The 57671-nt window shown below is 63.3% G+C and carries 38 protein-coding genes and 1 CRISPR repeat array (2 of these 39 cut by a window edge); of the genes, 23 read left to right on the forward strand and 15 right to left on the reverse strand.

The features are described 5' to 3' along the window. A protein-coding gene (locus tag H5T73_05945; GenBank protein ID MBC7247301.1) for a GAF domain-containing protein crosses the window boundary here: on the reverse strand, positions 1-1171 show its 5' portion. Its footprint begins 1157 nt before the window's first position; 1171 of the gene's 2328 nt are visible here — the first part of the coding sequence; the start codon lies at positions 1169-1171; the stop codon falls past the left edge of the window. Positions 1172-1563: 392 nt separating this feature from the next. Here H5T73_05945 and H5T73_05950 point away from each other — a divergent pair, with 392 nt between their 5' ends. Next, on the forward strand, positions 1564-2295 hold the full coding sequence (locus tag H5T73_05950; protein MBC7247302.1) for a DUF72 domain-containing protein: 732 nt from the start codon (positions 1564-1566) through the stop codon (positions 2293-2295). A 77-nt stretch (positions 2296-2372) separates the two neighbouring features. Here the strand turns inward: H5T73_05950 and H5T73_05955 are convergent, their stop codons facing one another. The 3 genes from H5T73_05955 to H5T73_05965 form a co-directional block, all read right to left on the reverse strand. Continuing rightward, the gene (locus tag H5T73_05955; GenBank protein MBC7247303.1) at positions 2373-2786 is read right to left on the reverse strand and encodes a PaaI family thioesterase; all 414 of its coding nucleotides are present in this window, start codon (positions 2784-2786) and stop codon (positions 2373-2375) included. Continuing rightward, a complete protein-coding gene (locus H5T73_05960; protein ID MBC7247304.1) occupies positions 2767-3429 on the reverse strand; it encodes a phosphoribosyltransferase in 663 nt (220 codons plus the stop codon). The genes H5T73_05955 and H5T73_05960 overlap by 20 nt, the downstream gene beginning before the upstream one ends. A 137-nt stretch (positions 3430-3566) precedes the next feature. Continuing rightward, positions 3567-5420, reverse strand: a complete 1854-nt coding sequence (locus tag H5T73_05965) for a TIR domain-containing protein (GenBank protein MBC7247305.1) — start codon at positions 5418-5420, stop codon at positions 3567-3569. A 496-nt stretch (positions 5421-5916) separates the two neighbouring features. On the opposite strand from H5T73_05965, the gene H5T73_05970 reads away from it, so the two are divergent. After that, entirely contained in the window at positions 5917-6363 is a 447-nt protein-coding gene (locus H5T73_05970) for a PaaI family thioesterase (protein MBC7247306.1), read from the forward strand. On the opposite strand, the gene H5T73_05975 is transcribed toward H5T73_05970, so the two are convergent. Beyond that, positions 6328-7800, reverse strand: coding sequence for an FAD-dependent oxidoreductase (locus H5T73_05975; GenBank protein MBC7247307.1), 1473 nt, complete (start codon positions 7798-7800; stop codon positions 6328-6330). The two genes, H5T73_05970 and H5T73_05975, sit on opposite strands and share 36 nt — an antisense overlap. A gap of 190 nt (positions 7801-7990) precedes the next feature. On the opposite strand from H5T73_05975, the gene H5T73_05980 reads away from it, so the two are divergent. The 16 genes from H5T73_05980 to H5T73_06055 all read left to right on the forward strand — a co-directional run bounded on the left by H5T73_05980 (position 7991) and on the right by H5T73_06055 (position 29666). After that, complete coding sequence (locus tag H5T73_05980) at positions 7991-8941, forward strand: NAD-dependent epimerase/dehydratase family protein (GenBank protein ID MBC7247308.1); 951 nt, start codon at positions 7991-7993, stop codon at positions 8939-8941. Positions 8942-9323: 382 nt separating this feature from the next. After that, positions 9324-9698, forward strand: a complete 375-nt coding sequence (locus H5T73_05985) for a hypothetical protein (GenBank protein MBC7247309.1) — start codon at positions 9324-9326, stop codon at positions 9696-9698. Between the two features lie 338 nt (positions 9699-10036). Further along, complete coding sequence (locus tag H5T73_05990; protein ID MBC7247310.1) at positions 10037-11521, forward strand: hypothetical protein; 1485 nt, start codon at positions 10037-10039, stop codon at positions 11519-11521. Positions 11522-11594: 73 nt separating this feature from the next. After that, positions 11595-13184, forward strand: a complete 1590-nt coding sequence (locus H5T73_05995) for a hypothetical protein (GenBank protein MBC7247311.1) — start codon at positions 11595-11597, stop codon at positions 13182-13184. A 730-nt stretch (positions 13185-13914) separates the two neighbouring features. Continuing rightward, positions 13915-14583, forward strand: coding sequence for a TetR/AcrR family transcriptional regulator (locus tag H5T73_06000; GenBank protein ID MBC7247312.1), 669 nt, complete (start codon positions 13915-13917; stop codon positions 14581-14583). Positions 14584-14689: 106 nt separating this feature from the next. Next, positions 14690-16390: an AMP-binding protein gene (locus H5T73_06005; protein ID MBC7247313.1), complete on the forward strand. Its 1701-nt coding sequence runs from the start codon at positions 14690-14692 to the stop codon at positions 16388-16390. A 237-nt stretch (positions 16391-16627) separates the two neighbouring features. Next, positions 16628-17878 (forward strand): thiolase family protein, encoded by a 1251-nt coding sequence (locus H5T73_06010; GenBank protein MBC7247314.1) that lies wholly within the window; start codon positions 16628-16630, stop codon positions 17876-17878. A gap of 116 nt (positions 17879-17994) precedes the next feature. Then, positions 17995-19143, forward strand: a complete 1149-nt coding sequence (locus tag H5T73_06015; protein MBC7247315.1) for an acyl-CoA/acyl-ACP dehydrogenase — start codon at positions 17995-17997, stop codon at positions 19141-19143. A gap of 14 nt (positions 19144-19157) precedes the next feature. Beyond that, positions 19158-20660: an acyl-CoA/acyl-ACP dehydrogenase gene (locus H5T73_06020; GenBank protein ID MBC7247316.1), complete on the forward strand. Its 1503-nt coding sequence runs from the start codon at positions 19158-19160 to the stop codon at positions 20658-20660. Positions 20661-20888: 228 nt separating this feature from the next. Continuing rightward, positions 20889-21647 (forward strand): nitroreductase, encoded by a 759-nt coding sequence (locus tag H5T73_06025; protein ID MBC7247317.1) that lies wholly within the window; start codon positions 20889-20891, stop codon positions 21645-21647. Positions 21648-21660: 13 nt separating this feature from the next. Continuing rightward, positions 21661-21993, forward strand: coding sequence for a 4Fe-4S dicluster domain-containing protein (locus H5T73_06030; GenBank protein MBC7247318.1), 333 nt, complete (start codon positions 21661-21663; stop codon positions 21991-21993). A 221-nt stretch (positions 21994-22214) separates the two neighbouring features. Beyond that, on the forward strand, positions 22215-23567 hold the full coding sequence (locus tag H5T73_06035; GenBank protein MBC7247319.1) for an AMP-binding protein: 1353 nt from the start codon (positions 22215-22217) through the stop codon (positions 23565-23567). Between the two features lie 203 nt (positions 23568-23770). Further along, the gene (locus tag H5T73_06040) at positions 23771-24628 is read left to right on the forward strand and encodes an SDR family NAD(P)-dependent oxidoreductase (protein ID MBC7247320.1); all 858 of its coding nucleotides are present in this window, start codon (positions 23771-23773) and stop codon (positions 24626-24628) included. A 64-nt stretch (positions 24629-24692) separates the two neighbouring features. Then, positions 24693-25550, forward strand: a complete 858-nt coding sequence (locus H5T73_06045) for an SDR family NAD(P)-dependent oxidoreductase (GenBank protein MBC7247321.1) — start codon at positions 24693-24695, stop codon at positions 25548-25550. A gap of 390 nt (positions 25551-25940) precedes the next feature. Further along, positions 25941-26786: a hypothetical protein gene (locus tag H5T73_06050; GenBank protein ID MBC7247322.1), complete on the forward strand. Its 846-nt coding sequence runs from the start codon at positions 25941-25943 to the stop codon at positions 26784-26786. A 507-nt stretch (positions 26787-27293) separates the two neighbouring features. Continuing rightward, a complete protein-coding gene (locus tag H5T73_06055; protein ID MBC7247323.1) occupies positions 27294-29666 on the forward strand; it encodes a hypothetical protein in 2373 nt (790 codons plus the stop codon). A 121-nt stretch (positions 29667-29787) separates the two neighbouring features. Continuing rightward, a CRISPR array of direct repeats spans positions 29788-41405; the repeat unit is 33 nt; unit sequence GTTTCAATCCGCGCCCCACGCGCGGGGGGCGAC. 188 nt (positions 41406-41593) lie between these two features. Here H5T73_06055 and cas2 read toward each other — a convergent pair. The 8 genes from cas2 to H5T73_06095 all read right to left on the reverse strand — a co-directional run bounded on the left by cas2 (position 41594) and on the right by H5T73_06095 (position 50919). After that, complete coding sequence (cas2, locus tag H5T73_06060; protein ID MBC7247324.1) at positions 41594-41884, reverse strand: CRISPR-associated endonuclease Cas2; 291 nt, start codon at positions 41882-41884, stop codon at positions 41594-41596. A gap of 6 nt (positions 41885-41890) precedes the next feature. Then, complete coding sequence (gene cas1c, locus H5T73_06065; protein MBC7247325.1) at positions 41891-42925, reverse strand: type I-C CRISPR-associated endonuclease Cas1; 1035 nt, start codon at positions 42923-42925, stop codon at positions 41891-41893. Next, a complete protein-coding gene (cas4, locus tag H5T73_06070; GenBank protein MBC7247326.1) occupies positions 42909-43628 on the reverse strand; it encodes a CRISPR-associated protein Cas4 in 720 nt (239 codons plus the stop codon). Before cas4 ends, cas1c begins: the two co-directional genes overlap by 17 nt. Before the next feature lie 24 nt (positions 43629-43652). Further along, positions 43653-44690, reverse strand: a complete 1038-nt coding sequence (gene cas7c / locus H5T73_06075; protein ID MBC7247327.1) for a type I-C CRISPR-associated protein Cas7/Csd2 — start codon at positions 44688-44690, stop codon at positions 43653-43655. Further along, positions 44683-46467, reverse strand: a complete 1785-nt coding sequence (cas8c, locus tag H5T73_06080; GenBank protein MBC7247328.1) for a type I-C CRISPR-associated protein Cas8c/Csd1 — start codon at positions 46465-46467, stop codon at positions 44683-44685. Before cas8c ends, cas7c begins: the two co-directional genes overlap by 8 nt. Then, positions 46467-47222, reverse strand: a complete 756-nt coding sequence (cas5c, locus tag H5T73_06085) for a type I-C CRISPR-associated protein Cas5 (protein ID MBC7247329.1) — start codon at positions 47220-47222, stop codon at positions 46467-46469. The genes cas8c and cas5c overlap by 1 nt, the downstream gene beginning before the upstream one ends. 22 nt (positions 47223-47244) lie before the next feature. Beyond that, positions 47245-49578 (reverse strand): CRISPR-associated helicase Cas3', encoded by a 2334-nt coding sequence (gene cas3 / locus H5T73_06090; protein ID MBC7247330.1) that lies wholly within the window; start codon positions 49576-49578, stop codon positions 47245-47247. A 192-nt stretch (positions 49579-49770) separates the two neighbouring features. Then, positions 49771-50919, reverse strand: coding sequence for an IS256 family transposase (locus H5T73_06095; GenBank protein MBC7247331.1), 1149 nt, complete (start codon positions 50917-50919; stop codon positions 49771-49773). Positions 50920-51327: 408 nt separating this feature from the next. On the opposite strand from H5T73_06095, the gene H5T73_06100 reads away from it, so the two are divergent. The 5 genes from H5T73_06100 (at position 51328) to H5T73_06120 (ending at position 56390) form a co-directional block, all read left to right on the forward strand. After that, entirely contained in the window at positions 51328-51783 is a 456-nt protein-coding gene (locus H5T73_06100) for a universal stress protein (GenBank protein MBC7247332.1), read from the forward strand. 526 nt (positions 51784-52309) lie between these two features. Continuing rightward, positions 52310-53503: a homocysteine biosynthesis protein gene (locus H5T73_06105; GenBank protein MBC7247333.1), complete on the forward strand. Its 1194-nt coding sequence runs from the start codon at positions 52310-52312 to the stop codon at positions 53501-53503. Continuing rightward, complete coding sequence (locus H5T73_06110) at positions 53504-53911, forward strand: 4Fe-4S binding protein (protein MBC7247334.1); 408 nt, start codon at positions 53504-53506, stop codon at positions 53909-53911. A 219-nt stretch (positions 53912-54130) separates the two neighbouring features. Beyond that, complete coding sequence (locus tag H5T73_06115; protein ID MBC7247335.1) at positions 54131-54442, forward strand: FHA domain-containing protein; 312 nt, start codon at positions 54131-54133, stop codon at positions 54440-54442. Positions 54443-54695: 253 nt separating this feature from the next. Beyond that, on the forward strand, positions 54696-56390 hold the full coding sequence (locus H5T73_06120; protein MBC7247336.1) for a serine/threonine protein kinase: 1695 nt from the start codon (positions 54696-54698) through the stop codon (positions 56388-56390). A 53-nt stretch (positions 56391-56443) separates the two neighbouring features. Here the strand turns inward: H5T73_06120 and rfbD are convergent, their stop codons facing one another. Together rfbD and H5T73_06130 are read right to left on the reverse strand one after the other, a co-directional pair. Further along, positions 56444-57304: a dTDP-4-dehydrorhamnose reductase gene (gene rfbD, locus H5T73_06125; protein ID MBC7247337.1), complete on the reverse strand. Its 861-nt coding sequence runs from the start codon at positions 57302-57304 to the stop codon at positions 56444-56446. A gap of 21 nt (positions 57305-57325) precedes the next feature. Then, a protein-coding gene (locus H5T73_06130; GenBank protein ID MBC7247338.1) for a dTDP-4-dehydrorhamnose 3,5-epimerase family protein crosses the window boundary here: on the reverse strand, positions 57326-57671 show its 3' portion. It continues 122 nt past the right edge of the window; the window shows 346 of its 468 coding nt (coding positions 123-468); the start codon falls outside the window, past its right edge — the gene reads right to left on this strand; its stop codon occupies positions 57326-57328.

The raw sequence follows: 57671 nt of genomic DNA on the forward strand, positions 1-57671 counted from the left end.
GCAGCATGGAGCGGCGCATGGAGGATATCATCTCGTTCAGGATGCGCAGCTCCGCCGTCCTCTCTCGCACCTTTTCCTCCAGGGCCTGGTGGCTGCTCTGCAGGGCGTCCGCCATGCGGTTGAAGCCGGTCGCGAGGGCGCGCATCTCCTCGCTCCCGCCGATCTTGACGCGATAGGAAAGATCTCCCAGTCCCAGCTTCTCCGCTCCCCTCTGCAACCTCAGCAACGGGGCGGCGAGCCTCCCGGCCAGCAGGAAGGAGGCGAGCAGCGAGGCCAGGGCCAGTCCCAGCACGATGAGTACGATGCCGTTGCGCAGGGAGGCGAGGTCGGCGAAAGCCCGTTGCGCGTCCTCTTCCACCATCACTCCCCACCCCAGCTCGGGGATGAAACTATGGCTTCCCAGCACCCTCCTGCCCTCGTAGTTCAGGTATTCGGAAACGCCGCTTTCCCCCGCGGTCGCGCGGCGCACCCCTTCCGTGTCCAGCGGGTTCCCCAGGAGTTCCAGCCCTGTTTCCTCGGCGGCGCGAGGCGGAAGGGTGAGAAGGCGCCCCTCCGCGTCGACGAGATAGACCTCGCCGGAGAGGCCCACGGAGAGGGAGGCGAGCTCGCCGCCCACTCCCTCCGGGGTGAGATCGCCCGCCAGGACGGCGATGACGTTCCCGCCGGCGGAGATGGGAGCGCCCACGGTCATCAGGATCTCCTCCTGCGGGGGGTCGCCCACGCGTCGGAAGGGGACGATGCCCGTCTCTCCCGGCGCGAGGCCCGCCAGCCCCTCCTCCGCCCTTCCCCGGTAGGCGGGGTCGGTGCTCGCGAGGAAGATGCCGTTGGGCAGGAAGACGTTCAGGCGCCTGAAACCGGGCACCTTCACCTCTGCCTGTTCGAGCGCGGACCTGAGGCTCTCGGGGCGCGAACCCTCCATGTACAGCCTGCCGGCGACCTCCGCCAGGACCTGCATCTCGCGCCGCAGGGTGGGGATCCACACCTTCTCGATGACCTCCCGCACGTCCTGCCCGATGTTGGCGAGGTTGCGCGAGACCTGGTCCCTGACCAGGGAGCGGGCGATGTAATAGGAGGCGCCTCCCACCGAGAACCCGGCCAGGGTGCTGATGAGGAGGAGGGCGAGGAAGGTCCTCCCCTTCAGGCCCCCGAAGATCCTGGCGAGAAAGCGCATCCCTGTCCTCTTCCGACGGCTGCGGTTTCGTCAAGTCGATTATAATGCAACTCGCGCACCCATGAACGATGCCGCCCCCTTGCCCGGACCCTTGACCCGCTCGCCCGCCCGTGATCGGGAGGCGCGGCGGCGCTCACCCGCCACGCTCACCCGCCACGCTTGCGGGCTCCCTTTCCCTGCAATAAGGTGGAGGGGTGGGGGTTGAGGACCGGGAGGGGAAGGGGGGTGAAAGGTCTCCAGGGCGGCTGTCGATGCGGCTTGCCGTACACCTTCCCTGACGCCGGGTGTGGCGAGGGGGGTGAAGGGGAGCACGCGCGGGGTCCGCGGGCGGCATCTCTCGCCCGTGCGCACGGCTCCCCCGTGCGGGGTTTCACGGGTCCGTAGGGGTGATGATGGGCTTGGCCGAGCTGCGGGTAGGCACTTCGGGGTGGCATTACCAGCACTGGAAGGGCCTTTTTTACCCTCCCGGCCTCGGCAGCGGCGAATGGCTCTCTTTCTACGCCGAGCATTTCGACACCGTTGAGATAAACAACTCCTTCTACCGCCTGCCGTCGCGCGAGACCTTCGTTTCCTGGCGTGAGAGCACCCCCGGAGGGTTCACCTTCGCCGTCAAGGCGAACCGCTTTATCACGCACGTGAAGAGGCTCAGGGACCCGCATGAGCCGCTCGCGCGCTTCCTGCGGAGCGCCGCCGCCCTGGAGGGGAAACTGGGACCCATTCTCTTCCAGCTGCCCCCGCGCTGGAAGGCGGCGCCGGAAAGGTTGCGGGACTTCGTGCGCTCGCTGCCTCCGGGGCACCGTTACGCGTTCGAGTTCCGCGATCCCTCCTGGTTTGTGCCCGAGATATACCGCATCCTCGCGGAGGCGAACTGCGCCCTCTGCGCCGCCAGCTCCCCCTCCTTCCCGGAGGTGCGTCGCGCCACCGCCGATTTCGCCTTTCTGCGTTTCCACGGCGGCAGGGTCCTTTACGGGTCCAAGTACTCGCGCGAGGAGTTGGGGGAATGGGCCTCCTACGCCCGCCGCCTGCTGCGCGAGGGGCGGGACGTCTACGCCTATTTCAACAACGACGCGTACGGCTACGCCCTGGAGGACGCCCGCCTCTTCCTCCGCCTCCTGCGGGCGTGAGGGGATGCGGCCTTGCTCCGCCTTTTCCTCGTGTTCCGTGAAGAGCGTTGCCCGCGAAAAGCGGCTTCGAGGCCGCTTCAGTCCCGGCGGTAGACGTAGTAGGTCCCCAGGGCCTTGGCCACCAGGCGGTCGCCTTGCGGACCCAGGTTGACGACCTCGGACTCCAGCACGGCGATGCGCGACCTGCGCTCGAGCACGCGCGTGTCGCACACCAGGGTGCCGGAGCTCACGGCCGCGAGGTAGGCTATCTTTATCTCCACCGTGGCGCAGAGCTCTCCCTCCGCGAGGATGGAGTAGAGGGCGCCTCCCATGCCGGTGTCGGCCATGGAGTAGATGACGCCGCCGTGCAGCACGCCGTGGGGGTTGAAGAGCTCCTCCCGCACCGGCAGCTCGCAGCGGCTCCTGCCCTCCCCGCAAGCGCTGAAGGTGAGGCCGATCAGTTCCCCGAAGGGGTTGAAACCCCCTTGCCGTTCAGGGAAGCCGCTCTTCATCTCGTCCCCCGTTCTTTCCCAGGTATCTCATCACCTCGCGGTCGCTGAGGTCGTGGAAGTCCCGGTAGAAGGATGCGACGGCGAAAGGGTAGTGGTGGGATACGTGCAGGCAGTGGAAGTGGTCCACCAGCGGCCTGATCCTGCGGGCGGTCCCGTCCGGGCTCACGGGAACGGCGACGCCCACGCTGGCGGGATGGAATTTTCGCACCATCTCAACGGCGGCGATCATGGTGTAGCCGGTGGCCAGCCCGTCGTCGGTGAGGATCACGTTCATCCCCGCGAGATCGGGAAAGGGACGGTCGCCGCGGTAAGCCTTCACCCTCCTGCGCACCTCCACCAGCACCCGCGAGGCGATGTCGTTCACCTGTTCGGGCGGCAGGCGCAGGTGCTGCATCATCTCCTCGTTCAGATAGAGGGAGCCGTCGGGGGCGATGGCCCCGAAACCCGCCTCGGGATTGTGGGGAATGGGAAGCTTGCGCGCCACGAGGACGTCGAAGGCGCCGCCCAGCTCCCGGGCCATGCGGTACCCCACGGGGATGCCGCCCCGCGGTATGCCGAGGACCATGAGCTTCTCCCTCGGTCCCACGTACGACTCCGCCAGCCTTGAACCCGCTTCCTCGCGGTCCTTGAACAGAACGGGCATGACCTGCCGCCTCAGCCGCCTTTCGGTTTTATCTTCCGTCAAGAGGATTATAGCCTCATGCCGGAGAGTCTAACCCTCTCTCTTATCGGGTGCCGTGCGGGCGGGTGGAGAATCAACGGCCGTTACCGCGGCTCGTTTCACTGCAGGCGGAGGATGACCAGCCCCTGCGTCTTATCCGTCACGAACACCAAGTCATCGAGAGCGGCCAGGCCTGTGATCTCCGAAAAACCTGAATATACAGCCAACTTACGGGGATCGCCCGGGTCACTGACATCGATGGCGGCTATCCCGCACTCCAGCCTGTCCATCCACGTCTCGTGGGCGATACCATATATGTAGCTGACATATGCGACATCTCCGGATACGGCAACCTCTCCCATTATCTGCCGGCAGGCGGTGGGAGATATCTGGTCCGCCGAACTGGCCAGTATCTCCTTGAACCGTCCCAGGGTGGTGATGCGTTGAGGGTCGCTTATGTCCACTATGAACAGGCCTTCATCCCATCCAGCCGCATACGCGACGTTCTCGTTGAGGCATAGATCGGACCCCCAGCCGGTCTCGAGCCCGGAGATCTCCTTCGGCTGTGAAGGGTCGGTGGCATCGACCACGTGCAACCTGTTGGCGATGATATAGCCGATTCCGTCGCGGGCGGCAACCCCCGGGTTGACGACGTTGGAGTTGAAAACGAACTCGCCCAGCAGTATCGACCGGGGGTCCTTGGTGAGGTCCCAGAGGACTAATCTGCCGCTGGTCGGCATGTACACCGTGGTCCCGTCGACCGCGAGGTTGCCCAGGAAACCGAACCCATCACTCGCCTCGAATCTGAGCTCCACGATCTTGCGAGGTGCCGATGGTGCGCTCACGTCCATCATCACCAGCTCGCCGTAGTCCATCTCGCCGCCCTCTATATCCGCCTGTTCTATCACGTAGGCTTGGTTGCCGGCCACCACCACGCTCTTGGCGTTATCGAGCTGGCATACGCCTATATTCTCGGGGTTGGAGGGATCGCTCACGTCCAGCACCACAAGCCCCCCTTTGCCGTTGGCCAGGTAAGCCGTGTCGCCGCTGACGTATATGTCGGAAGCTGTCCAGGGGGTCTTCCATTCACCAACCTTATAGAAGGCCACCTCCTCTTTCGCCGTGGCAGGTGCTTGTCCCACCCCCACCAGCATCGCTGGCGGGATGAACCAAAGAGTGGTGACGACGATCCCTGCCGTGAGCATGTTTATAGCTCTGTAACGGCTGTTCGGGCTGTGTTTCCTCCAGGATATGAGTCCCCCCAGGAGACCCAGCGACGCGGGCAGCAGCCACCACCAGCTTCTTACCGGGGGTTCGAGACGCCCGCGTACCATGTCGCTGGAAAGACCGCGCCTCAGGCATAGGAGGCCTAGGACAAGCAACGGCAGGGTGAGAAGGAGGAAGAGCAGAAGCCTTGCAAGGCGGGAATCGCCGGGAACCACGAAGAGCGCCGTTATCTGCCACCCCAACCACAGCGAGAGGAGTACCACCCCCGTCCACAGCATCGCCGGCCTTACGAGGAGCTCTTTGGACGGGAGGTATGGGGGCGGCGCCTCCTCCGCTTCCTTCGATAGGATGACCTGGACTATTTCCGCCAGCTTATGCAGGTGCTTCTCCAGGGGAGGGGTGATGGCGTCGAGCCAGTGGGTGGCGCTCAGGAGGTATTCCATGTCTTTGCTGGGAGGGAAATCCTCGATCCGGAAAGGGATTATGGGGATCCCCAGATGAACCGCCCGCTCGACCTCCCTGAGTACTTGGGGTGACCTGTTGGAATCGTTGGAGAAGACGAGCACGAAGACGCGGCTGTTGTTGATGGCCTCCACTATAGCGCCGGGAAAGGAGGTGCCGGGCTGTATATCCCTAGGCGCGATCCAGCAGCGTATCCTGTTCTTCTCCAGCTCTGCGCAAATGGCGTCGGCGATGAGCTTGTTCCTCCCGTAGGAGGAATGGCTAATGAAGACATCGTGAGCCACGCGTCCGCTACCTTCCCCTCGTTCACCCTACCCCGGTTGTTCGTGCGTCGAGAGAGCGAAAAGCACACGGGATACCGATCCGTCCTGGTCCAGCTGTCGCCCGTTGGTGGACAATACCACGTATCCTTAGCCGCTTCGAAGTGATTATACCATGGATTGGGTTGTTTGCACGGACACGGGGCTCGCCATGGGGGATGAGGAGCCTTCTCGCTGCCCGTCACGACCCGGGAGCGCCTGCCGGGATGACGAGGTTGCCCTGGCCGTGTTCCCGATGCCAGATGTTCAAAGCCGTATCTCCTAACGCCGCGAAGCTACGTCAAGGCAGGGAAAGAATGTTCCTATCGCCCCTGGACCCGTGAAAGGTCGCCGAGACGGAAGGGCCTCGCCCGGGACGCTTTTCGGCCTGCGGGTCATGGGCCTCCTGCCGATTATGAAGGTTTGAGCGCTGGCTTGTGTGATAATGGGCTCGTGGTCGGCGAAGAGGAGAGGAGGAGCGGTGTCCAGGCCATTCCCGGAAGATGGAAAGGGGTTCAACCCCTTCGACGACCTCATAGGGCTGCGGTTCACGGAGCTGGGAGAAGGGCGCAGCCGCTGCGAGCTGGAGACGAGGAATGACCTTCTCAACCCCCACGGCGTGCTTCATGGAGGGGCCCTCTATGCCATGGTGGATACGGGGATGGGGGGAGCCCTCTACACCCTTCTCGGCGAGGACGAGCTCTGCGCCACGGTGGAGGTGAAGATAGCCTACTTCAGGGTGGTCAAAGAGGGCAGGCTGGTCTGCGAGACCAGGGTCATCGACCGCCGGCGCCACATCGCCATACTGGAATGCGAGGTTTGGAGCGGCGGGGAGCTGGTGGCCAAGGCGCTGGGCACTTTCTACATCTACGGGAGACCGGCCGGCGCGCGGTCAGGACCGCCCGAGGATCCTCTTGGCCAGGGCTAGCAGGGCGACGGCGCCTCCCACCCTTGCCGCGGGCCGGATGAGGGGGATGAACCCGCTCCTGGGCTTCCATTCCACGTTGAGGGTGTGCGCCTTGCCCAGCCTGTCCAGGGCGATGATCTCCGCGCAGCGGTTGGCGGTCCAGATAGCCGCCTCCATGCCGCCCGAGGACACGGGGGTGCTGGTGTAATCCCCGGCCAGGTAGAGGTTGTCCAGGGGGGAACGCTGGTATGGCCGGTGCCTCTCCATGCCCGGCCAGGCGCGGTATACTCCCTGGCGCTCCCGTACCACCCTGTACTTGCGCACCTCGGCCTCACGTGCGGTCGGAAAGAGGGAGCGTATCTGCCGCAGGGCGATGTCGAAGATGATCTCGTCCGGCAGTCCCTCGATGTCGTCCGCGGGGGCGAGCACCATCTCGAACATGGAGCCGCCGCCGAAGAGGTGCGGCAGCACGTTGGAGAGGTCCGCGAAGGTGTTGAAGATGCAGTTGTTGGAAAATATTGTCACGTCGATGTCGGTGAGCCTGCGGTCGAACCACACCTGCAGCGAGAGGGAAGGGGCGCGGTGGAAGTGCCAGAGATCGCGGAAATAGGCGTAGCGGAAGGCCTCGCCGGGAAGCACCCTGCGCAGGGCGAAGGGGGTGAGGCAGGAGACGTAGAGGTCCGCCGCTCGTTCCTCCTCGCCGTTTACGGTCACGCTCCTCACCCTTGTTCCCTCCAGGTTGATGGAGGTCACCGCCCTGCGCGGCTCGGCGGCACCGCCCTTCTCGCGGATGTATTCCAGGCAGGTGTCCACCCAGATGTCCCCCAGCCCCCCGTTGGCGAAGCCCACGCGGGCGCTGTCGGGGTCGGCGGAGACCTTGCGGAACCAGTTGAGCATGACCTTCGCGGAGACCATCCAGGAAGGGGTGAAGGTGAGGCCGTTGATGCCCGGCTCAAGGGGCAGGAATGCCTGCGCGGGCGCGAGCCTGTAGGCCCACTGCCCGAAGGTCATATCGTCCAGCCTTTCCATTCTATGCTGCGAGTAAGTCACCGCCCGTCCCATGCCGGCGGCGGCGCAGAGCAACCTCCACCTGGGCACGGCCCGGTATGACCTGAGCAGCGCGAAGTAGGCGGCCGCGGCGTGCAGGGGTGCGGGCAGGGCCGGGAAGCGCAGCGCCGCCTCCCTACCGCCCTCCTGCATGTAGTAGAACTCGCTCTGCTTCCATATGATGTTTTCCTCGATGCCCAGCTTGCGGAAGAACTGGAGTACGTTGGCATAATATGGAAAGAAGACGTGGAGGGCGTTGTCGATCAAGTCGCCGTCCTCGTCCCTCCACGAGCTGGCGCGCCCCCCGAAGATCCCCTCCGCCTCCACCAGCTCGACCTCCAGCCCCAGGTCCAGCAGGTTGACGGCCGTGGCCAGGCCGGACATCCCTCCCCCCATGACCAGAGCTTTCATGCTCCAACACCCCTTTCCGCGCCTCGTTCCCTTGCTCCTCCGCATGCCGTCCGGGAACCGCCTCGCCGGGAAAAGCGACGCGGCGCCTCTCTCCCCTCCCCGGGAACCAGGAGGGTCCCTTCGTGATAATATTATCCGAAAGGGGTCAGGTCGGTGCACCCCGCCGCAGGAGTCACTCGGGGAGGGAGGTATGGCCATGTCCGTCGTCGCCGTCACCGGTTGCTCGGGTTACATCGGGTCCAGGTTGCTCCACTACATGGACGGGAGCGACAGGGTCTCAAGGATACTGGGGATCGACCTGAACCCCCCGCGGTACCAGACCCCGAAGATGGACTTCCATCGCCTGGACGTGCGGGATCCCCGCCTGGCCGACCTCTTCGTGCGCAACGAGGTGGAGAAGGTTGTCCACCTGGCCTTCATCGTCAATCCACTGCACGACGACGGGCTCATGCACGATATCGACGTGAACGGCACCCGCAACGTGCTCGCCGCCACGGCCGCCTGTGGCGCCGGGCACCTGGTCATCGCCTCCTCCAGCTCCGCCTTCGGGGCCTTTCCGGACAACCCGGAGTGGCTGACGGAGAAGGATCACCCCCGGCGCATGACCAACTACACGTACGCCTCGGACAAGTACGAGGTGGAGATGATCTGCCGCCTGTTCAAGGACGATCACCCCGGGGTGAAGGTGGCCCTGGTGCGGCCGTGCATCGTCTACGGGCCCAACGTGGACAACTACCTCTCCCGCTTCATTGTCCGGTTGCCCTTCTTGCCCGCCGTGGGGGATGACCGCCCGGAGATGCAGTTCGTGCACGAGGACGACGCCGCCGAGGTCTTCATGCGCGTGCTGGAGCTGGAGGAGGAGGGGTTCTTCCACGCCTGCGGTGAGGGGACCGTCAACGTGAAGGAGATAGCGGAGCTGGCGGGAAAGCGCATCATCCCCCTGCCGCCCGCGGTCGCCTACCCGGCCGTCGACCTCCTGTGGAAGCTGCGCGCCCCGCTCATCGAGGGGCCATCGGGCATGCTGGACTTCATCCGCTACCGCTGGACCATATCCGATACGCTGACCCGCGAGGTTCTGGGGCTGGGGCCCCGCAGGAGCAGCCGCGACGTGGTCAGGCTGATGATAGAGACCCACCGTTAGCGCAAAGGGGTCGCTCCCCGGCGTAAAGTGGATGGTAAAATATGGATGGAGACGGTGGGCCTCCATGGCATGATAGCGGTTGACGCCGTGTTTGTCCTGCACGGAAGCGGGCGGTTCTCCGGGATGCGGCAGCCGCGGTCCGCCGGGAGGGCGGGAAACGCGCATACCGGGATCGTTTCCGGGGGAAAATATCTTGATTGTTGCCGGGGTCTTCCATGGCGGCGGCGTCTTGGACAGCGGCGGCGTACTTGGCGGCCTTCCAGCTTCGCGATGAGGGCAGCGTGCGTCGCGGGGAGCGGGGCCCCCGGCGGCGCGCCGGTCGCGTCGTCCGTCTGGGGATGGAGAGCGGGCCGAGAGGCTCGGCATGCGGGAGGTGGGTACCTTGGGATTTTTCGGTTCGTTTCGTCGCAGGCCGCCGGAGGAGGTGGTCTTCGCCGGGGAGAGGATGGAGGCGGAGTTCGTTGTGAACCTCCTGCGGGATGAGGGGTTCCACCCCCTGCTGTGGGCCGACCTCCCCGCTCCCGCATACGCGGGACCGCTGGGCATGGCCCGGGTGGTCGTTCCAGCAGAGGAAGCCAGGGCGGCGGTGAGCTTTCTCTCGGGACTGGAGGAGGCGGGGAGGCGGGAAGGTGAGGACCTCGCTTGGGAGTCCGGCGGGGAGCCGCGGGAAGGGCCGGAGGGAAACGCCGAGCACCCCGCCGGGGAGCCTGGTAAAAAATGCCTGGATGAACACATGGGAGAAACGGGGGAGGATTGAGGCTCGCGCGGCGCACACCTCGCCCCTTTCCCGCCGGGGGCGGGTATGCCTCCCCTCCACGGCGCAAGGTAATATCACGGGGCACTGCCGGGGAGGCAAGCTGGCAGTTTTACTTGCCGCGATACGATGCCCTGGATTGATCGCCCCCCGCTTCCACCGGAAAGCACTTCCGCGCCTCCGCCACTGATGGTCTCCGGCTGCCAACGCCATTGACCGATGTTATCCACCCCTCTTCCGGATAAGGTAAAATCCAGTTATGGGAGGCAAGCGGGTGCGGAAGAGAAAGGCACGGGAAAAATGACGTGGCGGGCGAAGGCGAGGGAGGAGACGTAAGATCGATGAGCGAGTTGAGCCGCAAGCTGCGGGAGATCTACCGGGCCATCGAGGACAGCGGGCTGTACATCAACCTCAACCACGACGTGCGCTTTCACGAGCAGAGGGAGGTGCCCCTCAACCTCAACGAGACGGAGGCCATCGTGCTGGCGGAGGAGAGCTACAACTCTCCCCTCCTCTTCGCCCTGCTCACCGCGGTGCTGCGCAACGGGACCATGATCCTCTACGGCTCGCCGGGCTCGGGGAAGACAACCTCGGCGGAGTTCGTGGGGGCCTTCGTGCACGGCACCCTCCTGGAGGAGACCTTCGGAGACGGGCGCGAGGGCTTCAAGGTCATGGAGGCCATACACGAGGCCACCATCCACGGGCACCACGAGCTCACCGAGGAGAAGATGATAGGCCGTCCCCACCTGGGCAAGCTCATGCGGGACGGCGAGGAGGAGGTCATCCCCCGCAAGTTCATGCTCTCGCCCTTCCGCATGGTGGACGAGGTGAACCGCCTCACCCCCGGGCGCACCAACAACCTCCTGGAGATGATGGACCGCGGCTTCTCCGTCTACGGCGACTGCAAGATCTACGCCGCGGAGGGCGCCACCTTCCTCACCGCCAACTTCCGCGACGTGGCCTCCTCCGACCTCACGCCGCCCTTCCTGGACCGCATAGACGTGGGAGTCTTCGCGCCCACCCTCAACCCCTACTTCCTGGAGATGGCGGGGGGAGGCGAGGACCGCAAGCTCACCGGCGACGAGGAGGCGCTGGTGGCGCGGCTGCGCCGGGAGATGGGGGTGGAGCTCACCAGGGAGGACTTCGAGGCCATACGCGGTGAGATCGCCGCGGTGGAGATAGACCCCGAGGCCCTGTACATCCTCTACAACTTCATCTCCGAGCTGAACGGTTGCGCCCTGGCCTCCCCGGACATAGAGCGCAAGAGCAAGGGATTCGCCTGGTTCGTAAAGCCTCCCGTGCTCTGCGCCCAGGTGGACGACGGCGGGCCGCCGGGAGGAGGGCACCTGGGGGGTTGCCATTACCACAACACGGAGAACATCTGCTACAAGACGGAGAACGAGGTGAGCGTGCGGGCGGGCAAGACCATCGAGCGCTACACCAAGGCCCTGGCCTGGTTCCGGGGAAGGGATAAGGCCGGCCTGGAGGACGTGGAGGCGGTGGTCCCCTACGTACTCTGGTTCAAGCTCATCCCCACCGACCGCGCCTGGGCGGAGCGCCCCGAGTTCATGAACGACCGCATCGCCCTGGTCAAGGACCTCTTCGCCACCTCGCGCAACCACTACCTGAAGAGCCGGCGCATGGTGAAGACGCTGGACGGCGTGCTCGACCTTTACGAGCGCGCCTTGCGCGGCGAGCGGGTGGACGCGGGGCTGGTCATGGAGGCCCTGCACTCGCTCAAGAACTACGATTCGCCGGCCAAGTACCCCATCGCCACCATGCTACGCCAGGTCTACCGGGAGCTGGCTGGCGGCGCGGGGAGGTGAGGCGGACGCCATGCCGCGGCGTTCACGCCGTTCGCGTTGTTCACGAACCGTCACGGCGGCGGGGTGAGGACACATGCGCATCATGGGAGTGGACCTGGACGAGGCGGTAGAGAGGGCGCGCGCCTTCTGCGGGTACCCGCGCATCATGGACCCCGAGCTGGTGCTCAACCCCGCCTCGCACCCGCACGGCCCCAGGCTGAAGGACGAGTTCGGCATCTGGGAGCCCTCCGAGAACCGCGTGTACATCAACGTCCCCGAGGTCCTGGAAAAGGTCGGCATACAGAACCTGGAAGGCATCCTCGTCTACCAGTTGCTCCATTACGCCCTGGCCCCCTTCGACATGCGCACGGCCCTGCGCCTCACCGCCTCCGCAAAGCTGGCCCTGGAGGAGGTGAAGGACCGCGGGCGCCCCGTCACCTTCCAGGAGGCCATGTCCATCCAGCGGCTCTTCTGCGACATGGTCAACGTGACCTACGCCGCCCGCAACGGCATGCGCGAGGAGATGATATCCCTCTACCGCTCCCTGGACCGTGCCAAGGGCTGGAAGCAGACCAGGATATGGAAATTCCTGCTCTGCTGCTTCGAGGAGATGTGGGAGGCGCCCGGCGCGCTCATCGGGAAGGTGCCCGAGGAGATGCGCGAGGATGCCCGCCGCCTGGCCGCGCGGGTGCTGGACCGCCCCTTTGCCGCCGCGGGATGGGAACAGAAGGTGCGCCTGCTGGTAGGATACCTTCACAGGTACTACGAGCGGCCGTCGGAGATGGACGACAGCCGCCTCATGGAGCACGGCATCGACGAGCTGCGTTCCCGCTCGCCGGAGGAGGTCTTCCGCTCCCTGGCCCTGGAGATGGGGATGCAGGACTTCAAGGAGCTAGTGGGCGGGCTGGGCGCGGGCAGCGAGACGCAGGCCCTGGTGTGGTACTACCGCGATCTCTCCCGCCGCTACGAGGTGCGTTTCCAGCCCGTGAAGAGCGAGGCGGGCGAGGAGGTGCCCCACGCCCCCCTCTCCTGGGGCATGGGCGACCCCTTCGAGCGCCTGGACCTGCCCTACACCCTCTACACGGCGGGGAAGGCGGTCCCCACCCTGACCACCAAGCAGTGGGAGAAGGTGCGCATGGACGTGGTCGCCCGGCGCAGGACGCCGCCGGACGTGATCATCATCATGGACGCCTCGGGCTCCATGACCAACCCCTCCACGGAGGTGTCCAACGCCGTGCTCGCCGGCTTCGTCATGGCCCGCAGCGCCGGCAACCTGGGAGCCAAGGTGGGGCTGGTGGTCTATTCGGACCAGCAGCGCTCGCTGGTGGTGGACCCGGTATGGGACATACGCAGGGTGGAGGAGGGGCTGGTGACCTATTACGGGGGAGGCACGGTCTTCCCGGTGCAGGAATTCCGGCGCCTGGCGTCGCTGGAGCCCCACCGCCCCAAGCACTTCTGCCTCATCTCGGACACCGAGATCACCAACATCGTGGAGGCCTCTTTCTACCTGGGGGAGGCCTTGCAGGCGCACCCCGAGAACTCCGGCTCCGTCTTCCTCATCGACCAGGAGCAGAGCGAGAAGGCGGAGCTGATCCGCCGGGTCGGCTACGACGTCTTCCCGGTGTCGCGCGGCGAGGACCTGGTGCGCATCGTGGCCGGCAAGGCGCAGGAGCTCTACGCCTGAAGGCAACAACCCGGGGTCGGGCCCCGTTGCCGCCTTTTGAATCATCCCGGTGCCCCTTTCGAACGTGGACGGCACCCCACGAACCTGGACGGGGTCCGGCTCCACGCGTGCCCTGACCCCGTTCATGCCTTGACCCCACGCGTGCCCTGACTCGCTTGTTGTGATCACGACGGAGCCGGGTCCCGGCGATTGCCGGCATGCGGCGGTTGGCTGGCGGGCACGGTGCGTGCCCGCCCCGTGAGAGCCGTTCCCGGAAGGGGACGCTGGCGCGTGCCCCTTCGTCCCTCCGCCTTCAAGCACGATCTCAACGGAGCATCTCTTTCAAGGGGACTCTTGCGGAGGGTTGACAGGAGAAGAGGGGGGGATATAATTATCAACATTGGTGAGTGAGCGCTCACTTTCATGAATCGGGGAAGCGCGCGAGGCTGTGGCCGGTTGCCCGTACGGGGCGTATGTAAACGTTGTTTTCCGCCCGTGGACGCATCATTGACGCATCGTTCAGGGTGAGGGCATCCCGGGTCGGCGGGGGTGCGGGAGAAGGTGTGCGGGTGCGCGAAGCGGAAGCTGCGGGTAAACGGCAAAGGCGGGTCGAGCGGCAAGGGGAGGTTCGGCGGGAAGTGCCGCTTCCGGGACCGCGCAGCATGGTCTCGCGCACGGTACGGGAAAGGAACGCAGAGGGAGAAGCGGCGCTTGTGATCGGGGAGTCAGGGGAGCAAGGGGGAGAACGATCATGGTGAAAGCGAAAGGAACGGGGAGGGAGACGGGTTTGGCGGAGGAGCACACGGACGTCATGGACGTGCGCGACGAGGGGCCGAGGGAGGAGAAGGCGTCCAGGGAAGGCCGCGTCCGGGAGATCATCCTGGCCTCCATCGACGTCTTCTCCCGCACCAATTACGAGAAGGCCACCACGGCCATGCTGGCCAGGGAGGCGGGAGTGGCGGAGGGCACCCTCTACAAGTATTTTCCGAGCAAGAAGGAGCTCTTCCTGGCCTGTTGCCGTTACATCGAGGACATGCTCATGGAGCGCTACAACGCCATCTACCGCGAGTGCCGCGACCGGCCCCTGGAATCCCTGAAGCGGGTGGGGCAGAGCTACCTCGATTTCATACGGGAGAACCCGAGCATGCGCAAGTTCCTGGCCTTCGTGCTCAACAACACCTACGACGAGGATTTCATGAAGGAACTGGAGTCCTTCTTCACCCTCAACCGGGAGGCGGTGGAGGACCTCATCCGCAGGGCGAAGGAGAGCGGGGAGTTGAAGGCGAACATCGACCCCCACATCGGGTCCTGGTTTTTCGTTGGGGGATATTTCACCCTCATACTCATGGCGGAGATGGACGAGGAGGCGGTGCAGGACCCCGCCTTCATGGAGAAATACATGGCGCCCATGTTTTCCTGAGTGCGGGGAACTCGGCGGAGCCCCGCGAACCTCGCCGCGGCCGCATGCCTCGCGGGGAGGAAGAGGTGATGAAAGAGGTGGTGCTATGACTTCCGAGGAGAGGAAGATGTACCTGCGCAGGGCCTGGGTCGCCTGGCGGCTTCTCCGCTCCCTCGCCCTGTTCCTGGCGGACGAGTACCGGCGGGGGACCCTGCGTGATAACCTGCGCAGCATCGCCAGGGCGCGGGGCCTGTCGCTGGCCCGCGACATGTCCCACGCCGACCTGCTGGAGGAGAAGGCTGCCAGGTTCGGGGACCGGCCCTTCCTGCACTTCCGTGACCGCGTCTTCACCTACCGGGAGATGGACCTCAACGCCAACCGCGTGGCCAATTTCCTGCATCGCCTCGGCGGTGGTCCCGGAACGGGGCTGGCCATCATCATGAAGAACTCGCCCCGCTGGCTGGACGTGTTCTTTGGCCTGGAAAAGATCGGCATGTACGCCGTGCCGGTGAACGTCGCCCTGCGCGGGGACCAGCTGGCCTACGTGCTGGACAATTCCGACGCGTCGATGGTGGTCATAGACCACGACCTCCTGCCGTATTACCGGGCGGTGGCCGGCCGCCTGGACAAGGTGAGGAGAGTCATCGTCAACCGCGAGGGTGCGCCGGAAGACTTCGTGCTTGCAGGCGACGCGGTGGACCTGGAAGAAGCCTACGGGCCCGCTTCCGATCCCTCCCGCCCCGCGGTTAGCTACAACCCCGAGGATCTCTGCGTGATCATGTACACCTCTGGTACCACCGGCCTTCCCAAGGGGGTCGTCTACCGCTACAACACCTCCAACGTGAAGGCCATCTCCATCGTCGGACGGCTGCTCACCGGGCCCAGGGACATCGCCTACACCTGTTACCCGCTCTTTCACGCCAACGCCCTTTTCCTCACCGTGACGCCCGCCATGCACTGCGGCGGCCAGGTGGCGCTGGGCGTGAAGTTCAGCGCCAGCCGCTTCTGGGACGAGGTGAGGAGGTACAACGCGACCACCTTCAACGGGCTGGGGGCGGTGATGCCCATCCTCATGAAACAGCCCGAGAGACCGGAGGATCGCGACAACCGGGTGCGCTTCGTGCTCTCCGCGGGATGCCCGGCGGACATGTGGGAGGCTTTCGAGAAGCGCTTCGACCTGAAGATATTCGAGGGCTACGGCGCCGTGGACGGTGGCGGCGTGCTCATCACCAACTTCGGGACAGCCCCCGTGGGTTCCATGGGCAAGCCCCTGGGGGCCAGGTGCCGCGTCATAGACGCCGACGGTAACGACGTGCCGCCGGGAACCCCGGGAGAGCTCATATGCTACGTGGGGGAGCGCAAGGGTTCGGTGGAATACTACAAGAACCCCGACGCCACCAGCGACAAGGTGAGAAACGGCTGGCTCTATACCGGCGACCTGGTCTACACGGACGAGAAAGGATATTACTACTTCGTGGGCCGCAACACGGAGTCCATGCGCGTCAAGGGGGAGAACGTCTCCGCCTACGAGGTGGAGCAGGCCATCCTCAAGCACCCCGACGTCCTGGAGTGCGCCGTTTTCGCGGTGCCCTCCGAGCTGGCGGAGGACGAGATCATGGCCGTAGTGGTCCCCGTCGAGGGCAGGAAGCTGGATCCCGCGGAACTGCGCTCCTTCCTCTCCGACAAGCTGGCCAGGTTCGCCGTGCCGCGCTACTGGCGCGTCCTGGAAGAACTTCCCAAGACGGAGACGCACCGCGTGATCAAGAGGGAGCTGGAGAGGCAGGGAGTGACCCCGGATACCTACGACGCGCAGGCCGTCGGGCGGTGAAACCACCCGCGGGGGGTTCAAGGCGCGATGGCCGCGAGGAGGGCGCCGGCCGGGCGCGGGCGGCGGATGCGGGCGGCGGACAGGGCGCGGGCGGCGGATGCGGGCGGCGGATGCGGCGAAACGCCGCGGCGCCGCGAGCGAGGACGGGGATGTCCCGCCGGGGAGCAAGAGGGCGAGGTATCTCGCGGCGATGAAACGATGAGATGAAACGATGAAGGGAAGAGAAAGGGAGGACCGATGGGCAACGATGTCTATATCCTGGGCGTGGGCATGATCCGTTTCGGCAAGTTCGCCGAAAAGGGCGTCAAGCAGCTGGTGGCCGAGGCGATGGCGGCGCTCTTCGATGACGTGCCGGTGAGGAAGGAGGACATCCAGGCGGCCTGGTTCTCCAATTCCGGGTGGGGCATGTACACCGGCCAGCACTGCATCCGGGGCCAGGTGGCCCTGGCCCCCCTGGGCATCCAGGGCATCCCCATCGTCAACGTGGAGAACGCCTGCGCCGGCGGCTCCACCGCCCTGCGCGAGGCCTGGCTGAGCGTCAAGGCGGAGCAGTTCGACCTGGTGCTGGCGGTGGGGGTGGAGAAGATGTGGTTCCCCGAGGACAAAGCCAAGGTCTTCGAGGGCTTCATCTCCGGGATGGACGTGGAGTTCGCCCGCAACATCATCGCTGCCTTCCAGGCCGACGCCGCGCGCAAGGCCAGGGAGGCCAAGGCGGAGGGCAGGGAAAAGAAAGGCGGTCATTCCGCCTTCATGGACGTCTACGGCATGGGGGCCCGCATGCACATGAAGGCCCACGGCACCACGCAGCGGCAGCTGGCGGTGATCGCCGCCAAGAACCACCACCACGGCTCCCTCAACCCGCTGGCGCAGTACCAGAGGGACATGAGCGTGGAGGAGGTGCTGGAGGACGTCCTGGTGGCCTATCCCCTGACGAGGTCCATGTGCGCGCCCATAGGGGACGGGGCCGCCGCCGCCCTGCTCTGCTCGCGGCGGGCCCTCGCGAAGTATCCGGAGGCGCGGCCGGTGCGCATCCTGGCCTCTACCCTGGCCTCCGGCGCTCTCCCCGACAGCGGGCTGGAATCGATAGGCAAGCGACTGAGCAGGGTGGCCTACGAGATGGCGGGCCTGGGGCCGCAGGACATCGACGTGGCCGAGGTGCACGACGCCACCGCCTTCGGGGAGCTCCTGCAGTACGAGGAGCTGGGTTTCTGCCCCGAGGGCGAAGGGGGCCCCTTCGCCGAATCCGGGGCCACCGCCCTGGGAGGGAAGCTCCCCGTGAACACGTCCGGGGGGCTGGAATGCCGGGGGCACCCCATCGGGGCCTCGGGCCTCGCCCAGGTGCACGAGCTGGTGACGCAGCTACGGTGGGAGGCGGGGCCCCGCCAGGTGGAGGGGGCGCGCGTCGCCCTGGCGGAGAACGGGGGCGGCTTCATCGGCATGGGGGAGGCCGCCATGTGCATCCATATTCTGGAAAGAGTAGACCGATGACCTGGGGCGGGCCGTGAAGCGAGGCGCGCCGCGCGTCGAGGCGGCGCCGCGCGGGGCACGGCTTAAGGCACGGCATAAGGAACGGCATAAGGATGGAGAGGCTGGAATAGAGAGGGGTGATAGGCATGAAGGCAGGCTTGAGCGAGGAACTGCGGCTGCTCGACGGCATGGCCCGGGACTTCGCCCTTAAGGAGCTGGTGGAGGAGAGGGAGGAGAGGGACCACTACCCCTTCGCTCCCCCCTGGGAAGGAGTGCTGGAGAAGGCGCGGCAGGTGGGCTTCTTCTCCATCCTCCTTCCCGAGGAGTTGGGAGGGGCGGCGGAGCCGGTGGGAGCCCTCTGCCTGGTCCTGGAGGAGGTATGCCGGGAGGACGCCAGCCTGGGAGGCGCCGTCTTCACCGTGGCCCTGGCGCAGGAGCTCATGCGGCTGGCGGGCGCCTCGCAGAGGCTGCGGGAGATCTTCTCCGGGGCGGGATCCCTCCGCGACGCCCTGCTCGCCTTCCCTTCCTTCCACAACCCCGGGGACACCCCGCCCTCCCTCGCGGCCGCAAGAGGGCGGGACGGGTGGCTCCTTTCCGGAAAGGTGGAGTACGTGGTGCTGGGAAACCTGGCCTCCCGCGCCCTGCTTCCCGCCCGCGTTGAGGGAGAGGAGGGTTTCTCCCTCTTCCTGGTGGACCTCGCCGCTGACGGCGTGGAGGCGGGCGAACCCGTCCTCAGCCTGGGTCTGCATGCCTGCCCGGCGGTGGACCTCGCCCTCTCCGGGGCAGCCGGCGAGCAGGTCGGGGAGACGGGCAGGGGAGAGGAGTACTTCGAGCGCGCCGCGGACCGCCTGAGCGTCGCCGCCGCGGCCGCCTCCTGCGGGGTCATCAAGGGCTCCTTCCAGACGGCCCTGGACTACGCGCGGCAGAGGATGCAGGGGGGAAGGGAGATCGTCAACTGGTCGGAGGTGCGCATGATCCTCTCCTCCATGGCCGTTCGCGGAAAGACGGCGGAGATGCTGGTGCGGCAAGCCGCCCGTGCCGTGGACGGGGAGGAGCCGGGATGGGAGCTGGCCTCCCGCGCCGCCGCCCTCGCGGTGCAGGAGGAGGCCGCGGAGGTCACCTGCGACGGCATCCAGCTCCTGGGAGGCAACGGCTACATGCAGGACTACGGGCAGGAGAAGCGCTTCCGCGATGCCAAGCACTTGCAGGCCCTGCTGGGAATGGTGCCGCTGCGCCGCCTGCGCTACATACGCCGCATCGTGGAAGGGGAATCTCCCTGGGATTAAAGGAGGTGCAGGCGATGTTGAGGAGAAACGGTTCCGCGCGGCTCCTGGAGGAGCAGCCCCGCTTCATAGACGTCATGAACGGCCTGGTGGCCATGGAAAAGCTTCCCAGAGGAGTGGTCAGGGAATGCCGCGAGGCCATGGCCCTGGCACGGCGCTTCAACCGAGAGGTGGCGCGACACTATACCCTGGAACTGGACCGCAAGATGCAGGAGGACCCCGCCTACCTCCCCTGGGAGTTCGTGGAGGAGGCCAACCGCTGGGGCTTTTTCACCATGTGGATCCCCAAGCTCTTCGGCGGCAAGGGGTGGAGCCTCACCAGCATATCCCCCTTCGTGGAGGAGCTGGCCTCGGAATGCCTGGCCATCACCAACCTCATCGGGGTACATTACTTCGGCTTCTCCATCCTCGCCGCCACCTGGAACATCCGGCTCATCGACAAGATCAGCCGCGAGGTGGCGGAAGGGGAGAGGACCGGGAAGCCGTGCCTGGTTTCCGGGGCGGTGACGGAGCCGGAGGCGGGCACGGACGCCGAGGAGGTCGAGCTGCTGGCGCGGGCCAGGGTGCGCTGTCATGCCCGCAAGGTGGAGGGAGGCTACGTGGTCAACGGGCGCAAGATATTCATCTCCAACGGGCACCTCTCCACCTGGCACATGCTCCTTGCCTACGAGGACCTGGAGAGGCCGGACGAGACCATGATCGCCTTCGCCGTAAAGAACGGCACGCCGGGATTCTCCTTCGGGCGCATGGAGAAGAAGATGGGGCAGAAGGCATGCCCGGCCAGCGAGCTGGTCTTCGAGGACTGCTTCATACCGGACGAGAACCTCCTCGTCTCGGCTTCCGACGCCAGGGGGAGGAAGCGGACCCCCAGGGAGCTGGGCATGCAGCTCATCGACTTCGTGGTCTCCGCCACACGCCCCGGCGTGGGCGCCATGGGGGCCGGGGTGGCGCGGGGGGCCTACGAGCTGGCCCTGCAGTTCGCGCGGGAGACGGAAGTGGGAGGAAAGCCGCTCATCAACCACGAGTGGGTGCAGTGCCTGCTTGCGGAGATGTACAAGAACGCCTCCCTGGCCCGACTCTCCTACATGGAGGCCAATCTCTCCAACAGCATGTACGGCATGGCAAGGTTGCTCAGCTTCAAGCCCCTCTATTACTACCATCACGCCATGCCCGCCGCCGTGTTCGACCGCGTCATGCCAGCGGCCAACGAGCGGGACGTGACCACCAGGGTGTACCGCAAGCTGATCGTGGACGGCCAGAGCGAAGAGGAAGCCCAGCGCGCCTCGGGCTGGGCGTCCCTGGCCAAGGTAGCCGGCACGGACCTGGGCATCAGGAACTGCCAGCTGGCCCTGGAACTCATGGGGCAGGCGGGCCTGCGGCAGGACCGCCGGGCGGAGAAATGCCTGCGGGATTCCAAGCTGCTGCAGATCTATGAGGGCACCAACCAGCTCAACCGCCTGAACGTCTTCAAGTGCCTGGTCGCCCCGGCGGCTCCCGAGGCCAGGGCGTTCGAGGACTGAGTGAGGGCGGGTTCCCGTTCCCGGCGCGGAAAGTGGGACGGGGGGGCGGCGCGGCGAAGTCAGTGCCCACGAAAGCGGCCGCCCGGCCGGCGCCGGGCTTGGGGGGCGCACGGGAAGGGTATGATCTAACGTATCGTTCGGAGTAAGAGTCCCGCCGCGGCGGGCCCGGCGGGCGCGGGGTCGCGCCTCGCGGCGGGTGGAAGGCGGCAAAGGGGGAAAGGAGGTAAGATGGCGGAACCGGCTACCAAGGAAGAGGAGAAGAGGGAGAAGGCTCCATACGGCGAGATGTACACCTGGCGCGAGGGGATGCCGTGGAACCCCGTGGAGAAGGTGATCCTGGAGCGCCGCAGCGTGCGCAGGTACAAGGACCAGCAGGTGCCGGAAAAACTGGTGCGCCGCGTCCTGGAGGCGGGCAGGTTCGCCCCCTCGGCGGGCAACTCGCAGCCCTGGAGGTTCATCGTCGTCCGCGACAAGAAGATGCTGGAGGACATGGAAAAATATGTTAGGAGACGCTGCCGCTTCTTCAGCTTCCTCCTCAACTGGCAGAACAGCCCGCTGGGCAAGCTGGCCTGGATGAATTCCCAGGTATACATCCGGCTCATGCCCAACGAGCTGCACCCCATCCCCTTCGGGGCCATGCAGCTCATCGCGGATGGGAAGCTCCGGCTCTTCCACGGGGCCCCCACGGTCATCCTCATCCTCATGGATAAGCGCGGGGTCTCCAAGCCCCAGGTGGACATCGGCATCTGCGGCCAGAACATGGTCCTGGCCGCGCATTCGCTCGGCCTGGGTACCTGCTGGGTGGGGTTCGTGGAGATGTTCAAGTTCGGCTTCAAGTGGAAGAGGAAGCTGGGGATCCGCTGGCCCTACCGCCTCATCGAGGCCATAACCCTGGGATATCCCGTGGGAGAACCGGACGGCATGGTGGAGCGGGAGCTGCACGAGATCGACTGGTGGGAGAACGGCGCCAAGAGGACGGTTTTCTGAGGGGGGATGCGACATGGCTCACCTGACCTTGAAGGAGATGCTCGTCATACCCACCTACGACAACCCGGAGCAGTGCCGCGTGGGGCGGGTGGTCGTCGACGAGGAGAAGTGCAACGGTTGCGGCAACTGCGTCCTCATCTGCCCCGGCGCCTGCCTCTACCTGGCGGACACGGGCAAGGGGAAGAAGGCGCGCATGGTGGAGAAGACGGTGCCCGACTGCATGTCCTGCAACGACTGCGCGGCCATCTGCAAGCGCGGGGCCGTCAGTGCGGCCTACGGCTACGATTTCGGCTACTTCTACAAGGCGCTGCATCGCGGGGACATGGTCCCCCCGAGGAACTTCTGAGCGGTTTCCGCCGGGGAAGGCGGAGGAAGCGCGGCACGGGAACGGTCCCGCATGATGCCGGGGCCCGCGCGGGTTTGGGCTTCCCGCTTCCCGGCGCGTCACGATGCCGCCTGGCGTTTATTGCCGGGTACGCAGGCCCTTCCCGCAGGCGGTATCCGTCGGAAACGCCGCATCCGCGCCGGCTCGAGGCGGGGAAGAGGTTCTTGGAGGAGGGAGGAGAGATGGAAGAGGAACGTCCCTACTGGAACATGGAGATGGAGCCCATCCTCAACACGCCCGGGATGAGGGAGATCCAGCTGTCCAAGCTGAAAAAGCTCCTGCGGCGCCTATACGACAACGCGCCCTTCTACACCAGGCAGTTCGACGAGCTGGGCCTCAAGCCGGAAAAGGTCGGGAGCTTCGAGGATTTCTCCCGCGCCGTGCCCCTCTTCGACAAGGAGAGGCTGCGGGCCATGGTGGTGGAGTTCGGGGGGGACATCCTCAAGGTCATCGACCAGATCATCCCCGTCTCCGTGGACGACCTCATGATCATGGCCACCACCACGGGAACCACCGGCGTCCCCACCCCCTATCCCATGACGCGGCGGGACATGGAGGACGTGTGGGGTGAGGCCATGGTGCGGGGGGCCTGGCGGGCGGGCATGCGCTCCCGCGACCGCGTCCTCTTCTGTTTCGCCCTCTCCATGGTCATCGCCGGCATCCCCACCATGATGGGCATGCACAAGCTGGGGGCCATGGCCATCCCCGTGGGGGCGGAGGCGGGCACCGACCGCATCCTGCTCATGCAGACCCTCTTCCGGGGGACGGTCTATTCGGGAACCCCTTCCCTGGCCGAGTACCTGGTCGAGAAATGCCGGGAACAGGGCAGGGACCCCAGGGACCTGGGCTTCCGCATGCTCATGTGCGGCGGAGAGCCGGGGGCGGGCATACCCGAGGTGCGGGAGAAGCTGGAGTCGGCCTACGGATGCCGCATCTTCGACGCCGGCGCGGGCTTCGGGTTTTCCTGCGACCACGAGGAATACCAGGGGATGCACTGGACGGCCGACGACCTGGCCTACTACGAGCTGGTGGACCCGGAGAGCAAGGAGCCCGTGCCCCTGGAGGACGGGGCGCAGGGCGAGGCCATCTTCACCGTGCTCGAGGGCGACGGCATGGCCTGGTTGCGCACCAGCCTGGGAGATATCCACCAGGTCTTCGTATCGCCCTGCCCGTGCGGTAGGACCGGTTTCCGCTACAAGGTGATGGGGCGCACCGACGACATGCTCAAGGTCAAGGGGGTCATCGTCTATCCCGCCATGGTGGAGGGGGTGGTCACCTCCTTCGCTCCCCGGGTCACCGGGCAGTTCCGAATCGTGCTCACCGAGAAACCTCCCCGCGTGGCACCGCCCCTGAAGATAAGGGTCGAGAGGGCCGAGGATTTTCCCGCCGAGAAGCTCCCGGAGCTGGAGGCGGAGATGAAGGAGGCCTTCCACGTCAAGGCCAAGTTCACCCCGGAGATCATCTGGGCCGAGCCGGGGGAGCTGGAGCGCTCCACCTACAAGGGGCAGGTCTTCGAGAAACGTTACGAACAGTGACGGGAGGCGGGTGGTGTCGGCGGCCGGGAAGCGTGCGGTGACGGCCGGTTTCTCTTGCGGGGAGAGCGGGCGGGCCGAGCCGGAGGCGGCGGTGGCCGGCCGGGCGGCGGCGCGGTGAGGCGGTCGCGTTCCTGTGCGTCATGGTCGGCGTGCGGGTTTCGAAGAGCCCGCCGCGGTGAGAGAGAAAGGGGGATGAAAGGGGAATGCGCGCGTACAGGCTGGACGGGAAAAGGGTGGTCATCACGGGAGCGGGGTCCGGGCTGGGGCGGGCGCTTGCGCTGGCCCTGGCTTCCAGGGGTTGTCGCGTAGGCGTGGCGGACATCAACGAGGAAACGGCGCGCGAGACCCTGGAGATGGTGCGGAGGAAGGGCGGGGACGGCGAGGTCTACCGCCTCGACGTGAGCAGTCCGCGAGAGGTGGAGGCCATGGCGGAGCACTTCTTCCGGGAATGGGGCGGGGTGGACGTCCTGGTGAACAACGCCGGCGTGGTCTCCGTGGGTTTCGTGGGGGACATCCCGCTCGAGGACTGGGAGTGGGCCTTCGGGGTGAACTTCTGGGGCATGCTCTACGGCTGCCATTCCTTCATACCCCGCATGAAGGAGCAGGGGGGAGGCTACATCGTCAACGTGGCCTCGGCGGCGGGCCTGCTCACCCTGCTGGAGATGGGCCCCTACAACACCACCAAGGCGGCGGTCATCGCCCTCTCGGAGACCCTGCGCAGCGAGCTGGCCCCCTGCGGGATAGGGGTCACCGTGGTCTGCCCCATGTTCTTCAACACCCACCTCCTGGACAACATGCGCTACACGGACGAATTCGAGGTGGAGTTCTCGCGGACCACCTTCCGCTACGCGAGGATGACCGCCGACGAGGTGGCCGAGGCGGTGGTCAGGGGCGTGGAAAGGAAGCGCCTCTACGTGGTGCCCCAGTTCTCCGGCAAGCTGTTCTGGTTCCTGAAGCGCATGCGCCCCGGCATGTACCACGGCACCCTGGCCTTCTTCAACCGGGACGACATCGGCAGGCGCATGCTCCTCTGGATGGCCCGCAAGGGGCTCATCCAGTGAGGTCGCGGGAAGACGGTGGCCGGTTCGGAAGCGAGATGCGGGAAGGGAAGGGGAGGTGAGCCGCATGTCGGGAAGGAAGCTGCCGCGCAGGAAGGGAATGGAGTGGTTCCGCGGCAAGGTGGCCTTGGTCACCGGGGCGGCATCGGGGCTGGGAAGGGGGATCGCCCTGAGCTGCGTGCGCGCCGGCTGCGACCTGGTCGCCGTGGATATCGACACGGAGGGTTTGCGCGGGCTCGCCGCGGAGGTGGAGGGCATGGGCGGGTCTTGCCTTGCCCGGGAGGCGGACGTGTCCCGGCGCGACCAGGTGGAAGAACTTGCCAGGGAGGTGATCCTGCTGAAGGGCGGGGTGGACCTCCTGGTGAACAACGCCGGCGTGGCCGTGGGCGGCGAGCTGGACCTCATACCGCCGGAGGACCTGGACTGGATCGTGGGCGTGAATCTCATGGGGGAGATCTACGGGTGCCGCTTCTTCCTCCCCCACATGATCGAGCGGGGCGGCGGTCACATCGTGAACATCGCTTCCGTGTCGGGGTTCGCGGCCCTTCCGCTGCACATCGCCTACACCGCCACCAAGTTCGGGATCGTGGGGTTCTCGGAGGTGCTGTGGACGGAGGCCAGGAACCACGGCGTGGGGGTCACCGTGGTCTGCCCCGGGGCCGTGAGCACCTCCATCGGCGAGCGCGGGCGCACCTATTACCGCACGGAGAAGCAGCGCGTGAGCGAGGAGAAGTACGCCGAGGCGCTGCAGAGAAAGGGCATGGATCCCGAGGTCGCCGGCAGGAAGATACTGGAAGCCGTGGCCGCGAACCGGTTCCTGTGCCTCCTGGGCAGGGAGGCCCACGCCCTCTATTACCTCAAGCGCCTCTGTCCCATGCTCATGCTGCGGACGGTTTCCGCGGTCACCCGTTACGTCACGCGGTGAGCCGCGACGCCCCGTGGCCAGGCCTCGTCGGTCGCCCCTGGCAACGCCCGACGTCTTCGTCGCACGTGGACTGGTCCTGGCATGGATGGGGCCGGAAGTGGAAAGGTCCTGACCCCGTGCATGCCTGCGACCCCGTGCTCGTCTGCGGTCCCGTACGTTCCCGCGAACCCGTACGTTCCCGTGAACCCGTGCGCGCCCGTCCTTCCCGCCGTGCCCGGCGAGTGGAATAATGGAGGTGGTCGGTTGGAAGGATGAGAGGAAAGGACGCGGGAAAAACGCGGGAGGTGTCGTGAGGGAAGGGGGCGCGTCGCCGGGAAACGGGCCACGGCCCGCCGCGATCGCGGAGGGACACTCCCGCGGGCAGCGCGTCCGGACGAGGAGAGTGAAAGGATGAGGTTCCCCAAGCCCGTTTACGGGGACGGGCCGGGATCGCTGCAGGAGATCCTCGAGGCGAACAGGCGGGAGGACGAGGCGCGCAGGCAGCGTTTCCTCGCCTTCTCCCTGGACGATTTCTTCCTCAACCTGCGCTCGCGTGACCGCCTGAGCAAGGCGCGGGTACGCCGGGCCCTCCCCACGCGGGACGACCGCGAGATAGTGGAACTGGCCATGCGCCTCATGCGCGAGGCCTCCGGGGATTACCTGAGGCTGCGCATGCAGTGGCAGCGGGAGGCGGTGGGTTATCTTTCCAGCCTTGGCATGGAAGCATTTTCTAGGTTACACGAGGGGGAGTTCACCGTCCCGGACGGCCTCGACTACGTGGGCATGCAGGCCGAGGGGACGCCCGAGAGGCCGCTGCGGGTCTGGGGGGGAAGGATGGGCAACTTCGCCGGCTTGAAGGCCAGGCACCTTCATATCATGGCGGAGGCGGTGGGGGACTACTGTTTCCGGCGCGCGGCGCACTGCCGCATCGAGGTGGCGACGGCGGGTAAGTGCCTGGGCGAGGAGGGAGAGGACCTCTGGATCAAGGCCCGGGAGGCGGGCGACTGGCTCATGCTCAAGTCCCGGCGTTGCCGGGCGGAGGTGCACAGGGTGGGAAGGCTGGCGGGGCTGGATTCGCACCGCCTGGAGCTGCGCTGCCATTATGCCGGTGCCGAGCTGGGGGCGCGGGCGAAGGAGGCGACGGTGTACGTCTTCCAGGAGGCCAAGAGCCTTGGCCTGCGCGGCAGCGGGGTCATCTACCTGCGCCACGGCTCGCCCCCCTGGCGCACCTCCTTCCGCGTGGAGAGGCTCCCCTGACGCGCCTCGTGGAAGCAGGGTAGTCCAGTCCAAGGGACCTTCCGGTGCCCGTTTTTGTGTTCACCCCTTGCGGCCACGAGTTTCCCGCGGCCGGTTGATGACGCCGGCTGATCTCCCCTTGCTTAATAAGGGGCATCATGTTATAAATATACGGGGAATATGGTTTCTGTTCAGGTGAAGTTACGGCGTGCACGGGAAGAGGGCATGCCGGTCGTGAGGCAAAGGGCACGCAAAACGGTCGGTAAACGGGGGACGGAAATGGGGGTGGAAAAGGAATCCGGGCGCATAGGGCACCCCACGGTGAGGATCTCCTCCCCGCTTCCACCACCCGCTTGGTTCTCTCCGAGGCGTCAGGCACGCCACATGCTCTGACGTACCGTGAGGCGTTGCGTCTCCCTCGCAGGGCGTGGCGCTGGAAGAGGGCGAAGGGTTTTTCTTCCAGGAAGGGGAACCCGCCGTTTCGGTGTTCGTCGTCGATGTAGAGCGTTGAGAAAGGAGTGAGAGGGGATGTGGGGAAGAGCCAGGGAGTCAATGGTAATCCTGCTCGTCTGCGCCTGCGCGCTGCTGCTGGCGCTGCTTCCGGGAACGGCGCCTGTGCCGCTCCTTGCGCCGAGCGAGGCGTGCGCCTCCCCGGGCACGGGCTGGGTGAAGCAGGACGTAGTGTGCGCGGATTGCATGTTCTTTGACATCACCGCCGTCGACCAGAATACCGTTTGGTGTGTCGGGAGCAACTTTGCCACTTCCGGCAGCCTGGTCATGAAGACGACGGATGGCGGGGCTCACTGGCAGCGGCAGGAAACGGGCACAAGCAAGAGCCTTTTCGCCATCGATGCGGTGGACGAGCGTACCGCCTGGACGGTGGGCAATGGAATCATCCTCAAGACCACCGACGGGGGCTCGACCTGGGTCTCGCAGGGCTCGGTGAGCAACATTTACTTGTTGGGGATCTCGGCGGTCAGCGACCAGGTTGCGTGGGCGGCAGGCCTGGAGGGGGAAACACCCTCCTCATTTACCTACCACGGCGTCGTCCTCAGGACCACCGATGGAGGAAGTACATGGAAGTGTGTAAAAACGGGCGCAGGCGCTTCTGAATGCTATTACGACGTGGACGCCGTCGACAAGGATAAAGCCTGGGTGTCCGCCACGGGAGGAGCCCTCAAGACCACCGACGGCGGCGGTTCCTGGAGTTTCCATAACATTGCTGCCGGCGGCCAGTTCAGGAAGATATCCAGTCTCGGGGATGGCAAGGTATGGGTGCTGGGAAACGTGATGAGTACCGGAAAAGCGTTGTCCGTTTACGTTTCCGGCGATGGCGGCGGTTCCTGGAGCGGCTACCATTTCCCCATCGGCTACACTCCCATGATCACGGCGGGCATCTCCGTGGTGGACGGGAACAACGCCTGGGTGGCCGCGATGCCAAATGAGACGGCGGGGATGTTCAACATCGAGGGCTACGTGTTCAGGACCACCGACGGCGGCGCGAGTTGGGGGCGGCTCCAACCCTGTGGCGACGTTATTCCGACGGCGGTGTGCACGGCCGGCGCGGACACGGCATGGGTGGCCGGCATGGGGAGCATAGCGAGGACCACTGACGGCGGCGCCACCTGGACCTCCCAGCTACCCGCGCGATACGATTTCCACGCCGTGGACGCCAGGGCCGGGTCGGGGGTTATGGCCGTCGCGTCGGGGGGTATGCAGGTCACCTACGCGCACCTCTTCAATCCCGCGCTCCCTGAGAACCTGTGGCTTGGAGGGCCCGTGGATGCAAGCGGGCAGGTAGACGAGGACCTCCTTGGGGTGACCGTGGAGCAGGACTGGTACTGGGCCGTGGGCGTGGACGGTACGGTGATCAAGGCCCCCACGCCGGCGAGTACGGGAGCCATGGCCAACCAGTCGCTCGGGATTACCAACGACATCCACGCCGTCTCCTCCGCCGGCGCCGACACCGTCTGGATCGCGGGGGAGAACGGCATCATGAAGACCACGAACGGCGGGGATACCTGGACGCCGCAGGTGGTCATCCCCCAGACCGTCTATGCCATCTGCGCCGTGGACACCCAGACGGTGTGGGCTGCGGGCCAGGGTGGACTGCTGGGAAAGACCACCAACGGCGGCGCCACCTGGGTTACCCAGGACTCCGGCACCACCGCCGACCTCCACGGCATCGCCGCCGTGAACGCCCAGACGGCCTGGGCGGTGGGAGCGGGCGGCACCATCCTCAAGACCACCAACGGCGGCGCCACCTGGGTTCCCCAGACCTCCGGCACCACCGCCGACCTCCACGGCATCGCCGCCGTGAACGCCCAGACGGCCTGGGCGGTGGGAGCGGGCGGCACCATCCTCAAGACCACCAACGGCGGCGCCACCTGGGTTCCCCAGACCTCCGGCACCACCGTGACCCTTCGCGGAGTGGCCGCCCTGGACGCGCTGAACGCCTTCGCGGTGGGGGATGACGGCACCATCCTCAGGACCGAGGACGGGGGAGGCACCGGTGTGGAGCTGTCCGTCACCGCCGTGGCCCCCAACCAGGCCACGCAGCTCACCTACAGGATCAACCTCACCGTGTCGGGAACCGGTTTCGAGCCCGGGGCCAAGGTGAGGCTGGAGAAGGGATCCACGGTCATCAAGGCCTTCAACGCCAAGGTGGTCTCGGATACCCAGATCACCTGCAGCGCGGACATCCTGGGGGCCAGCCCGGGAGCCTACGACGTGGTGGTGGCGAACCCGGGAGGCGGGGAGGCGCGCCTGGAGAAAGGCTTCACCGTTACCTCCCCTTGCGGCACGGGAGGCGGCACCGCCGTGCTCATGCTGGGCCTCTCCCTCGGCCTGCTCTCCCTGGCGGGCTGCGCGAGACGCCGGGGACGCAGGAGGCGGGCATAAGAGCAGGCGGCAGGTTAGGTTCTCCGGCTTGCCCGCCGACTTGGTGAGGAGCGAGGCGACATCCCCTTCCCGGCCCGTGCCGGGAAGGGGATGCGCATTACGCATGCACAATGCGGTAGAAGTTTCAATCCGCGCCCCACGCGCGGGGGGCGACAGTCCATCATAAGATTCCCTTAAATAAGAAAGGGTTTCAATCCGCGCCCCACGCGCGGGGGGCGACACGGTTGGAGGCGATATGAGGGTGTTGGTGGTGTAGTTTCAATCCGCGCCCCACGCGCGGGGGGCGACATGAGAGGCGTCGGGACGGTCGTCGCATTATCGGAGTTTCAATCCGCGCCCCACGCGCGGGGGGCGACCCCTTGCGAAAGCGTTGTTCGATTATCTGAGCCTGTTTCAATCCGCGCCCCACGCGCGGGGGGCGACGTACTTGCCGCCTGGATATGGTGGCGGGACAGGAAGTTTCAATCCGCGCCCCACGCGCGGGGGGCGACCCGTGGAGTTTCATGGCAATATGCCAGTCACGGTGGTTTCAATCCGCGCCCCACGCGCGGGGGGCGACAGTTCAATTATCCCACGGGCGTGGCCTGTGACGGGTTTCAATCCGCGCCCCACGCGCGGGGGGCGACCCCATTCCCTCGGCCCGCCAGCCTGGGATCATGTTTCAATCCGCGCCCCACGCGCGGGGGGCGACTGCCTCTGCGGATGGCCTGCGCCACGAGGGCACAGGTTTCAATCCGCGCCCCACGCGCGGGGGGCGACGCGTGTGATCATCATGGCCTGGGAAGACACATCGGTTTCAATCCGCGCCCCACGCGCGGGGGGCGACCCGTGGAGTTTCATGGCAATATGCCAGTCACGGTGGTTTCAATCCGCGCCCCACGCGCGGGGGGCGACATTATCAGGGTTTAATCCTTGGTGATCCTTTATTGGTTTCAATCCGCGCCCCACGCGCGGGGGGCGACCCGGCGTCCTACCCACTTACTCTATTTGATTGTCGTTTCAATCCGCGCCCCACGCGCGGGGGGCGACCCGAGCCGGATGGGGAGGCCGGCGCGGACGAACTGGTTTCAATCCGCGCCCCACGCGCGGGGGGCGACATGCCCAGGGGACTGATTTAGTATCCATTTACTGTTTCAATCCGCGCCCCACGCGCGGGGGGCGACGGTTTACCTGAATCTTGGGTGCAAAGGCTCCAATAGTTTCAATCCGCGCCCCACGCGCGGGGGGCGACGGTGATCCACCCCACCCGGCTTATAGGCCTCAATGTTTCAATCCGCGCCCCACGCGCGGGGGGCGACCGCCGCCATGGTGCGCCTGGTCGATCCCACCAAGGTTTCAATCCGCGCCCCACGCGCGGGGGGCGACGCTTGCGTTCCGTGGCCCGCGAGATGGCCACGCAGTTTCAATCCGCGCCCCACGCGCGGGGGGCGACCAGGCCGACCAGCTGTACGCCACCATGAGTGAATTGTTTCAATCCGCGCCCCACGCGCGGGGGGCGACGCCATTGAAGCGCTGGGCGTACCACAAGCTGGGGGTTTCAATCCGCGCCCCACGCGCGGGGGGCGACTTAAAGGAGGTGAAAGACATGCCCTTCGACAAGGAGTTTCAATCCGCGCCCCACGCGCGGGGGGGGACTCCACTGCCTGCTCGTAGGTTATGTTCTCCTTCTGGTTTCAATCCGCGCCCCACGCGCGGGGGGCGACTGATTGTCAAGGTTCATGGTGTAATCCCCATCGCATGTTTCAATCCGCGCCCCACGCGCGGGGGGCGACGTTGCTATAGTCGGCGACGTAGATATAGGTTCCGTGTTTCAATCCGCGCCCCACGCGCGGGGGGCGACTTATAACCATTAACAAAAAGTCGCCAATTTGAGTTGTTTCAATCCGCGCCCCACGCGCGGGGGGCGACGTTAATTTGTCGCGCTTTTGAAAAATTTTTCGGAGTTTCAATCCGCGCCCCACGCGCGGGGGGCGACTTGCAATTATCTCCGCAAGCTCCTGCCGTCGCTGGTTTCAATCCGCGCCCCACGCGCGGGGGGCGACATTCGATACCGCCCCTTCCCCTGCCAAAAGTCAGGGTTTCAATCCGCGCCCCACGCGCGGGGGGCGACCTATTTTGTGGTTGGTGGAGGCGGGAGGAATCGGTTTCAATCCGCGCCCCACGCGCGGGGGGCGACATGGCTGTAGGGTGGGTTCCCACGCCGTTTATTGTGTTTCAATCCGCGCCCCACGCGCGGGGGGCGACACTCTTCCACCTCGGAGATGGGAAGTCTGTAAATGTTTCAATCCGCGCCCCACGCGCGGGGGGCGACCAATACGCCGATGTTTCCTGCTACTTCCATTATCTGTTTCAATCCGCGCCCCACGCGCGGGGGGCGACGCGATCCCTCATCTTCTTCCCCTGTTTCGCAGGTTTCAATCCGCGCCCCACGCGCGGGGGGCGACTAGTGACTCGGAGAACTAGCTGCTTGATCTTGTTGTTTCAATCCGCGCCCCACGCGCGGGGGGCGACACCCAAGCCCCTGCGCGGCCGGGCAGGCGAGGAGAGTTTCAATCCGCGCCCCACGCGCGGGGGGCGACTCTCTGGCGGGTACATCTGAATTGCTGGCACCTTAGTTTCAACCCGCGCCCCACGCGCGGGGGGCGACTTGCCTTGGATTCAATTTCATCTATCATGAGAAAGTTTCAATCCGCGCCCCACGCGCGGGGGGCGACCTGTCTCAGGAGGAAGCCTTCCAATGGGCCCAAGGTTTCAATCCGCGCCCCACGCGCGGGGGGCGACGATGGTGCCCCAGCTGATATACACGCGCCCGCCGGTTTCAATCCGCGCCCCACGCGCGGGGGGCGACGCGCCTGGGATTGCCGGGCAGGATATCTTTCCAGGTTTCAATCCGCGCCCCACGCGCGGGGGGCGACAGCCGGAACAGGCGCGGTATGGCATGCGCGTTCATGTTTCAATCCGCGCCCCACGCGCGGGGGGCGACCCACGGCGGTAAACAGTTCGCAACTGGAATTCCGCGTTTCAATCCGCGCCCCACGCGCGGGGGGCGACCTATGTCGCCCCTATAGGGGCCACACAGGTAAATGTTTCAATCCGCGCCCCACGCGCGGGGGGCGACCTTAACTTCAAAAAATGTCCCGTCTTCCTCTACCGTTTCAATCCGCGCCCCACGCGCGGGGGGCGACTTACGGAAGCTCGATGTGTTGCAGATGGGTACAATGTTTCAATCCGCGCCCCACGCGCGGGGGGCGACGCTGGCGACGGACAGAAAACTACAGGTAAAAATCGTTTCAATCCGCGCCCCACGCGCGGGGGGCGACCAGGTCGGCGTGAGTTCGATGCTGCCCGTACAGATGTTTCAATCCGCGCCCCACGCGCGGGGGGCGACCTGAGGATGGTGATGGTCATGTACGTGCTCAAATTGTTTCAATCCGCGCCCCACGCGCGGGGGGCGACTCCGGATGTGTCGCCCTGGCCGCGCGCATCATGTAGTTTCAATCCGCGCCCCACGCGCGGGGGGCGACGGATGTATGGGCAACCCCTCTGACATGTAAATGTTTCAATCCGCGCCCCACGCGCGGGGGGCGACTTACCCGTTCCGGTCGAGTTTCTAACTGGTCTGAGTTTCAATCCGCGCCCCACGCGCGGGGGGCGACGCTGCCGCTTCGCCATCCGAGGTCTTCATTGAGGTTTCAATCCGCGCCCCACGCGCGGGGGGCGACCAACGGCCTGTCCACCGATAAAATGCCCCAGCTGGTTGTTTCAATCCGCGCCCCACGCGCGGGGGGCGACCTTCTCCGCCGTACAACTTTGGCAAGGAATATAGTGTTTCAATCCGCGCCCCACGCGCGGGGGGCGACGGTGGGTACCAGAATCTGATATCGTGGGCGATAGGTTTCAATCCGCGCCCCACGCGCGGGGGGCGACTCCCTCGCCGTCACAATCTCCGTTGGCAGCCTCAAGTTTCAATCCGCGCCCCACGCGCGGGGGGCGACCCCAGGTAGTCGGCCACATAGGGCTCCCGCACCGGTGTTTCAATCCGCGCCCCACGCGCGGGGGGCGACTGGAGAAGGAGCGAACGTGTTGAGCCAGCCTGATGTTTCAATCCGCGCCCCACGCGCGGGGGGCGACTCCGCTGCCCGTAGCCCAGCAGCCGCAGCCCCTGTTTCAATCCGCGCCCCACGCGCGGGGGGCGACGGGAGGTGAGTTATGAGCGGCAAGGTGGTCATGTGGTTTCAATCCGCGCCCCACGCGCGGGGGGCGACCGCCTGGGCCATTCGGGAGAGTCGGCTAAAAGGCGTTTCAATCCGCGCCCCACGCGCGGGGGGCGACCATCACCACTATCACTTCGCCCGCGACTTCGTGAAGTTTCAATCCGCGCCCCACGCGCGGGGGGCGACGCGGGGGGGATTGGGAAAATCTGCAAGCACTTTGCAAGTTTCAATCCGCGCCCCACGCGCGGGGGGCGACTCTACTATAGCCTGTTGGTTGAGGCGGTTTACATGTTTCAATCCGCGCCCCACGCGCGGGGGGCGACGCTCGTGGAATGGGCGGAGGCTGTGGCGGACTGGCTGTTTCAATCCGCGCCCCACGCGCGGGGGGCGACATTATAGCGTGGTGAAAAAAGGTAACCACTAGGTTGTTTCAATCCGCGCCCCACGCGCGGGGGGCGACCCCCTCCTCGGTCTTCCTGTGGCAAAATATCGTCCGTTTCAATCCGCGCCCCACGCGCGGGGGGCGACTGGGAAATAAGCACGGCCGATTACGAGATACCGGGGTTTCAATCCGCGCCCCACGCGCGGGGGGCGACGTTTTTGGATGTTCTGAAGGTTCAGGGATTAGGGGTTTCAATCCGCGCCCCACGCGCGGGGGGCGACTTAACTTATCTGATTTTTCTTAGGATAAAATTCAGGTTTCAATCCGCGCCCCACGCGCGGGGGGCGACGCTAAGGCGGAGGCGGTCAAGGCTAACCGCGCCTTGTTTCAATCCGCGCCCCACGCGCGGGGGGCGACATAGGCCCATCCTGGCCCTGCCGGCCCTGGATGAGTTTCAATCCGCGCCCCACGCGCGGGGGGCGACCCGCGGGCAAGGCCATGAGGCTGGCCGCCGTCGATGTTTCAATCCGCGCCCCACGCGCGGGGGGCGACCGCCGTTCGTGCACTCAACACTGTGGCCGATCACGTTTCAATCCGCGCCCCACGCGCGGGGGGCGACCGCCGCGCTGCTGGAGGAGCTGGAGGAGAGGGAAGTTTCAATCCGCGCCCCACGCGCGGGGGGCGACTCCCCAGATCGATGAGGTCCATGGTGCCCCAACTGAGTTTCAATCCGCGCCCCACGCGCGGGGGGCGACCTCCGGGATAGCCTCCAGGCCCTGGAGAAGCGCGCGGTTTCAATCCGCGCCCCACGCGCGGGGGGCGACGCTCCAGGTAACCCCATGGTTTGGGTGCACCCCGGTTTCAATCCGCGCCCCACGCGCGGGGGGCGACCACGGGCGGGTCAATGCGTATCGCCGGCACCTTCGTTTCAATCCGCGCCCCACGCGCGGGGGGCGACCCCCGTGGCGCCAGATGGTACTATTGTTGGCCTGGTTTCAATCCGCGCCCCACGCGCGGGGGGCGACGGGTCGTCCAATCGCCCTTTGCGCCATGACTTATTGTTTCAATCCGCGCCCCACGCGCGGGGGGCGACGATCTTGCTCGCGTAAACGTCATCGAATCCCACTCAGTTTCAATCCGCGCCCCACGCGCGGGGGGCGACGCCGATAGCCCGTATGCGCAGAAGCAGTTAGGGTTTCAATCCGCGCCCCACGCGCGGGGGGCGACCTGCTGGCCGGGCTGCTTGTTGGCGGCGGAGCGAGGTTTCAATCCGCGCCCCACGCGCGGGGGGCGACAACCCAGTCAGGAAGCCTATGGTAGGCCACGAGCGTTTCAATCCGCGCCCCACGCGCGGGGGGCGACCCGACTACCGGGAGGGTAAATGCCGCAGGGTGATGGTTTCAATCCGCGCCCCACGCGCGGGGGGCGACGCCCGGGGCATGAGGGTCTACCGCGAGATGGCAGTTTCAATCCGCGCCCCACGCGCGGGGGGCGACGCTGTGCCGCGCCTGTTCAGGCTCAATGGCATGGTTTCAATCCGCGCCCCACGCGCGGGGGGCGACGCCTAATGCGGCTGATGGTGTGGGCGGGCCTACGCACGGTTTCAATCCGCGCCCCACGCGCGGGGGGCGACAGGCAAGCCTGGCAGAGCTGGAGGCCGGCCGGAGAGTTTCAATCCGCGCCCCACGCGCGGGGGGCGACGGTCGGCCATAGTGATCTGAAAGGCGCTTCGCTGGTTTCAATCCGCGCCCCACGCGCGGGGGGCGACCTCCAGACGATAGCGTCGACGAAGTGCGGGCCCATGTTTCAATCCGCGCCCCACGCGCGGGGGGCGACGTTGTACCTGGGGCCCTTGGGCCTTACTCGCCAGGTTTCAATCCGCGCCCCACGCGCGGGGGGCGACGCCGGCGATCTGGATGCGCGGGAACCCTCATCGGAGTTTCAATCCGCGCCCCACGCGCGGGGGGCGACATCGCTCCATGGGCTAGTTACGCCGCTCCGCGTGTTTCAATCCGCGCCCCACGCGCGGGGGGCGACGTTCGAGATCGAACACCCGGTCCCGGATGTCCTCGGTTTCAATCCGCGCCCCACGCGCGGGGGGCGACCCCGGGGCAGGGCTCGGGCTCGGGTTGAGGAAAGTTTCAATCCGCGCCCCACGCGCGGGGGGCGACTCCGCCAGCGATAGACTATGCGCCGTACAGTACAGGTTTCAATCCGCGCCCCACGCGCGGGGGGCGACGACTGGCTTCAGGCCGGCGAAAAACCACAGCCCGGTGTTTCAATCCGCGCCCCACGCGCGGGGGGCGACGGTGAGCGAGTAAGCATCTGCATACCATTCCGTGTTTCAATCCGCGCCCCACGCGCGGGGGGCGACTTGGGAATAAGCGGAAACTATGTAGTAATCGGGATAGTTTCAATCCGCGCCCCACGCGCGGGGGGCGACTTCATACCGAAGCAGGTCACCTCGTGCCCCGCCTCGTTTCAATCCGCGCCCCACGCGCGGGGGGCGACCGCGAGAACAAGTACCGATAGCTCGATTCACTGGTTTCAATCCGCGCCCCACGCGCGGGGGGCGACGCAGCTGAGGGTGTGGATCTCCGGCCGTACGAAGTTTCAATCCGCGCCCCACGCGCGGGGGGCGACGCGGTATGGCGCGCGGGGGCTCATGTGCCGGGGAGTTTCAATCCGCGCCCCACGCGCGGGGGGCGACGATGATTATCGTCCACTCTACAGCCTAGTTCTGCGTTTCAATCCGCGCCCCACGCGCGGGGGGCGACTCCCCGCGGGGATGGGATCGGTAAACAAGGTTCTTCTGGTTTCAATCCGCGCCCCACGCGCGGGGGGCGACCCTGGTACTCTCCCAGCCGCTGGCTCGCTCCCCTGTTTCAATCCGCGCCCCACGCGCGGGGGGCGACCCGTTCTGCTGGGTGGAACCCTGACCGAGTCAGGGTTTCAATCCGCGCCCCACGCGCGGGGGGCGACCTCGGTGGGGTCGAGTTGGGCCAGCGACTGCACGTGTTTCAATCCGCGCCCCACGCGCGGGGGGCGACGCGGCTGTGACTGTGGGCACCACCGTGGTCGAACTGTTTCAATCCGCGCCCCACGCGCGGGGGGCGACGTTGGCGGCTACCGCCTGCGAGTAAGTAATCTCGTTTCAATCCGCGCCCCACGCGCGGGGGGCGACAACGATCCCGATCGATAAGGCGCTGCTTTTCCGGTTTCAATCCGCGCCCCACGCGCGGGGGGCGACTGAGAAAGGGCGGAGTGAGCGACAGGAAAAACGTTTCAATCCGCGCCCCACGCGCGGGGGGCGACTCGTGGGCATCGATAAGAAGCCCGGCCCACAGGTGGTTTCAATCCGCGCCCCACGCGCGGGGGGCGACTTCTACCTCGCCATGCACCAGGCGTGGCAGCTTGGTTTCAATCCGCGCCCCACGCGCGGGGGGCGACGAATATGGTGTGCCGATAACTGCAGCGTATGTCGTTTCAATCCGCGCCCCACGCGCGGGGGGCGACCTGCTGCCACTGAAGTGGGCGAGCTGGGCGAAGTGTTTCAATCCGCGCCCCACGCGCGGGGGGCGACTAGAGCGCCAGAACAAGGCCGTTCTCGTATGAGGTTTCAATCCGCGCCCCACGCGCGGGGGGCGACACCAGGCGGTATTGAAAGGATGCTAGATCGATAAGGTTTCAATCCGCGCCCCACGCGCGGGGGGCGACTATAGGCGAGCACTCGTAAGACCGCTCAACTTGGGTTTCAATCCGCGCCCCACGCGCGGGGGGCGACGCAGGTAGGCCTCGATTGCCGCTATGCCGGCATTGTTTCAATCCGCGCCCCACGCGCGGGGGGCGACGGCCACATTGCACCAGTTATTGGCCATGTTCCAGGTTTCAATCCGCGCCCCACGCGCGGGGGGCGACTGTCCAGGTGCGGGTTGTCCTGTAGGCGCGCGGGGTTTCAATCCGCGCCCCACGCGCGGGGGGCGACCTCCCCTCCTGCTTCTGGCATTTACCCACCTCCTTGGTTTCAATCCGCGCCCCACGCGCGGGGGGCGACGTTCGAGGCGTGGCACAATGGCTCGGGCGTACACGTTTCAATCCGCGCCCCACGCGCGGGGGGCGACCAGCTCAGGGCGACGCTTACCTGGCTGTTGCACGCGTTTCAATCCGCGCCCCACGCGCGGGGGGCGACGGCCAGGGCAGTAAAGTATGTGCCATCCCGCCTTGTGTTTCAATCCGCGCCCCACGCGCGGGGGGCGACGGTGTACGGGGTAGTGTTGGAGCCGGATACGGTAGTTTCAATCCGCGCCCCACGCGCGGGGGGCGACTGGTGCAGGCCAGGCGATAGACCGCGGCTGGTGGTTTCAATCCGCGCCCCACGCGCGGGGGGCGACTTAGTGCGACTTATGTCAGTAATCCAGCCATCGGTTTCAATCCGCGCCCCACGCGCGGGGGGCGACACCCCGCGTACTCCGGTATCTTGGCGAAAAATGGTTTCAATCCGCGCCCCACGCGCGGGGGGCGACGGCAGAGGATACGATGCGAAGGGTGTTGAAAAAGGTTTCAATCCGCGCCCCACGCGCGGGGGGCGACCTCAATCAGCGGGTGCATGCCCTAAAGGCTGCACAGTTTCAATCCGCGCCCCACGCGCGGGGGGCGACGGGATACGGATACTCGCGGGGATCAACGTAAGGGTTTCAATCCGCGCCCCACGCGCGGGGGGCGACCCGCGGCAACGGGTGCGATGTAGCGCATAGAATAGTTTCAATCCGCGCCCCACGCGCGGGGGGCGACCCGCGAGTGGGCTACGAAGATGAAACGGTTACTAAGTTTCAATCCGCGCCCCACGCGCGGGGGGCGACTTGCCGATGCGCCGAGAACCTGATCATCACGGAAAGTTTCAATCCGCGCCCCACGCGCGGGGGGCGACCCGTGTCGAAGGCCTTCTGAACGGCTTCGGTCACGTTTCAATCCGCGCCCCACGCGCGGGGGGCGACTCGGCCAGGCCGCCGTAGATCTCAGTAGTCGTGAGTTTCAATCCGCGCCCCACGCGCGGGGGGCGACGAGCTCTTCGTGGTGCGTGCGCGTGCCCGCCCAGTTTCAATCCGCGCCCCACGCGCGGGGGGCGACTTGAGGGTACCATCGATGGCACGTGAAGACGATCCGTTTCAATCCGCGCCCCACGCGCGGGGGGCGACTCGGGCACCTTTCGACCATCGCCTTCGCGGGATCGAAGTTTCAATCCGCGCCCCACGCGCGGGGGGCGACATGGATTGCGGCGCCTAACTATTCTGCTTCCTAGTGTTTCAATCCGCGCCCCACGCGCGGGGGGCGACCCCTGTCGGGTATCATCATGCCTTCGTCGAGGTGTTTCAATCCGCGCCCCACGCGCGGGGGGCGACGTCCCGTCGCAGGCTATGCCGTAGGGATAATAGGTTTCAATCCGCGCCCCACGCGCGGGGGGCGACTTTTTACGCGGTGCCCTCAGCTGGCGAAGCGTGGTTTCAATCCGCGCCCCACGCGCGGGGGGCGACAACCTGGACAGCGTGCAGACGGTAGATGTATATCGGGTTTCAATCCGCGCCCCACGCGCGGGGGGCGACGTTGCCAGGGCTCGAGTTCGAATCGGCAGCCAGTTTCAATCCGCGCCCCACGCGCGGGGGGCGACCGTTCAGCGCCGCGATGGCGGCCTGGCAGGCACGGTTTCAATCCGCGCCCCACGCGCGGGGGGCGACTTCGCAGATGCCGCTAAGCGCCTGCTACGGCGCGAGTTTCAATCCGCGCCCCACGCGCGGGGGGCGACGGCCCGCACCGCCAGCCCCGCAGCCCAAGCAGGGTTTCAATCCGCGCCCCACGCGCGGGGGGCGACCCAGGCGCTCGATCTCCTCCCAGCGGCGGTCATGTTTCAATCCGCGCCCCACGCGCGGGGGGCGACTCCCGCGGGGCTATACGCGCTCGCGGGGGCTTTCCCGTTTCAATCCGCGCCCCACGCGCGGGGGGCGACGCTCACAGGCCAAAACCTCCCCCCGCAACACGGGTTTCAATCCGCGCCCCACGCGCGGGGGGCGACCCTTATCCCGCCTCCATTCCCGCATAGCCTGTTGGTTTCAATCCGCGCCCCACGCGCGGGGGGCGACCCAGGATAAACAGGCGTAGGCCGGCCAGGTAGGCCGTTTCAATCCGCGCCCCACGCGCGGGGGGCGACTCAGTACCATCGTAAATACCTCCAATAATCAACTGTTTCAATCCGCGCCCCACGCGCGGGGGGCGACCTGCGAGGAGCATGAGCGGCGACGGGCCAAAGAGGTTTCAATCCGCGCCCCACGCGCGGGGGGCGACGGAGCAATACGCTTGTAAAACGGCCCACAGACATGTTTCAATCCGCGCCCCACGCGCGGGGGGCGACGTGGAGGAGCCTCGACAATCTACGACTGGCTCGTTTCAATCCGCGCCCCACGCGCGGGGGGCGACAGGTTTCCGAGCGGCGCTCCAACAACTTTCCCATGTTTCAATCCGCGCCCCACGCGCGGGGGGCGACTATGTTCCTGCGCCAACTTACGGCGTTTTTCACCGTTTCAATCCGCGCCCCACGCGCGGGGGGCGACCTGCCCCTGGGCCGGGGAGTGCACAGCCCCCGAGTTTCAATCCGCGCCCCACGCGCGGGGGGCGACTGGGACATGGGCGCAAAGATACAATATCTCAAGCAGTTTCAATCCGCGCCCCACGCGCGGGGGGCGACCGTTTTTCCTCGGTATCTCGATGTAGGCCGTTCGGTTTCAATCCGCGCCCCACGCGCGGGGGGCGACGGCCTGGCGGTAAGCCTGGTCCAACCAGGCCAGGCTGTTTCAATCCGCGCCCCACGCGCGGGGGGCGACGCCCGGTGAGGGTGGAGCCGCCGGTGAGGGTGGCGTTGTTTCAATCCGCGCCCCACGCGCGGGGGGCGACCAGCTCGAGCTCTCTGATTTTAGTTATCAATCGCTGTTTCAATCCGCGCCCCACGCGCGGGGGGCGACCCCTGTCGGGTATCATCATGCCTTCGTCGAGGTGTTTCAATCCGCGCCCCACGCGCGGGGGGCGACACAACCTGATGGGCCGCGTGGACAACGATCCAGCGTTTCAATCCGCGCCCCACGCGCGGGGGGCGACCGCCTTTCTGTCATACCATTATTACAACTGCGAAATCGAATGATAAATCGCGAAACCTGTAATAAAATGATACAACGCTATCTTTATTGTCAAGGTGCAACGAGATAAAGTCTTTTCTATAGAGGAAATCAGGACTACGCGAACCCCCCAACGGGTTTCTGGTCGCTATAGGTTCGCGAGAGGCTATTTCATATAACAAGAGGGCCCTCCGGGTCATAAGACGGTTTGGCTCCCACATGCTCAACGCGATGACGCCAATTGTTTCCCAAGAAATAAAAGCGCAAGCTGTCTTCTTCTTTATCTATCTCATCTATCAGGCGTTGCCTGAACGCAGTCCATTGGGTCATATCGACAAGACATTCAAAGACCGATTTTTGAACACGTTGACCCATATTCTCACACTTCTTAGCGACTCGTCGAAGCCTTTTCCGCCCCTCCGGCGTTTCAGTATTTACATCATAAGTGACAAGCACCATCATCATCCATCATCTCCACACGAATGGGGGATAACCTTCAATATCGCCCCTCAAGAATCTTGCAAACAGCATGGCTTGAACGTGCGGCAGCAGACCTAAGGCAATCCTCTCTCCTAAGAATGGGTGATATATCTCTTCCTGCTTCCTTTTCTGATAAGCAACCAGAACCGTCTTGCGGGTCTCATCGTCCATCATCACCGCTCCTGACTCCGTCTTTCTAAAACCCTTGCCCTTTATCTGTTGGCGGTTGACGAGGGACAAAGCGAGACGGTCAGCGAAAAACGGGCGAAGCTCCTCCATAAGGTCTAAAGCCAAGCCCGGTCTACCTGGCCTATCTCTATGAAGAAATCCTACTGCTGGATCCAGACCGACTGCCTCAAGTGAAGAGGTGACATCATGCAATACCAAAGCATAAATAAACGAGAGAAGCGCGTTCATGTTGTCAAGTGGAGGTCTCCGGGTACGCTGTTTGAAGAAAAAATCCTCCTTATTGGCAACAATAAGTTGGTTAAAAACACCGAAATAGGCACGAGCTGCGTCACCTTCATATCCCCTTACCGTATCAAGGGGGAGAAGACCATCCTTCAGATTATGAGATATATGTGTAAGGTATCGCACTGTTTCTTTGAGCTGCGAAACATCGACGCAATCTTGATGGTCACGCTGGGCACGTAAAAGCACAACACGGCAATTCGCGACCTTCGCAAGGACAATATTTCGGGCTACCTGAGAAGAAAAGGCAGGGTCATCTGCTCGCCGATACTGCTCCCTTCTAAGAAGAACATTTCCTGAAACGGGACCATGTACTCTTGCCCAGAATCTGCCGTATTCACTGAGAAAAGAGATGGACACATTTCGTTCACCGCACATCTGCATGAGCGGCGGGCTGCATGAAACCTGACCAAAACAGACAATACCATCAAGGGTATGGACTGGAACCCGTAGCTTTGTTTCCTGTCCTACACGCACAACTACCGTTTCTCCGTCCCGGGAGAGGTATGCTCCCTGACTGGTTACATACAAAGTGTTAAGAAGCCGTTTCATCTTCCTCACCCGATTCCAAGATCAGCCTGGATAGGTATGAGTTAACACTACGTTTCCTGCTAGTTGCTTTGGGAAGGCAAACATCTATTAGTGAACATTTTTCACACTTCTTTGAATAATATGCTTTAGGTGTGCATGCACGCGCGACCAATTCATGCAACCTTTCAGATGCCACCTCTGTTTTTTTTCGCAATTCTTTATCGAATGCCAATTCCAACCGCCGTACTGATTTGCCATAGTAAAGGGCACCCACTGGAATGGTGACCCCGAGCATCTCTTCGAGGCAAAGAGCTTGCGCACAAAGCTGAACCTCGTAGCCCTCTTCGCGGCGCAAGCTACCACGTTTGTATTCCACCGGGAAAGGTTGCCAAAGGCCCGGTACTCCTTCCAGTGTTGTTCCCTCTGCGAAAAATTCGCCATCACGAGCCATGATATGGGATTCTGTTAGGCGATGAAACTCCACAACGTCCGCCTTGCCGGTTACACCAAGCCTGAGCGACCTCAACGGTAGACCTCGGACTATGCGTATATCCCCACGTGACTCCGTCTCCGAGGCATGCGTTCTTTCGTGGAGAATGCCCCCTTCGATGGTGAAAGGGTTGTCCTCCCATGCGCCCTCGATGTAGATCAGCGCCGCTCTCCGCTCGCAGAACAATAGATGCTGCAGAGCGGAGAGCGGAATGAGATCATCCTCAGCATACATCTTCCAACGGGATAAAGAAAACGCTTATACCACCATTACATTTCCCGGGACATCATTCCAGACCAGTTCCGCCTTCCCGCCTTCTCCGGTTACGACGAAACCTGCAGATACACCGCTCGGCAAAGCGCTCTTCTTGAAAGAAACCGTGTAATCATCGAAGGAACGGGGAGCATCTACGCCATCTTTTTTCTTGATCTCGATGAGTTCAAACAACTTGTGGGCAGGCGCACATCCTAGCATAGCCTGCTTCTCGCGTTGCACCTCATCTGAATCTGTTCCCACATGCTTGAACACAAAGATGGGCTCGCGAACTGACATCAATCCCTTGCTAGAGGATCGATCATGCTCGAACATCTTGAGCAAGGCTTCCCAGAGAAGGGTTAGATCATCATCTGTGAACCCAGTACCGGTGTCTTCCTGCGCAAGATAGGCACTGATGAATCCCTTCAAGACGAAGAGACCATAAGGGATCAGCGCTTTCCTTCCCATGGTACGGAGCTCATCTTCTGGTTGCATCTTTTCCCATTCTTCGAACTCTTTCGACCCAACGTCTTTGCCTTTAATATCGTTATCCGCGACTGCCATCCTGGTTATCGAGATTTCTAGTGGTAATATTGGGTCGACAGAGCGAGCAAAAGATAATTGCACTGGACCACGTATTTGTCCTGCATTTGGGCCTGTAGACAGGACGGCGCCAAATGTTCTAACATCATAAAAATTCTTGCACAGCCATTTTCCTGCAGCTCTTGCCTTATCAAGTGTCGTCTTCCATTTATTATTCTCAAAAGGCGGCATTCCACTGGTTTCTTCATGGGCTCTTGCTATTTTAGTGTTGAGATTTGTTGCATGCTCTATGAAGATTGCGAAGGGCATCTTATTATCTCTAGCTATTTGTACATAGTTTCTCACCCTTCTTTTAAGCGCAACATCCGACACTAGTCCACGCATGTCTTGAGGATCGATACGGGGGGCATTTCCTGCATCAGGATCTCCATTGGGATTTCCGTTCTCGCAATCGAACAGAAGCACGAATTCATAGCGGTTCTTTATCGGGTTATTCATCACTGACCTCCTTTTCCGATTCGAAAGTTTCCTTCTTGTTTTTTCTCATATCAGCGATTTGCTGATAGTAGCCTAGTGCGAAAAGGCTCTGTTCTTCCAGGCTCAATGTCTTAGGAATACCTGTTTTCAATCCATCCCAAATTTCCGTTATCTTTTCTTCATACCAGTGAGCCAATCCAGGATCCAGCTTGTTGAGGTGAAACTGGCTTGTGCGTGTAAGGCGCCCCAGAACGAGAGAAGGCGTAACACTGGCAGCTGCATAATACCTCTGCACAATGCCAGCGCCCACATCTCCTAAGGCACTGCGCTGTAACCTGGCAAGAATCGCCATCAACCTGCCACATTGATAAGCTGGATTTGGATATCCATCATTCAGGTCCGGTTTAATCAAATCTGCCATTTCATCACCTCCACCTTGTCGATATTGCCTTATAAGATAAGCTTTGATGAGTCCAATTCGGGCATGGTTAAACGGCTCATCTTTTATAATGTCTATTCTCATTCTTTCAAGAGAATATGCTAAGGCTGATCTGGGTATTGGTTCATTGTTGACGGCAGAACGCCATAATTTTGCAACCAAGGGTGATGACAAGGGTGATGATTTTGCAACCGAGGGTGGTCGGAGATCGCTAGGATTGCGCACCATCCCGCCAAGTACCGAGAAGAACTTGGGCGATTTTGCTAAGGCATCCCCACCAGATCTTATTATTGATAAATCATCAAACCATTTCCTTATATTCTCGACAAGATTTTCAAAGCGGCCTTCCATCCAGTCACGAACCATAACCCTTCCGCTCGCCCCGGATAATGTAATCGCGTAATAGTAGTTATCCTGAAGATCCGGTCTTCGCCCTGACCTTATGCTTGCCAGCAGTTCCCTCGCACGCTCCTGAGCTTGTATTTCCTGTTCATCATGTCCTTCCTCCAGCCAGAATAAGGGATCATCTTCCCTTTCTACCCTCCCCTTGAACCAGTGAACGATTTTCGTTCCGGCAAGTTGTTGGCTATGATGCTCAATCAAGTAGTTAAGGGCTGCCCTGTAGGCTGAGGCTGCATTCTCTGACACTGCCGCATTTTCAGATTGTTTAAGGCCGTATGACTTAAACGCATCCTTGTCGAAACCAATTAATACATCACCCTGTTTGCTTCCCCCCACATCTGCTAAGCCTTTTACCTTGGGGTGAGTCATAGCGGGCTCAACGCCCTCACCAGTGACGAGACAGACCATCGTCTTAGTCCCTTTTTTCTCCATGGTGATGCTCAAGTGGTGTATACGCCACCAATCATGCCACAGATTAGATTCAAGAGGGAAAACCCCAGATATACGAAAGGTGATTTTATCGGTTTCCCTTGCTCTATATTCCTCTAGCGCCTTACGTATTGCATCAAGAGAGGTATTATCGGAAATAACTTCCGCTGCCTTGCCCAATTCAGGCATGGCAGTGCTTGCCTCGCGCAGTAGAGAGACGAAATAGTCATGCTTATCCCTTGTTTTCGGATTGTCAGCCGCTTTCCCGTAGAGCGCCACGACATTCGCGGTTTCCGCCAGGAAGTGGCTTCTTCTCTCCTTGCCCTGCATAAAAGACGGGTTATATTCAGGACATCTTTCAAAGAGTTGCCCCCGGTTATTTCTCGATCCCACATCCCCCAACTCGATGACATTCACAAATCTTCCCTCATCGTCGATCACTATTGCCCAACGAATGTACTTAGGTGCAAAACCTGGCTCTGTTACCAGGTTATGTTCTTGCGCGAATTTCACCAGTTGTTCCAACATTAGATCCTACCTCCGTCTAACTTAAGGACTTCTTCGTCGTTATCATATTCAGGAATCTCCATGACGCCGTTCACTACTTTTGCACGGAAAAGGCTGATCTTGGGCGCATCAGTAGAAGAGCCGGGTTTTGACAGGTCAAAGACGTCGTACAGCATCAGACCAATATCGATGTTTACAGGCACAGGTTCAGCTTGTATGGAATCAGGTTCCACAAGCTCAAAGTAGGCCGGGAATTCACGACATCCGAGATACGGCTGGTATATGCACTTCCCGTTGAGTGCACGCCTGCGAAACTGAGCCTCCATGGCCTTAAGGCGATCTTCATAACCGGGCCAGGGCCTGATCTCAGCATGCAGCCTATAGCGCACATCCTTCAAAGCCATGGTTTGCCTTTGAGTCCTTCCCTCGTCGTCTCTACCAAGCATTTCTTTGGTGCCGTCAGCAAGTATCGGCTTAGGTTCCTTTTTACCGGAAATCCAGTCAAGGATTGTTCTTTCGCTCGGTGCCTTGTTCTTTACCTCGTTGCGCCGTAATGCGATGTATTTCGGCTCGGACAGCATCTCGACTTTCTTTACCTGCCATCGGAACTCAGCCTTTGAAGGGTCCCGGTTCGGTTTACAGTAAATCGCATCGAATATGGCGCGGGCTGCCGATGGGGTGATCACCGGATAGCTGAATCGTTCTACCTTTAATTCGGGGCGTGTAAAGCAGGCAAACTCCCCCCATACCTCCAGTATCTGGTTTGTTGGTCGCATAAAAGACCTCCTTTTCATAAAGTCAGCCTATAAGGCATTCCATTCCTTGCGGCGGGTTTAGCCCTGTTTCAAGGCTGTAATGTTCTCCGTTAAGATAAATGAACCATTCTTCTGAATAGCTGTCCCTGCCGAGAGGGACGGGCTCGATATAGGATAGTAACGGGTCATCAAACCCGGGCTTGAATAACCCCACAGCGTATGGCCTCGCTTTCGTTATCCACTTGGCATTCAAGCCGGCCTTTCGCACTTCTTCTTCCAACTCGTTAAATACGGCAGGCTCATAAGGAACGAGTATGTTGATCGCTGGCTTCTCAATGACATGATAGCTTTCGGATACTTTTACGAAATCACGCAGGTTAATGCCTTCAAGTAGATCTTCCTTCTTCCGTTCCGGCCTCGCGATATCGTAGAGCTCCCGGTAGTATTCTTCGAATATACGAGGTGAATTAATGTCCAGACCATGATCGCCGTACTTAGCGAGGAGTATCTTCATCACCTCGGTAGCTTGCCTGTAAGCACCATCCGGGTATATGTTTTCCCCCTCGGTGCTTTCAGGCAAGAACAGCACCACCTCGCCCTCCTCAAGCCGGCCATTCCTGTTGCAACGACCAGCAGCCTGGGCAATCGAATCCAAGGGACCCAAAGCTCTGTATACGAGCGGGAAATCAATGTCGACTCCTGCTTCAACACATTGCGTGGAAACAAGGAGGCAAGGCTCTCCTTTATCAAGGCGCAGACGCACTTCCTTTATGACTTCTTGTCTGTGTGCAGGGCACATGTTAGTGGAGAGGTGAAATACGTCTTCTACTCCCATCCTGATGAGCTCATCATAAAGCGTAAGGGCATGCCTTTTTAGATTTACTATACAGAGCACCTGACCATGTGCGTCGTTTGCCAGCTCTTTCGCCAGATCATTCCAGGATACCGTTTCCCTTATATCCTGCGGCCACCTTGCCCTGTTGCGGCGCGCCCGTTCATATAGCTTCAGTTCTTCAGGAACTATCTCCCTTGGGTTCCAACCACGCACGTAATGCTTCCTTATGTGCGCATCGAGGTGGGAAAAAGCTGGTTGGGTCGCAGTTGAAAACACTATTGTTGAATTGTATCTCTCGGACAGGTGTGATAATGTCGCGAGGGTAGGTATCACAAGGCCAATGGGTAATGTCTGCACTTCATCGAATAAGATCACGCTATTAGCCAATCTGTGTAGCTTACGGCAGGCTGAAGGTCGATTAGAAAAGAGAGACTCGAGGAACTGGACACTCGTGGTCACGATAATCGGTGCATCCCAGTTCTCGGTGAGCAGCCTTTCTTGCTGATGAAATTCTTGCTCATCATCGGAAGTAACGCCATCAACTGCTCTTTTGCCTCCACGTATGCCGGATAGGCTATGATGCTCAAGGACATATCTTCTGGCGTCGCGGGCATCTATCGCAGATGCCAGTGCTTTGCGATATTCAGAAACCGTCTGATCGATTATGCTCAGATAAGGAATCACCGTGATTATCCGTTCCAAGTTATTATGCAAAGCATGCTTGACAGCGAAGGCCAACATGCTCAAGGTCTTTCCCGTTCCCGTTGGGGCCGTGAGAGTGAACAGGCCATGTTTGTTTTCTGCTGCAGCGAGGCAAGCATGCAGCAGGTCTGATCGCATTTTTCGAACAGAAGGTGAGGCTCCAGACTTCATGGAGAGTTCGCCAAGATATCCAAGTAGATGTTCCAAAAGCGTGTCTGGGTTAAGCTTCAAGCCGGGTTCACTATAGCTCCTGGCACCCTTTTCTTGTGCATTAAAATGCGCCTCTGTTTCGATATAATCCGCATCCACAAGGGTGGAGAAGAGCATGCGGATATCGAGCATACCAGCTATTTTGGAATCATCGGAATGTTTGTATATAGATTTACCGATTTGTTCTTTAGCGGGTAGCTCGAGGCCATCCTTCTCCAGCCTCTCAAGCAGATTTCTCATATCAGGCTCGGATAGAACCAGACCCTCGGTATTATTGATTTCTAACTTCGCAGGATCAAGGTCGCCCAAGGAGCTCTTCGAGGCCCTTTGAAGGCCTTTATGGTGTCCCTGGATGGAAAGTGCCGCTGCAATGCCCGACATTTGATACTTTGATAAGGCTATCCATGCGCCGTTCGACCAGTGGTCGACTCCCCTAATCTCTCCGCGCAACCTTTGCTGAAACTTATCGCCATATTTCCCTATATCATGCAATATTCCTGCGATATATGCCTCTAAAGAAGCATCGAACGCTTCAGCATATTTGGAGGCTCTCTCAGCCACTAGCCGAAGATGCGATTTTAATGGATCAACTTCACCGACAGAGTTTGAGGTATGTGCTAGATATTCCATCTCCGCACACCCTATCAGTCATCCGACAGCCTTATCTTGAAAATGTTCATTCTGGTATCGTTTAACTTATGATTTTCTTATACATCATGGCAGTGACAACATTATGGCAGTGGCAAGATTGATTTTTCAGAAGGTGAAGTTGCAATTTGCAGGCCTTTTCTGGATAGCGTCAAGGAATTTGTGTCCATTGATCTAGCCTTCCTCTTCTGACACCAAATTGTTGAAACCCCGGAGCCGTCTCTGTTGCAGCTTTTCGTTCTCGAATTTGAGTATGAGATAGAGCACGGATACGAGGCTCTCCTCCGAGGAGAAGGCCTCGATGGTCTTGCACCTGCGCTTGATCTCCTTGTTGATCCTCTCCAACTGGTTGGTGGTGTAGATATAGGGGCGCACCTGCTCCGGGTATTTCATGAATGCGGTTAAGTGGGAGAAGTTCTCTCGCCAGTAGCGCACCAGGGATGGATAGCGTTTCTTCCAGGTTTCCGCAAAGGAGGCCAGAGCCCGCTCGGCCTTCTTCTGATCATCGGCCCTGTAGATGGTCTTGAGACCCGAGAGCACATCGGAGCAGTCGGAGCGCCTCACCCTGGTGCGTGCGTTGCGGACCGCGTGCACGCAGCAGAGCTGGTGATCGCAGGAGGGGAATACGGAGCGCGAGGCCTCCTCGATGCCCGAAAGGTCATCGGAGACCACGATGTCTATGCGCTCCACGCCCCTTTCCTTGAGCTCTCCGAAGATCTCCCGCCAGGCATGCGCGCTCTCGCCCTCACCTCCCATGAGGAAGAAGCCCAGGATCTCCCGCCGGCCCTCGTGGTCGGTGCCCTGGGCGATGTACACCGGCTCCTTCTCGTAGGTGCCGCGGCGCAGGGAGAGGAAGACGGCGTCGATCACTACCGAGAAGTAGGCCTGCTTGAGCGGCCGCATCCGCCAGGCCTCTATCTCTGCCTCCGCCACCCGGGCCAGCTTGGCTATGGAGGAGTGAGAGTAGAGGGTGCCGTAGATGGCCTCGATAACCTGCTGGATCCGGCGGGTATTGATGCCGCACTGGAACATGATGAGGATGAGGTCCCCCAGATCCACCGAGGCCCGCCTCTTGCCCGGTAGTATGGCGGGGTAGAACTCCCCGGAGCGCGTCCTGGGCACCCTCAGGTCCTCTATGAGCCCTCTTGAGGTGATGAGGGAACGCTCGTAGAAGCCGTTGCCCTTGTCCTCCGGATGCTCCTCCAGGAAGAGCTCCCTTTCCTCGGTCATCAGTCGCTGCATGATCGCCTTTTCCCTCTGCTTGACCTCTTCCCTTACCTGTGTGACCATTTCCCTTGAGGCATGTTCATTACGTTCAGCCATAGCCTTCCTCCTTGTTTGGTTGCTCACCTATACAAGAGGAAGGCTATCTATTGTCGCTCTAGGAGTCCAGACACAATTTGTTATACGCTACCTCATCCGACAGCCTTATCTTGAAAATGTTCATTCTGGTATCGTTTGACTTATGATTTTCTTATACATCATGGCAGTGACAACATTATGGCAGTGGCAAGGTTGATTTTTCAGAAGGTGAAGTTGCAATTTGCAGGACTTTTCTGCATTCGGGATCGAGTTTTAGCAGTTCATCCTGGTTAAGACGCAAATATAAACCAATGAAGGGTGAAGTAGCCTGTGGAAATGTGGTATGTTTCGTTAGGGAAACTCTCTTCGGATGCTGCCGGCTTTGCGGAGAGGATTCCCGAAAAAGATCTTGATGAGGGGAGTAAGGGTATGTTGAGCAAGGTGCTCATTCCCACGGATGGTTCGGAGACGGCCCGCAAGGCCATGGATTTCGCCGCCCGCCTGCTTGCCGGGAGCTCCTGCGAGGTGGTCCTCCTCGCGGTGGTTGAGGAGCCGGCGTACGCCACCTTCTGGTCGGACGGCCTCGTCGCCCCGGAGGTCATCCTCCCTCCCACGGAGGAGTTGAAGGAGGAACTGCGCGGCAAGGCGGAGGAGACCTTGTCCGCCGAGGCGGAATCCCTGCGGGCGGCCGGATTGCGCACGACCGTAAGGCTCCGTTTCGGCAACCCCGCGACGGAGATACTGCAGGAGGCGGAGGACGGCGGCTACGAGATGATCGTCATGGGCAGTCACGGCCGGGGCGTCCTGGGAGGATTCCTCCTGGGCTCGGTGAGCAACCGGGTGGTGCACCACGCGAAATGTCCCGTCCTCGTGGTGCGCGGTTGAGTTTGACAGGGCGGGGCGGCAAGCGTATATTATCCCTATTCCCCGCGGCTGGGGATTATTGACAATCGCATAGACACCGCGAAAGGCGATGAAGGGGAGGAGTAAGCCCGCGGGTAGCGCTACAGAGAGCCGGGCCGAGGTTGAGAACCGGTGCGCGAAGCGGGCCGAAGATGGCCCCGGAGCTGCCCGCTGAAAGCGAGGAGCGAAGAGCGAGGAGCGAGTAGGCGAGGACGGAAGCCCCCGTTACCATGGGCGAGGGTATCGCGCCGCGGCGCCGTACCCGGTGCGGGTGATACGGTAGTGCATACCGCCGTGCGCCTTCGCCGGCGGTATTTCTTTTCGCGGGAACGGGAGCACGTGCGCATCACCCGGGGCCGGGCCCCCGGGTTTTGCGCGGGGCGTGGTCCAGGAGCCGGCCCCGGGTGTCGGCTCCTGCCGTTGGCCACGGATGTAGACAGGGAAAGGAAGGTGATGGCGTTGCTATGGATCATGCGCGGCCTCCCAGGGTGAAATGGTAAATAATGGAATGGGAGGTATCTGCAAAATGGCGAAGACGATAGAGGAGATCAACGAGCGCATCAGGAGGGGCGAGGCGGTGGTGGTCACCGCCGAGGAGATCATCGACCTCGTGGAGAAGAAGGGCGTGGAGGAGGTCGCCGCCACGGTGGACGTGGTGACCACGGGCACCTTCGGTCCCATGTGCTCCTCCGGGGCCTTCATCAACCTGGGACACGCCCAGCCGCGCATGAAGATCCACCGCGCCTGGCTTAACGAGGTGCCGGCGTACTGCGGCATAGCGGCCGTGGACATCTACATCGGGGCCACGGAGATGGCCGTGCACGACCCCCTGAACGAGGTCTTCCCGGGCGAGTTCCGCTACGGAGGGGGGCACGTCATCGAGGACCTGGTGGCGGGGCGCAAGGTGCACCTGAGGGCGGAGTCCTACGGCACAGACTGCTACCCGCTGCGCCACTGGGAAAGGGACATCACCCTGGCGGACGTCAAGGAGGCCTGGCTCTTCAACCCGCGCAACGCCTACCAGAACTACAACGTGGCGGTGAACCTCTCCGACCGGGTCATCTACACCTACATGGGCGTCTTGAGGCCAAACCTGGGGAACGCCAACTACTGCAGCGCGGGGCAGCTCTCGCCGTTGCTGAACGACCCCCTCTTCAGGACCATCGGCATAGGCACGCGCATATTCCTGGGAGGAGGCACGGGGTACGTCGCCTGGTACGGCACGCAGCACAACACGGATGTTCCCCGCACGGAGGGGGGAGCGCCCAGGCGCCCCGCCGGCACCCTCTCGGTCATCGGCGACCTCAGGGGCATGAACCCCCGTTACCTCACGGGATACTCCATCCTCGGATACGGGGCCACCCTCGCCGTGGGGATCGGCATCCCCATACCCGTCCTGGACGAGGACGTGGTGAGGGCCGCGGCGGTGCGGGACGAGGACCTCGTGGCACCCGTCGTGGACTACTCCACGGATTATCCCCAGGGCACGGGAAGGGTGCTGGGAGAGGTCACCTACGCCCAGTTGCGGAGCGGGCGCATAGTGCTTGACGGCAAGGAGATACCAACCGCTCCCCTTTCCAGTTACCACCGCGCGCGGGAGATAGCGCTGACCTTGAAGGCGTGGATAGAGGAAGGACGCTTCCTCCTCTCAAGCCCCGTTGAGCTCTTGCCCTGCGCGCATCGCGATGAGGGGGTGATCTGAATGGTAAGGCACAAGGTGGTCCTGCACTTTCCCCACGAGCAGGTGGACAAGCCCATCGTCAGCAGGCTGGTGCGGGATTACGGGCTGGACTTCAACATCCTCAAGGCCTCCATCACCCCGCGAGAGGAGGGGCTGCTGGTCCTGGAGCTCGCGGGCGAGGAGGCCGACTACCTGCGCGGCGTGGAATACCTGAGGTCATGCGGCGTGAGCATCCAGCCACTCTCCCAGGACATCCGGCGCAACGAGGAGAGGTGCACCCACTGCGGCGCCTGCCTGGCGGTGTGCCCCACGTCCGCCCTCGAAATCGACCCCGCCACCATGCGGGTGGAGTTCGAAGAGGAGGAGTGCGTGGCCTGCGAGCTCTGCGTCAAGGCCTGTCCTCCGCGGGCCATGGAGATCCATTATTGACAGGGATCGTCGACCCGTCGTGTCGGCCGGTTGTCGACCGCCGGCGCGGGAGATCCCCCGCGCCGGCGGTCTTTCGCGAAGGGGACCGGAAGTGTCGTGGGCGGACCGTGATGCCGTGACGTTTTTAGTAGGCGTTCGGGGTTGAAAAGGATCGGGAGAACGCCCCATGCCGGGCTTTACCTTGCGAGCCTATACTGGTAAAAATAAGGTATGGCCACGTTGGAGATAGAGGGCGCGGGCGCCCCCGTGAGCCTCGAGGAAAAGGTGGAGTACACCCTGGGCAGGGTGGACCCCGCGAGCCATGCCTTCCCCGACATCGATCTCACCCCCTACGGGGGCGTGGACGCCGGGGTTTCCCGGAGGCATGCCAAGATAACCCGCCTGGGAGGGGACCGCTACTATATCATGGACCTCTCCAGCACCAACTTCACGCACGTAAACGGGGAGCGCCTGGCGGCTTTCGAGCCCAGGCCCCTTGCGGACGGAGACGAGATCTTCCTGGGCACCCTGAAGGTGGTCTTCCGCGCCTGAGGGTCAGCGGCCGTCGGTGCGCGCCCGGTACCCGGTTCCTTTCCTCCCTCGCTTTCCTCGAACGTGGGCGGTGTTTGAGCCCATCCGTGCTTGAGCACAGGCGTTGCCTGACCCCATCCATGTTCGACTCCATCCATTTTCAAGGGTGGGAAGTGGAACGAGATTCCGCGGTGTCGCCATATTCAGGTCGGCGGGCATAATTGTCGATAACCCATTAACGGAAATGTAGTACGGTTATGGCTGTAAACGGTGGGTGGTTGAAGACGTGGCGGGAAGATACCGCATCATCAGGGAGATCGGCCGCGGAGCGATGGGGCGCGTCTACCTCGCCCGGGACTCAATCCTGGAAAGGGATGTGGCCCTCAAGGAGCTGGCCGTTCCGGACTACCTCGGCGAGGATGAGATAAGGGATGTCCGCGAGCGCTTCACCCTGGAGGCCAAGGCGGCGGCGAAACTCGCCCACCCCTACATACTCACCGTGCACGACATCATCAGCTCCGGGGACCGCCAGTTCATCGTCATGGAATACCTGGAGGGGAAGACGCTGCGCGACGTCCTGCGGGAGCGCATGCTCTCCCCCGAGGAGGTCATGAGCATCGCCCCCATGGTTTGCGAGGCCCTGGGCTACGCCCACGCCCGCGGCGTCATCCACCGGGACGTCAAGCCGGACAACATCTTCGTGCTCCAGAACGGGAACATCAAGGTGGCCGATTTCGGCATCGCCAAGATGCTCAAGATGAGCGACCGCACCCATACCGACGTGATCATGGGGACCCCCAACTACCTGGCCCCCGAGCTGGTAAAGGGTCAGCCCTACGACCACCGCGTGGACATCTTCTCCCTGGGGGTTTCCATCTACGAGATGCTTGCCGGTCGCCGTCCCTTCGAGGCCGAGAACGACTACGCCATCATCTTCAAGGTGGCCTCGGAAGAGCCCGTGCCCCTCGGCGAATTGCGGAAGGACCTGCCCGCCAGGCTGGTGCAGTGCGTGCATCGTGCCCTGCAGAAGGACCCGGAGCGGAGATACCGGAGCATGGAGGAGTTCAAGCGGGATCTCATGAAGGTGCGCGTCGAACTGGGCATGGCAACGGAAGACATGGAAGAGGAGAAGGCTTTCGACAAGGAGAGCGCCCTGCGGAGCGAGCTGGCGGAGGCGCGCAGGATCGACCTGGATGCCGGCGCCGGGGAGGAGATCGGCGGTTACGACTTCCGCCGGGACAGGGAGTGGAAGGAGCTCATCGCCCGCATATACCGGTCGGAGCCGCCGGAGGGGGAAGCGGGCGGGGAAGAGGCCGCGGTTGAGGCGGAGGAGGCCGCGGGTGGCCGCGTAAGCCCGTGGCGGGAAACGGGAGGCGTGAAGGCCGCAGGGGTTGGCGCTCCGGCGGGAAGGGGATACGCGCAGCAAGGCGGCGCCTCGCGTGTCGCCGGGATGGGGTCGGTTCCCGTGGCAGCAGGGGGCACCCTCGCCCAGCCGGCTTACGTCCCCTTCGGGGTCCCCGCGCGCGGGGAAAAGGCGGGTTCACGGGTCGACACGCGTTACGGCGCGACGGCCGCGGCCCTCGCCCTGCTGCTCGCCTCCACCACCCTTTTCCCCTGGGTGGGGAAGGGGTTGAACCCCTCGCGCGCCCTCGTGGGCATCTCCTTCCCCGAGGGTATCGTGCTGGCCTGCCTGGCGACCGCGGTCCTCGGCTGCGACGCCATGCTCTTCCTGGGGGTGGGTTCCGACAGCTGGTGGACGAGGGGCATGAGGGCCTTTTCCCTTCTCTGCGTGGCGACGGCGGCGCTCTTTTTCGGCCTGCGCGTGTTGGGCGGCTTCGGTTACGAACGGGTGTCCGGCATCTCCCTGGGCGGAGCCCTGGCGGGCACGGGATGGGGATTCTGGCTTGCCGTCGCGCTGTCCCTCGCCGTTTCCTGGTCTTGTTCCCGTGTAACCGGATCCGTGCGCTGACGGCTACAGGGACGCCGTTGGGCGCCGGCAAGCGATCGTCCGGAGCCCGCCCATCAGAATCCGTCGTTTTCCAGGAGCCAGGCGACGTACTCCTCCAGGGGCTCGCTGTAGTGCCTGGCGGCCGGGAACCCCTGCAGGCGCAGGTTCATGTTGTCCAGGGGCGAGTAAGGGGGGCGGGGGCAGGGCAGGTTGAGGTCGGCGTAGAGTATGGGTTCGACTGGAATATCCTTCCATCCGGCGATGTCCACGATCTCCCGCGCGAAATCGTAGCGCGAGCAGACACCCCGGTTGGTGGCGTGGTAGAGCCCGTACTTTCCGGAGACGCACACGTCGTGGATGATCCCGGCCAGGTCCCCGGTGTAGGTGGGGGTGCCCACCTCGTCGGTGACCACGCGCAGGGCGCCCTTCTCCCTGGCGTTGCGGAGGATGCTCTTAACGAAGTTGCGCCTGCCCGCCCTGCCGAAGAGCCACTGGGTGCGGAAGATGAAGTGGCGGGGAAGGAGGGAGGCGAGGTAGCGCTCAGAGGCCAGTTTCGCCCTGCCGTAAACGGACTGCGGGTTGGGGGCGTCGAACTCGTTGTAGGCGGCGCCCTTCCTGCCGTCGAAGACGTAGTCGGAGCTGATGAAGGCCATGGCGCACCCGCATTCCAGCGAGGCCAGCGCCAGGTTCTGGTTGCCGGTGAAGTTGACCCTGAGGGAGGGTTCCGGGTCCAGCTCGGCCCGGTCTGCGTCGATGTCTGCGACGGTGTTTATGAGAAGGTCGGGACGGAGCGGGGGGATCTTCTCCATGACCAGACCGTGGTCGGTGATGTCCAGGTCGAGGTCGAACCCGAACACCTCGTGTCCCCGCGAGCGGAAGACCTCGACCAGGTCCGAGCCCAGCTGCCCCGCGGCGCCGCAGATGATCACGCGCATGGACACCCCTCCTTTCCGGGTTCAGGCACCCCAGTCGAAGGCGATGGAAGGGTCGTCGTAGGGGATGCGTTCCTCGTCCGGCTGCGCGGGGTCGTAGGAGAAAGTGGTGTGGTAGAAGAGGCCCACCGGCCTGTCGCCGAGCACCTGGTAGCCATGGGCGACGCCGGGGGGGATGACGATGAGGAGCGGCTGGTGTTCCCCCGCGTAGATCACCTGCGTGACGCCGCGGGTGGGCGAGTCGTCGCGCAGGTCGTAAAGAACCACCTTCGCCTCCCCCGTGGCCACGAACCAGAGGTCGTGCTGCTTGCGGTGCCAGTGGAAGGCCTTGATCACCCCGGGGTAGGTGAGGGTGAAGGTGGTCTGCCCG

This window comes from Actinomycetota bacterium, from assembly GCA_014360655.1.
GTDB lineage: Bacteria > Actinomycetota > Geothermincolia > Geothermincolales > RBG-13-55-18 > JACIXC01.

Bases quoted from the DNA above. Each gene is read 5' to 3' on its own strand.
- cas4 (MBC7247326.1), bottom strand. From the start codon at position 43,628: ATGTATGCTGAGGATGATCTCATTCCGCTCTCCGCTCTGCAGCATCTA.
- H5T73_06035 (MBC7247319.1), top strand. From the start codon at position 22,215: ATGGAAGAGGAACGTCCCTACTGGAACATGGAGATGGAGCCCATCCTC.
- H5T73_06040 (MBC7247320.1), top strand. From the start codon at position 23,771: ATGCGCGCGTACAGGCTGGACGGGAAAAGGGTGGTCATCACGGGAGCG.
- H5T73_06110 (MBC7247334.1), top strand. From the start codon at position 53,504: ATGGTAAGGCACAAGGTGGTCCTGCACTTTCCCCACGAGCAGGTGGAC.
- H5T73_06045 (MBC7247321.1), top strand. From the start codon at position 24,693: ATGTCGGGAAGGAAGCTGCCGCGCAGGAAGGGAATGGAGTGGTTCCGC.
- cas2 (MBC7247324.1), bottom strand. From the start codon at position 41,884: ATGATGGTGCTTGTCACTTATGATGTAAATACTGAAACGCCGGAGGGG.
- H5T73_05975 (MBC7247307.1), bottom strand. From the start codon at position 7,800: ATGAAAGCTCTGGTCATGGGGGGAGGGATGTCCGGCCTGGCCACGGCC.
- H5T73_05955 (MBC7247303.1), bottom strand. From the start codon at position 2,786: ATGAAGAGCGGCTTCCCTGAACGGCAAGGGGGTTTCAACCCCTTCGGG.
- H5T73_06050 (MBC7247322.1), top strand. From the start codon at position 25,941: ATGAGGTTCCCCAAGCCCGTTTACGGGGACGGGCCGGGATCGCTGCAG.
- rfbD (MBC7247337.1), bottom strand. From the start codon at position 57,304: ATGCGCGTGATCATCTGCGGCGCCGCGGGGCAGCTGGGCTCGGACCTG.
- H5T73_06025 (MBC7247317.1), top strand. From the start codon at position 20,889: ATGGCGGAACCGGCTACCAAGGAAGAGGAGAAGAGGGAGAAGGCTCCA.
- H5T73_06005 (MBC7247313.1), top strand. From the start codon at position 14,690: ATGTACCTGCGCAGGGCCTGGGTCGCCTGGCGGCTTCTCCGCTCCCTC.
- H5T73_05990 (MBC7247310.1), top strand. From the start codon at position 10,037: ATGAGCGAGTTGAGCCGCAAGCTGCGGGAGATCTACCGGGCCATCGAG.
- cas1c (MBC7247325.1), bottom strand. From the start codon at position 42,925: ATGAAACGGCTTCTTAACACTTTGTATGTAACCAGTCAGGGAGCATAC.
- H5T73_05995 (MBC7247311.1), top strand. From the start codon at position 11,595: ATGCGCATCATGGGAGTGGACCTGGACGAGGCGGTAGAGAGGGCGCGC.
- H5T73_06100 (MBC7247332.1), top strand. From the start codon at position 51,328: ATGTTGAGCAAGGTGCTCATTCCCACGGATGGTTCGGAGACGGCCCGC.
- H5T73_05980 (MBC7247308.1), top strand. From the start codon at position 7,991: ATGGCCATGTCCGTCGTCGCCGTCACCGGTTGCTCGGGTTACATCGGG.
- H5T73_06105 (MBC7247333.1), top strand. From the start codon at position 52,310: ATGGGAGGTATCTGCAAAATGGCGAAGACGATAGAGGAGATCAACGAG.
- H5T73_06000 (MBC7247312.1), top strand. From the start codon at position 13,915: ATGGTGAAAGCGAAAGGAACGGGGAGGGAGACGGGTTTGGCGGAGGAG.
- cas8c (MBC7247328.1), bottom strand. From the start codon at position 46,467: ATGTTGGAACAACTGGTGAAATTCGCGCAAGAACATAACCTGGTAACA.
- H5T73_05960 (MBC7247304.1), bottom strand. From the start codon at position 3,429: ATGCCCGTTCTGTTCAAGGACCGCGAGGAAGCGGGTTCAAGGCTGGCG.
- cas7c (MBC7247327.1), bottom strand. From the start codon at position 44,690: ATGAATAACCCGATAAAGAACCGCTATGAATTCGTGCTTCTGTTCGAT.
- H5T73_06055 (MBC7247323.1), top strand. From the start codon at position 27,294: ATGTGGGGAAGAGCCAGGGAGTCAATGGTAATCCTGCTCGTCTGCGCC.
- H5T73_05950 (MBC7247302.1), top strand. From the start codon at position 1,564: ATGGGCTTGGCCGAGCTGCGGGTAGGCACTTCGGGGTGGCATTACCAG.
- cas5c (MBC7247329.1), bottom strand. From the start codon at position 47,222: ATGCGACCAACAAACCAGATACTGGAGGTATGGGGGGAGTTTGCCTGC.
- H5T73_06010 (MBC7247314.1), top strand. From the start codon at position 16,628: ATGGGCAACGATGTCTATATCCTGGGCGTGGGCATGATCCGTTTCGGC.
- H5T73_06095 (MBC7247331.1), bottom strand. From the start codon at position 50,919: ATGGCTGAACGTAATGAACATGCCTCAAGGGAAATGGTCACACAGGTA.
- H5T73_06030 (MBC7247318.1), top strand. From the start codon at position 21,661: ATGGCTCACCTGACCTTGAAGGAGATGCTCGTCATACCCACCTACGAC.
- H5T73_06020 (MBC7247316.1), top strand. From the start codon at position 19,158: ATGTTGAGGAGAAACGGTTCCGCGCGGCTCCTGGAGGAGCAGCCCCGC.
- cas3 (MBC7247330.1), bottom strand. From the start codon at position 49,578: ATGGAATATCTAGCACATACCTCAAACTCTGTCGGTGAAGTTGATCCA.